Raw genomic sequence first — 57671 nt, forward strand, 5'->3', positions numbered from 1 at the left:
CTCCACCCTTGCAGCTTGCTAATCGGCTTCGCCAACTTGCCAATAAGGGACTTGCACCCTCTGGATAATCTGAGTATATTTCTAGAGAAATATGACTCGCGCCATGCTGGGCGCACACAAGAGCTAAAAAGAACCAAGGCTCATTTTAGCCAAGACGTTAGGCTAAATATTAATTTATGAAAAAGGCTTTACTGTTTTCATGCTTCGCAATTTTCTTGTTCGGCTGTAGCGAGAGCGAAGAAATTTCTACAAAGGAAAAAATAGAATCATTAAGCGTGGAAGATAAAAGCCTTGAAGATACTAAGCAGATGATTTATAAAGTGGCTGTACTGAATGAATCAACTGTACAAGACTTTGTAGTAGTCAGAGTATTCAATAAAAGTACTGGTGAAACAAAAGAAGTCTGCACAAAAGGTAACTTCCTAAGTGGTGCTATCCATCAGGAATATGGCCTTGACTATTCAGAAGAAGGTGAAGCAAGGGTGAAAGAAATTCTACTGAACTCAAAGAATAGAACTTTTGAGTTGTCGGATGAAAATGCTTTGAACAACATTGGTTTTAACGATTATACCAATGAAGAACTGAAAACGCTGGAGAGTAGAGTGGAAGCTGGAAATTATACTTATAGAAATGACAAGGAAATGACCATGCTCGCCCACATTCTCTTCAACAAGGGTATCAAAAGCAGCGAAAGCAGTTGTTGGGGTGGTGAGTTGGAATTTGAGAAAGAATAAAATAGCCTAACCATATGCAGCCTTTATGCTTCGGCTGACGCCTTGCCCATCGGCTGCACCAGCACGTTAGCAGTGATAGAGTAACGATATAAGAAAATGTCAAAAAGAAGAGTAACCCTTGTTATACTTGTGTTAGGAGCATTTATTCTTCTTTCTTATTTGTTCTTATCAATGGGTAAGGGTGCAGAAAGTACAAGTAACAATAAGAAGTATGGCAAGTCTTTTAACTTGGATAGAGCTTCTATAGGTATTCCTGTTATTGAAGAGAATTGGACTGTTCATGAATCTGATTCAAATTATGTCTTTTGGAGTAATTTAGAGAGGATGGTTACTACTACTGAACCCATACATCTCCATAAAACAAGTAAGTTTTTCAATGGTAAGTTGGTTTATGAAAAAGATGCTTTTCATTTTGAAACGAAGGGTGCTACAGCTTATAGGTTATTAGTAGAAGCCTACTTAGATAGTAACTATCAAATTGACAGTTTGGCTTTTGATTTAGTTACCTACCATAAAGGTCAATACCCACCTACTGTAAGCGATTACATAAGTTGGAAACAAGCAGATAGCTTATTAAACCAGTGGGGGTTTCAAAATTTATATCAACATTAAAGTAACTGCTGAAAAGAAAAGAACTATTCCCGTTACCTAGGTATTATACATCACCCTTTCTCTGCTGCGGGCTTTGTATGTACAAGACCATTTGTAACTTCAAATACTTAACTTTCACTAAAATATTAAGCTCTATTCTACCTCCCTGCTCCACCACCCAAAACCATGAAAATCCAAAACCTCTCCAATACCCCACTCGAAGAGATAGTTACCTGTCTGCTAAAATCCTTTGAAGGTTACTTCGTGAAAATGCCGGATGATGTAGACTTCTGGAGGTCGCGTTTAAAAGCGGCTCGGGTAGATTTTGGCTTATCGTTCGGTGTGTTCGACAAGGAAGAACTGGTCGCCTTTATCTTAAATGGCATCGACACAGACCTGCAGCAAAAGACTGCTTTTAATACGGGTACCGGTGTCTTGCCTGCCTACAGGGGGCAGGGGCTGGTGGATAAAATGTATGACCACGCTTTTCCGGTACTGAAGCAGCACGGGGTAAGCAAATGCAAGCTGGAGGTGATCACAAAAAACGACAGGGCGATAAAAGTATACGAACGGATCGGCTTTGAGAAAAAGAGACGGATCAAATGCTTCTCAGGTGACCTTATGGCCGCTACAAACACAGATATTACACTTACTGAAACCGACCTGAACGACATCCGGAACCTTTGCGACGGAACAGTGTATTCCTGGGAAAACAGTTTTGCCGCAGTAACACTAGCCCGGGAAAACTACAAAGTATACAAAGTTAAGCGCCATCAAGCCGACAGTCATGCCATAGGTTATGTCATACTTAATCCTGCCACGGGGTATATAGCACAACTGGGCGCCACAGCCGGCAACTGGGACATGGTGTTTGAAGGTATAAAGCAGGTATGCACCTGGGTAAAGATCAACAATATTGATGAAAACAGAACCTACCTGCTACACCACCTTGCCAAAGAAGGCCTGCAAAACACAATAGACCAATATGAAATGGAACTCCCTATTTAGGCTACTCCTGCCCTATCTCTTTCAGGGGTTCCATCAGAAAATCATTTAAAGGCTTTACAGCTTTAAATGCATCCAGTACTACATCCCTAAAATTGCTGCCCAGCACCGTTTTATCATCCAGCGGCATTACGGCGTTCCAGCTTTTGTAGCGTAGGTACTCGATGGCCGGGTTCTCTTTGTCGTAGCCTTTTGGGGTGGTCTTTAGTTGTTCGCCGCTTATACTTCCGAAACGCTTTTTAAACTCCTTAGCCTCCACTATACTTTTAAACTCGTCCAGGTTATAGTCGATTTCCTGGCGCACGGCTTTCAGGTAATCGGATGGCGGCATCCAGAGTCCTCCGGCTACAAACGAATTGTTGTTGGCTGCCAGATGCAGGTAGTAACCCGGGTAAATGGACTTTCTGCCACCCTCGGCAATATAGGCCCCGAAATGGTCTTTGTAAGGCCGCTTGTCGTTAGAGAACCGTACATCGCGATAGATACGAAACAGCAGGTCCTTGCCTTTCTGATCAAGGGCAACCGGCTCAAAAGCGGCCATTTCTTCCAGCAGTTCGTCCAGGAAAGCTGTATAGTTTTTACGCGCCGCCTCGTAGCGCTTTTTGTTCTCGTTAAACCACTCGCGGTTATTGTTCTGGCTCAGGTCGGCTAAGAATTCCAGTGTACTTTTCTCTATCGTGACAGACATGTTTTTCTGATTGTTTTGAAATGAAATAACGTGCTAAAAAGTATAACGGTTATACTTTCGAACGCTCCCAGCAGGTGTAACGGCTAAGTGATTTTAACTTACTACTGTAGGTAAACGCAGTTATTCTGCGGCGCCTGTTCCAACCACCCCCAACCCCTCAGAGCTACGCTCGTTAGTTTCAAACTCGCGTTCTCACTAATCTAAGGCGGGGAATTCTTTCATTACTCTGGTAAAAGTATAACCCCTGTTGTTTCTGCTTAATCTCCCTTCCACCAAGATCTTTCCAAGATGACAAAAGGAGAAGAAGCAGTAAGGGCTAAACTCCCTCTCCTGTTTTTAGGAGAGGGCTGGGGTGAGGTAAAATTCCCCGCCTTAGACAAGGAGGGGTTAGGGGTGGTTGGACCCGGTATTTCAAAAGCGAGTCAGGAGACTCGCACGCACTATGCGGCACCAGTTGGATACTGGCGCCAGAAAGTATAAAACTTCCTCTCCTGTTTTTAGGAGAGGGTTGGGGTGAGGTAATATAGCAGATGGTTGGAACCGGTGCTGCTTTAAAGCGAGTCAGGAGACTCGCACGCACCCTTTGGCACCAGTTGGATACTGGCGCCAGACAGATGCGAACAGAAAGAAAGTATGATACTCGCAAAGCCCTCTCCTATTTCGTAGAAGAGGGCTTTGCGAGTATACTTTACTATAAGATTACTTCTGCTTTTCCGGTGAGCCGGCGGCCATCAAAATGTTCTGCACATTCTCATGCTTCGTGTAGTCGATGGCGGCTTTTCCGGTACTATCCTTTAATTTGGCATCAGCGCCGGCCTGCAGCAGTGTAAGTATGATCTCGAAGTTGGCGTTCATCTCGCATGCCAGCATTAAAGGCGTTTTAGATTCCTTGTTCTGAACATTCGGGTCTGCGCCGCCCTGCAACAGCTTTTCCAATTCCATGATACCGATATGCTGCCCAATGGTCGCCTTTAACGCCTCGGCTAGCACAGTATTCCCATCATTATCCTTGATGTTTGGATCGGCACCTTTGCGTAAAAGCAGGTTCAACAGGTCGGCCTGCTCCTGCTCATACAACTCAGATCGTATCCTGGAGCTACTTACAGTATAATGCAGGGCCGTTTTCCCCAGCTTATCCTGCGCGTTGATATCCGCTCCTTTTTCCAGCAGCATTTTGGCCAGTTTAAGGCGTACATCCGGCTCATAGATCACGCCATAATCTTCCTGCAACATCGGGATGTATAGTGCATGCATCAGGGCCGTGCGGTTGTACAGGTTCGCCTCAAAATCATCTGCCACCGCCTGTGTGTTGGCATTTCCGCCTGCTGCCAAAGCACGTTTCATCATTTCAGGGTCGCGGGTAACAGAGGCAATCACCACTTTCTGGTCTGGTGTCTGGTTTATGTAAAGCAACTGCTCGTAAGCGTTCACACTGCCTTTTGCAACTGCCTTACGGTACAGCCTGCGCGCTTCCTCAATGTTCACTTCTCCCACAGTGCCTTCTTCATGCAGCAAAGCAAGTGTGTAGTAAGCTTCACGCTCGCCGGCTGCCACGCCTTTCTTCAGCCAATCAACAGCTTTATCGTTATCCTTTTTCACACCCTCACCGTTCAGGTACAAGTTTGCCAGCGAAGTATAGGATACCACATCATTGGCATTGGCAGCACGGTTCAGGTAGTTAAAAGCCAGTCCGTAATCCTGCAATTCGCCAAAGCCAGTATAGTACATGCTACCCAGAATTCGGTTGGCAAAAGCATCGCCTTCAACAGCCTTCTCCCGGATTACTATAGCAGCGGTGCGCATGTGCTGCATAAAGCGCTGTTTGTCCTCAAGGGTTCTGAGCACCGTTTGCTCGGCCAGTCCCAGATGACCCAGCAGACTGCCTTCGTCAATGGCTCGCTGGTAATAAAAGACAGCTGAATCACGGTTAACAGAAAAATACTTCTCTGCATTCCTGATCTGCTTCACAGTATCGATCTGTACAGAATCATACTTTAACTCACGGTATTGGTGCATTCGGCCCAAAAAGTATAAGGCATCTGCATCGCCCTCATTTATCGCCTTCTTAAACTTATCGTAAGCTTCCTGATAGCGGAGCGTGGTATAATAGGCCATTGCCGAGTCCATGGCTGTGGTGCGCCATACTTTCTTTACCACAAGCGCCGGGGCAGCCGGTTTAGTGCTTGCAATGCTTGTTCCGCCCTGCTTTTGGGCCGTGTTAGCTACTGTATTGGTAGTCGGTTTGGCTGCGGCAGTTTTAGAATTGCCTGCCGTTGCACTCACTGGCTTCTTAGCCGTAGTAGTGGCAGCAGCCGGATTCTTGGTCTGAGTGCTTTTTTGGGGCGCTTTGCTCTGCGCCATAGTCATGCTGCCAGTAAGTATAAACACTACCGCTAAAAACAATCTCATAGTTTTCTGGCCTGACTTTTTGTGGATGATGTGTCTCAAATCTGATTATTTGGTTACCTCATATCAACTGCAAAACTACAGTTATCTGGTATTTATTTCAAAAATAGGGCACAATGCAACTAAATTGTACTGTAAAGGCCCCTAAGTTAAACGCTTTAGATCAACTTCCTGTTCATCTTATAGCCGCTTTCTGCTCTCACATACAGCATGTGCCATGCCAAAAGTTCAGAGGCGGTTCAGAAAAAGGATTACTATTTGTAACTTGCATAGATTTTAAGAAGCACGCGGAAGAGAAGTAATGGATTATATAAGCTTATTGAATGAGTCGCAGCGCGCGGCAGTATTGCACACCGAAGGACCAGCCATGATTATTGCCGGTGCCGGCTCCGGAAAGACACGAGTTTTAACGTACCGGATCGCGCACCTGATCAGCATTGGTGTGGACCCGTTTAACATACTTGCCCTTACCTTTACCAACAAGGCAGCAAAGGAAATGCGCCATCGTATCGAAAAGGTGATCGGCAACGAGGCTAAGAATATCTGGATGGGCACGTTCCATTCGGTTTTCTCGCGTATACTTCGCGCCGAGGCCGAGAAAATTGGCTACCCTAAAAGCTTTACCATTTACGACACCGACGACTCCAAGACGCTTATCCGCAACATCGTGAAGGAAATGAACCTGGACGATAAGTTGTACAAGCCAAACGTGGTTTTGGGCCGTATCTCCGCTGCCAAAAACAAGCTGGTTTCGGTTAAGCAATACCTCAACGATCCGGTTATACAGGCCGACGATGAGGCTGCCATGCGTCCTAAGATCGGTAAGATCTATGAGCAGTATCAAAGCCGTTGCTTCAGGGCCGGTGCCATGGACTTCGACGACCTGCTGTTCCAGACCAACGTGCTTTTCCGCGACCATCCTGATGCACTGAATAAGTACCAGAACATCTTTAAGTATGTGATGGTGGATGAGTATCAGGATACGAATTACTCACAGTACCTGATCACCAGAAAACTGGCTGCCCAGAACCGTAATATTGTGGTGGTAGGTGACGATGCGCAGTCTATTTACGCTTTCCGTGGTGCCGATATCCAAAACATCCTGAACTTTGAGCGCGATTACCCGGAACTGCAGGTGTTTAAACTGGAGCAGAACTACCGCTCTACCAAAAACATCGTAAACGCAGCCAACTCGGTTATAAAAAACAATTCGGCTCAGCTGAAGAAGGACGTTTATACTGATAATGAGCAAGGTCCGCTGATCGAGGTGATAAAGGCGAACTCTGATAATGAGGAAGGCAAGCTGGTGGCTACTACCATTTTCGAGGAGAAGATGAACAACCACCTCTCCTACGACGACTTTGCCATACTTTACCGTACCAACGCGCAGTCCAGGGCTATGGAAGAAGCCCTGCGCCGCATGAACATCAAGTATAAAATTGTGGGTGGCCTGTCGTTCTATCAGCGTAAGGAGATAAAGGACCTGATCGCCTACCTGCGTTTGACGGTGAACCCGAACGATGAGCAGGCTTTACGCCGTGTGATAAACTACCCGAAGCGTGGCATTGGTGAGACAACCGAGCAGAAGATATTTGTAACTGCCAACGAGATAAACCACAGCGTTTGGGAGGTAATTCAGAATGCCAGCCAGATTCTAGGTAACCGTGTGGGCACGGCCATCGAGAACTTCTCGATCATGATCAAAGACTTTGCCCGCATTGCCCAAAACGTTGATGCCTTTGAGGTTGCCAAGCACGTAGCCAAGCACTCCGGCATTGTAGACGACCTGTACCAGGATAAAACCGTGGAAGGCCTGGCCCGTTACGAAAACATTCAGGAACTCCTGAACGGTATAAAAGAGTATGTGGACGATCCGGAGAAAGAAGACAAAAGCCTGGATGCTTTCCTGCAGGACATCGCCCTGATAACCGATGCCGACACAAAAGCTGACCTTGACGGTGAGTTTGTTACCCTGATGACCATACACTCTGCCAAAGGCCTGGAGTTTAAGAATGTGTTTATCGTGGGTATGGAGGAAAACCTCTTCCCGAGCCAGATGATGCTGAACTCACGTGCCGATCTGGAAGAGGAACGCCGCTTGTTTTATGTGGCCATTACCAGAGCGGAGAAAAAACTATACTTAACTTACGCTACCAGCCGCTACCAGTGGGGCAACCTGCGGGCCTGCGAAAAAAGCCGCTTCCTGGACGAGATCGATCCGAAGTACCTTAACTTTAAGTATGGCGATGCCGGCACCTCAAGCGGAGGTAACATTTTCGACAGGGTGTTAGAGCGCAAGAGCAGCATCAGCAGCCTGATAGCTCCTCCACAAAGAAAGCAGGCAGCCAGTACCTATACCGCACCCGCCGACTTTAAGCCAAGCGATACTTCTAAACTGGCAGCCGGCATGAAGGTAGAACACCCGAAATTTGGGTTTGGCGTGGTAACCAAAATGGACACCCAGGGCAATAGCGTAAAAGCGATCATCAACTTTGATGAAGTTGGCGAGAAAACCTTGCTGCTAAGCTTTGCCAAGTTGCGAATTCATGAATGAGCGAGTCAGCGAATGGATGAGTGAGTGAATAACAATTTAACTATTTAACCATTCAACAATAAAATATTCACTAATTCACACAATCACTCATTCAAAATTGAAAAGTCTTCGTAATTCTTAATTTTTAATTCGTAATTCGTAATTCTTAATTCATAATTAATAGATGGAAGCGAGTACCACCTTTAAACAAGAACTTTTGCTGCGCGAATATGGCCGTAACGTGCAGGACCTGGTAAACTACATCTCTAAGGTAGAAGACCGGGCCGAACGCACGCGCCTTTCGCAGTTGCTTATAAACCTGATGGCAAAGCTGAACCCACAGCTGCGCGACACCCAGGACTACCAGCAGAAGCTCTGGAATCACCTGTATGTAATGTCTGGCTCTACGCTGGATGTGGATGCTCCTTACCCGCTTAGTGCCATGGAGTACCTCAACGATAAGCCACAGCCTATGGACTATGCCACAGAGACACCGGCTTTCAAGCATTACGGTACCAACGTGGAGCTGCTGATAAACAAGGCCACTGAGCTGGAAGATGAGAAAGAGCGTGAGGCTGCTATCATCTCCATTGGCAAGCTGATGAAGACGCTATACAAGTCGTATAACAAAGACAGCATTACCGATGATGTTATCCTGAACGATATCCGTCAGCTTTCTAACGGCAAATTGAACATGGACCTGCGCTACATCGAGAGCAACAACCTGTTCGAGTCGAATGTAGGCGGCGGCGGTAAACAGCAGGACAGCCAGCAGCGCAGCCAGCAACAAGGCCGGGGCGACAATCGTGGCAGAAAAAATCAGAGATCTTCTTCTAATCAAAGAAACAAATAGTATAAATGGCTTCATTCGAAGTAAAAGGCGGTACCAAGCTTAAAGGCGACATCTACCCACAAGGTGCCAAAAACGAGGCACTACAAATTCTCTGCGCAGTATTGCTGACCGCAGAGCCTGTTGTTATTTCCAATGTTCCGGACATCCGCGACGTAAACAAACTGATCGAGCTGCTGGCCGGCCTCGGCGTAAAAGTTACCCGCAATGCCCCGGACACCTATACTTTCCAGGCCGATGACATTAACCTGGACTACCTGGACACAGAGGCTTTCGTAGAGCAGGGCCGTGCCATCCGTGGTTCGGTAATGATCGTAGGCCCGATGCTGGCTCGTTTTGGCAAAGCAAAAATGCCAAAACCAGGTGGAGACAAGATTGGCCGCCGCAGGCTGGACACACACTTTATTGGTTTTGAGAAACTGGGTGCCAAGTTTGAGTATAGCTCTGAAGAAAGCTTCTACGGGGTGCACGCAGATCGCCTGAAAGGTGCTTACATGCTACTAGACGAGGCCTCCGTAACTGGTACAGCTAACATACTGATGGCTGCCGTACTGGCCGAGGGTACCACTACTATCTACAATGCCGCCTGCGAGCCTTATGTGCAGCAGCTTTGCCGTATGCTAAACCGCATGGGTGCTAAGATCAGTGGCGTTGGCTCTAACCTGTTGGTAATTGAGGGAGTTGAGAAATTGGGCGGAACAGAGCACCGCATGCTGCCAGACATGATCGAGATCGGCTCTTTTATTGGCCTTGCTGCCATGACGGGTTCTGAGATCACGATCAAAGACTGCCAAATTGCAGAACTAGGTTTGATACCTGATACCTTCCGCAGCCTGGGCATCAAAATGGAATTCCGTGGCGACGATATCTTTATTCCGGCACAGGACCACTACGAGGTAGAAACATACATTGACGGAAGTATACTTAACATTGCCGACCATACCTGGCCAGGCCTTACCCCTGACCTACTGAGCGTGGCACTTGTAGTTTCTACGCAGGCTAAGGGTACAGTGCTGGTACACCAGAAGATGTTCGAGAGCCGCCTGTTCTTCGTGGATAAGCTGATAGACATGGGTGCCCAGATCATACTTTGCGATCCGCACCGAGCAACTGTTATCGGTTTAGATAACCAGATGCCATTACGCGGTATCCGCATGTCCTCCCCTGACATTCGTGCCGGTGTGGCCCTGCTTATCGCAGCCATCTCAGCCGAAGGCACCAGCATCATCGACAACATCGAGCAGATTGACCGCGGCTACCAAAACATCGACGGCCGCCTGAACGCCATCGGCGCGCAGATCAGAAGAATCTAAAGTATAAATTTATACTTCGAAGATATGAAAGAGCACCTGCTGAGGGTGCTCTTTTTGTTTTAGGTATGATTTAAAAGTATATATTTAGAGGTATATTGTATTTGTGTGGTTTAGTACTCCATACATAGTGCAGATTGTAGGAGTAGGTACCCCTGCTAGCAAGTAGTTGGCTGGTATTTTTAACAATAGAATTTGAAAAAAGACCTCAAAAAATATTTACAAGATTTAATGGGACTTGAGTTGACAAGGACAACACGAACTGCGAATATGCAATGTTTTCAATTTGGTAAGTTACAACCTGTTGGAAAGGGCTTCATTGGGGAGTTTGGACTGCATATTCAATGTCCGTGGAGACTGACAAACAAAAAGGAAATCATTGTAGGTAGTGAAGACCTCTTCGAACAACCTACTGAGAATGCCGATTATGATCCAGATTTCGAATGGGATAAACCAATGGGCAACTTAAGAGATATTAAACTTCAGAAGCTATTAGATACACAACAGTTCAAAGTAAATGCAGTAGCAACTGATTATTACGGTGGACTTGAGATAAAATTTAATGAAGGCCTTTGTCTCACACTCTTTCCCACACTCTCAGGCAAAGATGAATTCTCGGAGTATTGGCGGCTATTAAACAATAAGCTTGAATCAGGTAGCCATCTGGTGGTTGGTCCTTTGGGGGCTGAAGAAATAAAAGAAGAATAACATCAGCCAACAAAGTTCAGCCTTTATGCTCGGCTACGCCTCGCCCATCGCCTGCACCAACACGTTCCACTCAACCAAAAAATATTAAATTTGTACCATGTCTGAAGAAATGAAACAATGCCCCAAGTGTAACTCACCTTACGGATATGCGATGGGTGAAGCACTTTACGCCTGCCCTGAGTGCGGTAATGAGTGGAACCCGAATGAGGCTGAAGAAGAAACAGGATTGAAAGTAGTGGACGCCAACGGAAACGTACTTCAGGATGGCGACGCTGTTGTTGTAATCAAAGACCTACCCGTGAAAGGTGCTCCCAAACCAGTAAAGGCTGGCACAAAAGTAAAAAACATCCGCTTAACAGACGGAGACCATAACATCGACTGTAAAATTGATGGCTTTGGCTCCATGGCGCTCAAGTCTGAGTTTGTGAGAAAGGTTTAAAAACCCGCTAAAGTATAGGTTTAAAAACATCAGCACTTTGTGCATGTCAAATCAATAAATTAAAGTATGAAGGCAACACCTGAACATGATGAAAGAATCGCAAAAATGACTTTTGCATCTGTGTACCCGCATTACGTTTCGAAAGTTGAAAAGAAAGGCAGAACAAAAGAAGAGTTACATCAGGTAATCGAGTGGCTTACGGGCTTTGATGAGTCTGAATTACAGAGCCTGATAGCAGAAAAAGCAACCTTCGCGCAGTTCTTTGAGAAGGCATCCATACATACAAACGCACACCTGATTAAGGGAGTAATTTGCGGTTATCGCATAGAAGAGATCACAACCCCATTAACACAGCAAGTAAGGTATCTGGATAAGTTAGTTGATGAACTAGCCAAAGGCCGGAAGATGGAGAAAATCCTGCGAACTGCATAATCCCACCTGATACCATGCGAAAAGTAGAAGCAACCGTTTGCATCCATACCACCCCGGAGAAAGCCATCTCTGCTTTTACCAATCCTATAATGTTACAAGAGTGGTGGGGCGTGGAGCGGACACTAATAGAGTTAAAAACTGGTGGTGTTTATACTTTAGCGTGGCAAATTTCGGATAAAGGCTTCGGGTTTGTTTCGTCGGGAAGCATCAAAGAACACCAACCCGACAAATTATTTGCTGTAGAGAACATGGTGTACATGAACCCGGAAAAGCCATTCCTGGGGCCAATGTCGTTTACAGTTACAGCGAAACCCAAAGGTGATACCACAGAAGTATACATTTGCCAGGAAGGCTACCAAACCGGCGAAGTATGGGACTGGTACTATCAGGCTGTTAAAGATGCCTGGCCGGCTGCGCTGCTAACCCTTAAAGCCTATCTTGAAAAGGAATTTGCCCTGGCAGGTTCTTAAGCTATTCCGGAAAACTGTTTATACTTTTGCTGTTGAAGTATAAACTCCGTACTACCTCTTTATGAACTATACTCCACCCGAACTACGGACCGTCGATGTGATACGGTATGTAACGCCCTTGCGTGAAGGCGGTTCGCTACCTGCCATTGTAGAGGCTGATGATGAGTTTCTATATGTACTTAAATTCAGAGGCGCAGGTCAGGGCGTAAAGGCTTTGATCGCAGAACTTATCTCAGGAGAAATTGCGCGGCTGCTTGGCTTCAGAGTGCCCGAAATTGTGTTCGTAAACCTGGACGAAGCCTTTGGCCGCACTGAGCCAGACGAAGAGATCCAAGACCTGCTACGAGCCAGCGAAGGATTAAATCTGGCCCTACATTACCTTTCAGGGGCAATTACTTTTGATGCCTTAGTAAATGACGTGGATGCAAAGCTAGCCTCGCAGATAGTATGGCTCGATGGACTGATCATGAACGTGGACCGCACCTGCCGCAACACCAATATGCTGATGTGGAAGAAAGAACTCTGGCTGATAGATCATGGGGCATCTTTATACTTCCACCACAACTGGAGCACCTGGCAGGAACAGGCCAAACGTCCATTTGCACAGATAAAAGACCATGTGCTGCTGCCTAAGGCAGCTGAGTTGGAAGCCGTAAACCAAGAATTCTCTGCTATACTTACTCCAGAGCGGATTCAGGCCATTGTATCTCTGATTCCGGACTTGTGGCTTACTGGTGTTGAGTCGCCGTTTGCAAGCGCAGAAGAACACCGGCAGGCCTACGCTACATTTTTAACAGACAGAGTGGCAATGTCAGATATTTTTGTGAAAGGAGCGCAGGATGCAAGATAAGCACTTGTTTGAGTATGCTGTAATCCGGGTAGTGCCGCGTGTGGAGCGTGAGGAGTTTATTAACGTAGGCGTTATACTTTACTGCCGTGGTCTGGGCTTTTTACATACGATTTATCAGCTGAACGAAGAACGTCTGAATGCTTTTTGTAAGGAGTTGGATATGGATGAACTAAAGGAAAGGCTGCAGGCATTTGAGCGTATCTGCAAAGGCCGCTCCGAAGGCGGACCTATCGGCCAGCTTTCCATTGCTGAGCGTTTCCGATGGCTGACTGCTGCGCGCAGTACGGTTGTTCAAACCTCGGCGGTGCATCCGGGCTTGTGCACCAATGCTGAGGAGATGCTACAGCACCTGCACAATCAGTTGGTACTATAGTTACCTCACCCCAGCCCTCTCCTAATAACAGGAGAGGGAGTTTTATACATTCTGGCGCCAGTATCCAACTGGTGCCGCATAGTGTGTGCGAGTCTCCAGACTCGCTTTTGCAGTACCGGGTCCAACCACCCCTAACCCCTCCTTGTCTAAGGCGGGGGGGGCTGGCGTTACTTTAGCAAAGTACAAGCTTTGTAGCTGTTGCTTAATCTCCCTTCCACCAAGATCTTTCCAAGATGACAAAGAGAAACAGCTGCTACTGTGATGACAGCAGAAGTAATAGGTAAAAATTCCCCGCCTTAGACAAGGAGGGGTTAGGGGTGGTTGGATCACGGTTCTAAAGGCAATCCTATTCATCCTAAAATCAAGTAAATCCTGATTCTGACAATACTGCTTCAACTATATCTCCTCCTTAAACCAAAAACCATTTGAGCCAAAGTATAGAAAAGACTAACTTGCATCAAATATAAAGTTATGAACAAAATAGACTGGAAAACCGCTAAGGAATACGAGGATATAACCTATAAAAAGGCAAACGGCGTTGCCCGTATCGCTTTTAACCGACCAAATGTGCGCAACGCCTTCAGGCCAAAAACAGTGTTCGAACTATTCGACGCTTTCCTGGATGCCCGTGAAGACCACTCTATTGGTGTTGTGTTGTTTTCTGCTGAAGGCCCATCAACCAAAGACGGGGTTTACTCTTTCTGCAGTGGCGGCGACCAGAATGCACGTGGCCACCAGGGCTATGTAGATGAGTCTGGCACCCCACGTTTGAACATACTGGAAGTACAGCGCCTCATCCGTTTCATGCCAAAGGTGGTGATCGCCGTTGTTCCGGGTTGGGCAGTTGGTGGCGGACACAGCCTCCATGTAGTATGCGACCTTACGCTGGCCAGCAAAGAGCACGCGATCTTCAAGCAAACCGATGCCGACGTGACAAGTTTTGACGGTGGTTATGGCTCAGCGTACCTAGCTAAAATGGTAGGCCAGAAACGTGCCCGCGAGATCTTCTTCCTGGGCAGAAATTATTCAGCACAAGAGGCTTACGACATGGGTATGGTAAACGCTGTTATCCCTCACGACGAACTGGAAGACACTGCTTACCAGTGGGCACAGGAGATATTGGCCAAATCGCCGACCTCTATCAAGATGCTTAAGTTTGCTTTTAACCTAACCGACGATGGCATGGTAGGCCAGCAAGTTTTTGCCGGAGAGGCTACACGTCTTGCCTACATGACTGAAGAAGCGAAAGAAGGTAGAAACGCATTCCTGGAGAAGCGTAAACCAGATTTCAGCAACATTCCGTGGATCTCGTAGAGGAAGTATAAAATATAAAAGAAGGCCTGCTGCAGCGATGTGGCAGGCTTTTTTGTTATGATTGGTTGTCTGAAAGAGCCGGTTAAACTGCCCCTAATCCGAAGCGAGATTGGCGGATTGTAGACTTATTAAGCAGCAGACGATTGACACACCCCTGCCCCTCTCAAGAGGGGAATAATATACTACCCCCTCCTTTTGTCGAGGGCCCCTACCCCCAAAACAGGAGGAGGGTTTTAGCAATACCGGGTCAAACCACCCCTTTATCCCCTCATGGGGGTGACGGGGCACCTTTAGAGTCCAAGGCGGGGAGTTTTTCTGCCAATGCTTGACTGAATTATAAGTTTCATTGCCTGTGCCAATCCTCGGACAGGTCGCGACCTGTCCCTACAAATTATAATTTATACTTGCTTACCAATCGCATCAGCCGCTTACCAAGAAGTGTCATTCCCAGCCTTTGCGTTGAGCGCCTTAGCGGGTTCCGGTGACGAACGGAGTGAGGCAGCCCGAGGCACGAGGGCAGGAAGACGTTGCAGCGCGATGCGAAAAGGCGAGGCCTCCCGGCCTTGAGGGCACCAAAGCCAGAGGAGAAAAAATAGGCAAGCAAGACTGAGGATTACCCTTAGCTCGATAGAAAGGCGGATTAAATGTTACATACTAAACAACAGTTGCCATAAAAGCCGAACTCACCAGCTTAGTCAATCTAACTAACTTTAAAAGAGGAAATTTTGATGAAGAAACTACTCTTCTCCTTCACTCCTACGCGAGCCTCGATACAACTCATACTTCAGCAAGCGGCAATCAATCGGGCCATTGTAAAGCGGAATACGGCGGGAGGCACGTAAACCTATACTTTTGGCTGCATCTAGGTTACCGGTAAACACGAAGGCATCATAGCCCTGGTAATTCTGCTTTAGGGTGTCCCCGATGTTCTTGTAAAGTAAATTAATATCATCCGATTGGATACGCTCGTTGTATGGCGGGTTCATGACAAGCACTCCCTGCTCAGCAGGTGCAGTTGTCTGGAAGAAATCAGCTTCTTCAATTCTGATCACATCCTGTAAACCTGCATTTGCAATATTAGTACGGGCAGCCTCAATATAGTCTGGGTCGATATCGTAACCAATGATCTCGGCCTGAGGTGTTTTCTTTTCTTTGGCCTCTGCGGTGTTCCATACCATCTCAAACAGCTGCTCGTTATAGTCTTTCCATTTCTCAAAACCGAAGGGGTCGCGACGGAACAGACCTGGAGCAATGTTCTGTGCCATCAAAGCAGCCTCTATCAAAAAGGTACCCGAGCCGCACATAGGGTCAATAAAGGTTGATTTCTTGTCCCAGCCCGAAAGCGCAATGATACCAGCAGCCAATACCTCGTTTAGCGGGGCAACGTTGGTTTGCAAACGGTACCCACGACGGTGCAGCGAGTCTCCGGAAGAATCCAGGGACAGCGTAACCATGTTCTCATGCATGTGCAGGTTAATGCGCAGGTCAGGGCGAATACGGTCTACAGATGGGCGTTCGCCGGTTTTCTTACGGAACTGGTCTACGATGGCATCTTTGGTAAGCTGGGCTACAAAAAGTGAGTGCTCAAAGGTAGAGTGGCTCACCACTGCATCAATGGCAAAGGTTTGGTCCAGATCAAGATACTCAGACCAGTTGGTTTTTTGCACCTGCTCGTACAGGTCTTTTTCGTTGCGGGCCTTAAAGTTACGGATAGGCTTAAGTATACGTATGGCGGTGCGGCACCACAGGTTGGCCTCGTAAAGCTGGCGCAGGTTGCCGGAGCAGGTTACAGCACGGTTGCCCACCTTAACAAATTCCATGTCGAGATCACGGAGTTCTTCTGCCAAAACCTCCTCTAAACCCGCCAGGGTGGTTGCAATTATGTTAAAATTCTCGTTCTGTTTCTGTTTTGCCATACTTTATACTTCTATCAGACTGCAAATTTAGTTTAAAATTAATTGAGGATGGTTGGATGGTTTAATTGTTAATTATTGATTGCTGATTGTTAAATGGTTGAACTATTAACTTGTCTCAATCACGACTTTACTGATCTAACTCAAGTCGCGATAAATGATAAACAAGCAGGTGTAAACACACCCCTTCGCCCCTCTCAAGAGGGGAATTTCATGCACGCGCAAAATTCCCCTCCTCTGGACTAGCCAAAACGAGAGTTTTGAGCTAGCGAGCGCAGCTCTTTAGGGGTGGGTTAATCGCAACTTGAGTTAATCTAATCGAAGCATCCCTAGCTCATAGTTTAAGCTTTATTAGCCAATTAACAATTTAACCATACAACCATTTAGCAATTTAACCTTCCAACAATTTACAATAAAACCATTCACTCATCCACTCATCCACTCATCCACTCACTCGCTCATTCAAAACTGCAAACCGGTATCTCCTGCAGCGGTTCATACTTTCTGGTTTCGAAATCTACTTGCCAGCAGTAGTGCTGCATGCCGTTGGTGATAACCACATACTTTGCCTGCAGCGTTTGGTTGTATACCGAAACCTGCTTTACAACATCCTGCGTAATGGGCACGTATGCGGCTTTGCACTCAACTAGCAGGTGTGGTTTTCCCTCTTGGTTATACACGCACAGGTCGGTGCGCTTTTGCAGGGTGTTGTAACTGGTTCCGCGCTCAATGCTTATCAAGCTTTTGGGGTAGCCCAGTGTGCCGATTAAATAATGCACAAAATGCTGCCTTACCCACTCCTCGGGGGTTAACACCACGTTTTTTCGACGCAGTGCATCAAAAATCAGGTAATTAACGCCAGATTTCGTAATTTTGTGATCAAATGGGGGCAAGTTAAGTGCTTCCATGCCGCAAGTTAGCCATTTTCTTACGCTCCGCCCCAGTAGCTATCCTACCAAGGCGGATTTTTTATATCATTTTTAGTTACTTTGAAAGTATGAAGACCAAAGAAGAAATAGTAAACGACTGGTTGCCACGGTACACCGGCGTGCCATTGGATGAGTTTGGTGAGTATATCCTGCTTACTAACTTTATTAACTATGTGAGAATGTTCGCCGACCGTTTCGGTGTGGAGATACGCGGCCTTGACAAGCCCATGCAAACAGCAACAGCCAACAACATTACCATCATCAACTTTGGTATGGGTAGTGCCATGGCCGCTACGGTAATGGACTTGCTTTCTGCCATCAAGCCAAAGGCTGCCTTGTTTTTGGGCAAGTGCGGAGGCCTGAAAAAGAAAACGCAGATCGGTGATCTTATACTTCCGATCGCGGCTATCCGCGGCGAGGGTACCTCTGATGACTACCTTCCACCGGAAATTCCTGCCCTGCCATCTTTCCGTTTGCAGCGTGCGGTTTCGTCTATGATCAAGAAGCACGAAATGGACTACTGGACCGGCACTGTTTATACTACCAACCGCCGCGTTTGGGAGCACGACGAAGACTTTAAAGAGTACCTGCGCAACATCCGTGCAATGGGCATCGACATGGAAACGGCCACTATATTTACAGTAGGCTTCATTAACGAGATACCTCATGGTGCGCTACTGCTTGTGTCTGACAACCCGATGATACCGGAAGGCGTGAAGACATCTGAAAGCGACAAGCTGGTAACTACAAACTTTGTTGAGAAGCACCTGAGCATCGGCATCGACTCGCTACAAGAACTTATCGACTCCGGCGAGTCTGTGAAGCACATGCGTTTCGAATAAACAGCATCAAACCCTATGACCAAAACCTTACGCACTATCGCTGCTGCAATCTTGCTTGGCGGCACACTGTTAAGCGGTTGTACCAGTAGCCAAACCGGTTCCGAAACTGCAGACCTGATCGTGTACAACGGCACGGTTTATACTGTGAACGAAAAATCTGAGGTAGCCGAGGCCTTTGCCGTGAAAGACGGTAAGATCATAGCCGTTGGCACTTCAGAAGAGATCCACAATAAGTATAAAGCCACCGAAGAGCTTGACGCACAGGGCAAGGCTGTTTATCCTGGCCTTATCGATGCGCACGCGCACTTTTACCGCTATGGCCTGGGCTTGCAGTCTGCCGATCTGGTAGGCACGGAATCGTTTAAGGAGGTGGTGCAGAAGGTAACAGAGCAGCGCCAGCAGTACCCTAACACCGCCTGGATAACTGGCCGTGGCTGGGACCAGAACGATTGGGCTGTAAAGGAGTTCCCGACAAAGGATACGCTGGACCAGCTGTTCCCGGATGTGCCGGTTATACTTACCCGTGTGGACGGTCATGCCGCCTTGGTAAACCAGAAAGCCTTGGACCTGGCTGGCATCACTACCAAAACCAAAATGGTGGGTGGCCTGGTTGAAGTGGAGAACGGCAAAATGACCGGTATCCTGATCGACAATGCCATTGACCTGGTATCGGCTAAGATACCGGAGCCATCTGATGCCGAGAAGCGTGAGGCCATGAAAAGTGCTGAGGCCAATACCCTTGCTGTTGGCCTTACCACGATAGTAGATGCTGGTTTGGATAAGTCTACAGTGGACCTGATGGACGACATGCACAAAAAAGGTGAGCTGCAAACCCGCCTTTACGCCATGCTAAACCCTACACAGGAGAACAAGGATCATTACTTTAAAAACGGCCCTTACAAAACCGACAGGCTGAATGTACGCTCGTTTAAAGTATACTCAGATGGCGCTTTGGGCTCGAGGGGTGCAAACCTGCTAAAGCCTTACACTGACAAGCACAATCACTATGGTTTTCTATTGGCAACTGCACAGGAGTTCCGCGAGATTGCCAAGCAGTTGAACCAGTACGGTTTCCAGATGAACACGCATGCCATCGGTGATTCTGCCAACCGTTTGCTACTGGATATTTACGGTGAGGTACTAGGCGGCAAGAACGACAAGCGCTGGAGAATTGAACATGCCCAGGTTATCAACCCATCCGATATGGCTAAGTTCGGAAAGTATAGCATCATACCATCGGTGCAGCCAACGCATGCCACTTCGGATATGTACTGGGCTGGCGACAGGCTGGGCAAAGAACGTATCAAGCATGCGTATCCTTTCAAGGAGTTGCTGCAGCAAAACGGCTACATTCCACTTGGCTCCGACTTCCCGGTAGAGGATATTAATCCGTTTTATACTTTCCATGCGGCAGTGGCCCGTCAGGATGCCAAGAACTGGCCAGCCAAAGGCTTCCAGATGGAAAATGCACTAACCCGTGAAGAGGCACTCAGAGGCATGACGATATGGGCAGCCAAATCCAACTTCGAGGAGAACGAAAAAGGAAGTATAGAACCAGGCAAGTTCGCCGACTTTATACTTGTAGACCGTGACCTGATGAAGGTAAAACCAGAGGAAATGCGCGGCACACAAGTGCTTTATACTTACCTGAATGGCAAACAGGTATATAAAAAGTAGAAAGGTAAAAAGTTAGAGAAGAAATACTCTCAAGAAAAAAGCCCGCTGGAGATTATACTTCAGCGGGCTTTTTTGTTTAAGTAATCAGCATAAGTTGTCATCCTCCTACCCACATCAAAGGCAGGGTCGTTTCATTCTATTTTTTCTGCCGCAAGTTTTCAACTTGTGGTTTGAAATGATGTTGAGTTTTCAACTCAACTGGGCCGGAGGCCCAGCTATAGCCAATCACGAGTCGCAGATCCCGAACTTGATTCGGGGCGAGGACGCTCGCGCCATGACTTTGTTTTTTGAAGAATGAAACGGCCTTGTCTTCAAAGGGGGCCTTTTTCTGCTGATGATTAACACACCCCCACCCCTCTCAAGAGGGGAATCACAAACGAATGTCCCCCTTTGAAGGCAGGGTAATGATACCGTACCTGAGAATATCAAATACCGATAATTACATTCCCTAACAACGAATAACCAACAACCAATAACGAAAAACTACACTCTAGCAGGCTCCTGCATCTCCCCTTGCGGTTGCATCGACCTTTTGCTTTTCATCATCAACAGGAAGATCAACCCAAGGCCAAAGAACACGATAAGGGCAAGTATGCTGTTGCGCATAGATCCGGTTATCTGGGCAATGGCACCGTAGGCAAGCGTTCCTAATACTATAGACACCTTCTCCGTTACGTCATAGAAGCTAAAGTACGAGGCATGGTCCTGGGTAGTGGCAGGTATAAGCTTTGAGTATGTAGAACGCGAAAGCGACTGGATACCTCCCATTACAGAGCCTACCACGCCGGCCAGCACATAAAAATCAAACTCACCCCGGATAAAGTATGCCGCTATGCAAATGCCTATCCAGATGATAACCGCGATGATCAATGCCCTGATATTGCCCAGCTTACCCGAAAGCAAGGCAAAGCCATAAGCCCCACCAATTGCCACTAACTGTATAATAAGTATAGTGGTGATCAAGGCATTGCTTGGTAGGTTAAGTACCTCAATACCGAAAATGGTAGCCACGTACATCACTGTCTGTACCCCCATGTTAAAGAAAAAGTATGCCAGCAGGTAACGTTTCAGCATGGGCAGTCCCTTTACCTGGTTCAGTACCTTCTGCAATTCTTTAAAGCCGTTCAAGATCCAGCTACCCTGTGGGCGGCGTTGATAAACATTGCCAGGCAAGTGGTAAAAAGTATACTGCGCAAATCCAAACCACCAGATACCGGTTGTCAGGAAGGCAATGCGAGGCGGCAAGGCGGTGTTATCTTCTGCTATGCCGAACAAAGTTGGCTGCAGGATCATGGCCAGGTTGAAGATCAGCAACAGTACACTGCCAATGTAGCCCATCGAGAAGCCCTTGGCGCTGAGCTTGTCGTATTGGTCTTCGGTGGCTATCTCGGGTAAGTATGAATTGTAGAAAACGATGCTTCCGCTAAAACCGATAGAGGCCAGCACAAAAAGTATAACCGAGACGGTAAAGGTTTCGCGGGTGAAAAAGTATAAACCTGCGCAGGAAAGTGAGCCCAGGTAACAAAACAATTGCATAAACAGCTTTTTGCGGCCACTGTAATCGGCAATGGCTGTTAACAGCGGGCTCATGGCTGCAATGATCAGGAAAGCCCCCGACACCGCATAAGAAAAGAGTACAGAACTCTCCAGGTTGAAGCCGAAGAAGTTTACCACAGAACCACCATCAGCATTCTTAGCAACGGCACTGTAGTAAATTGGGAAGATAGTAGAGGTGATAACAAGCGAGTAAACGCTGTTGGCCCAATCATAAAAGCACCAGGCGCGGGTAACGGTGGGGTTGTTCTTTTCCATAGATGGAAAATAGCAAAAATTTCAATACAACCGTTACAATTGGGCTATACAAAGTTACCTGGCTAAGCGCAGCAGTGCGCGTTCCTGAACAACCTCCCACAAATGCTCATATGGTATGATCTCTACCTCAGCTATCGGATCTCGGGTTAATGGCATATTTTGCAGCTTTTTCAAGGTATTTGCCCCCTTTTTCTTTAGGTTCCTGGCATCCTCTTTCATGCTTAGAGCAAGCAGTTTTAAAAACAGTCTTGCCCTCACAGCAGCATGTCCCTTCAGGTATTTTAATGCATACTTATCAAAACGCACTATATACAGTTCCAATTCCTCATCACTCAGGTCAGGAAGGCACTCCAGGTACTCCACTATCATCAGTGGCAGGTTATATCCCTCCTTGTCTTTAGAAATGATAGTTAACTCTGATTTTTCAACAATGCTTTCATTCATTACATCAAAAGATAGCTCTGGAGCGATAACTTTTAAAAATCTCAAAACCAGAACCCACCTTTCTTTTACACCAGGAATGTGAAAACTAAGAATATTATTGGCAATTGCGTTTTCACTTAGTTTTAATGCTAATCCAAAATCCCGCTTGTGCAGAGCTAGCAACAAATAGTTCTCTAAAAAGTTAAACCAATTTATAGTACCCTCTTTAAAATAGCTTAAATAAGATTTTGCAAAAAACAAACCTTCGTCTATTTTCCGCAATCTAAGACAAGCGTATACTTTAATGTACTTTGTAAAATGCTGATTAAACCAAAATGGGTTAAGCTTTTCTTTCTCCAATAGGTCTTCTGCCTCTTGTATATTTTCCAGTATCTTTTCATAATCACCAATAACTTCTTGATAACCAATATTTACAAGATAATAATTATTGTAAATCCTGGATGATCCGGTCTGCTCCCAAAGCTCTCTCAACTGAATCAATGAGTTAAGATATTCAGCACCCTGCTTTCGCATGTTGCCAATATTAAAACTTAATTCAAATTTTAGCTGATTAAATAAAAATAACGCTTCTCGCTCTTTAGTACATAAAAAATGAAACCGTTGCATAAGTTTGAGATTTCTCTCAAACTGCTTTCTATCTTGAGAGATTAGGTCTTTATGTTGCTTAACCTCATATGCTTTCAATAACACGTCATTTAATTCCGCTTTCTGAGCCGTTAATAGAACTTGGTCTGCAAGCTTTTCCGCTAATAGATGCTCGTCAAATGCTAAAAGTTTATTTGCTTGCAGCAAAACCGCTTCACATTCTACAAATAGCTTTCTACTAGATCTGATGTAACGCTCAGAAAGCTCCGCAAAAAGAAGATTATTAAGAAGCTTTTTTCGCATCCGGGATTTAAGCATCCGATAACTTGCCAATTTCTGGCTAGTACCGTAAAGACTGATGCATGCTTCTTCATCCGTATCAACAGCATTTGCCTTGACAAGATGATATAACTTACCTTCCAGACTTTCACTGTCAGTAGGATCAATTATTGGAAGAGATTTTGTAATTCCTGTTTCAATAAGCTTAATAAGCTTTTTCAGTTCCTCCATTTAACAATGAATATCAAACACTTAATGAGTGTACTGTTTTTGAGTTACATCTAAAATTAAATCCCACAAATGTTCATATGGAACAATTTCAATCTCGGCATATGCGTCTCCCGGAGTTGGTGTATCTATTAACTTCTCGTAGTATTTTTTACCCTTCTTCCTTATATTATCTGTGTCAAAGTCTTCAGTAACTGTTAGAATGAGAATCTTAAGAAACAGCTTACTTCTTAAGCTAAAGGAATCCTTTAAATGTGTATGTATATATTTTTTCAAGCTTTCGATACGGTAAAGTAACGCTTCTGTATCTTTTCGCTGTAAGAAATAAAAGAATTGCAATATCAGAATTGCCACATTGAAGCCCTGCTTGTCTTTACTATATTCAGGTAAAGAAATTAAATATGGATTATTGGATCTCTTTGTATAAAGATTACCATCGATTATAGACAAATATGCTTGGTACAGAAACCATCTCTCCTTAGCAGTCGCAGAAACTTTATTAAAAGAACTATTTGAAACTACTTTATCGATGAGATTGCTTGCCAAGCTATACTTTTGCGAATGAAGTGCTAAAAGGAAATAATTTTCTAAATAGTTAAACCAGTTATGGGTTTCGCTAAAGTCGTTTAAAAACTTTTCAGCATAAAATAACCCTTCTTCATACTTTGCCGCTTTTAAATGCGCATATACAAGAACGTGCTTATTGAAACCTGCATCAAATCTATTCGCACAAACTTCTCCTCTTTCAAGCAATTTTTCAGATAAGATGGTCAGCTCAACGATCTTTGAAAAATCTCCTATTAATTCATAATAAGCAATATGAGTTTTGTAGTATGCATTAAAAGAATCAAATGTTCGACAATTCTTCCACAGTATTTCAAGCCTTTTGATATCAATCGCAAATTGAGGAAGATATTCCCTTCTTGACTTAATTGATCTATTTATTTTGATCTTAATTTCCTGAAACAAATTAACAGCTTCACGCTCGTATGCTTTTTTACGTAGTAATGCTTCAAGCTTCTTCTTATTTTTATTAAAGCTCTTAAAAGAACCTGATTCCGAATTACAAAACAAGATAATTTCTAAGGAAGCTATCTTAAAATTTGTAAAATCATACTCATTGGCTAAACTAATTGTTTTCTTCGCATTTAACTCAGCTAGTTTATAATTAATCTGTTTAAGGAAAAGATTAGCATGGTGTAACAGCAAGAAACATTCTTGCTCAGCCTGCACATAAGGTTTTGTTTTCAGTTTCTGATAATTGATTAAAAACAAACTGTTATAAAATTTCTTTTTTAACCGATGCTTTAGCATCTTGTACCTTACATCATTAGGATTTGATCCGTAGAGATCCAAAGCTGCCTCTTCGTCAGTTTCATAATTTCCATGAATCAGCTTCTCAGTGAACAAACCCTCCTTACCTTTTATATCATGGTCAGGTAAAGAGCTGGCAACACTGTTGCAAAATGTTACCATTTTAGAAAGTGAAATTAATTCATCCATGTCTGAGAGGCAATAGAGCTATGTATAATGATATAGTGCAGTAAAACCTATAAAAATTCAGTGTTACTTTTAACATGCTTTCTTCATTCTTAAAAAGAACAAAGTATTATAATTTTACATGTTAGACCAAACACCTAACATGTTACCTTTTAAAGATTTGTTTCACAATTTACAACTATAATTATCACTTTATATCGCGAAACAGGCCACCAATATAATAAAATACACACATTTCACTATATAAAACAAGTTACTTTTTTCGTAAAACATTCATTTATATTTTGAATAGCTGTCTTCATATTTGCAATACCATAACCTAAAAACCTAAAAATTATGTTGTCTACCATCATTGCAATAATCATCACAATCGCGACTGGCACAAACCCAGCTCAGCCAACAACTCAGAACCCAACAACACCAACTTCTGAGACAAAAGAAAAGCCTAAAACATCTGATCCTACCATGTCTACTTTCGGTGGTAGCACTACTTGGATTGAAGGATAGTTTACCTTTAAACCAAATTTTCTATATATTGCCTCAGTTAAATAGCCATTAAGGATTTAATATTTAAATGAGGAAAGTTAGTTTACTTCTGCCATGTCTTTTTTTACTTTTCTTCAGCTTTTGCAGCCAACAGCAACAAGAGCTGAATGAGGTAAAAGTTAGATTAGCCAAAGAGCCTGAAACGCTCAGTCCTGTTAACTTTTCAGATGCTGAAGCACTGCAGATCATAAATCTGCTGTACCAAAGCTTATTGTCTGTTGATCTGGAAGAAGATAAACTAAAACCAGCGTTAGCGGCAAGGATGCCCGAAATGATCCGCGAGGACTCGCTAACGCTGTTCAATTATGAAATTAAAAAAGATGCCACCTGGGCTGACGGCACCCCCGTAACAGCAGATGACATTGCCTTTACGCTAAAGGTGTTAAAAGCGCCTTTGGTAAATAATGAAAAGGTCAAGCCGCAGGTCGAGTTTATAAAAGACATCAGGCTTGATAAAACAAACTCCAAAAGATTTACCTTCATCTGCTCAGGATACGCTCCTGAAATGGAGCTCCTGACAGGTGATTTCTTTATACTTCCGTCGCACATACTGGACCCCCGGGGTTTGCTTAAGGCTATACAAGTGGCGGATTTGAACGAAGGCCTTTCCGAGCTGGAAAACAATGAGAACCTAAAGGAGTTTGCCCTTAATTTTAATGCTATTGATTTTAAGGCTGACCAGCAGCACCTGCAGGGTAGCGGTGGCTACCTGCTGCAAAGCTATGTACCTAACCAGCAAATAGTGCTGAAGCGCAAAGCAGACTGGTGGGGGAACGAAAATGAAAACGACCATCTTACGGCCAGCCCGGATCTTATCAGCTATTACATTATCCCAGACAACACCACGGCCCTACTGGCACTCAAGAACCAGCAGCTCGATGTGCTGGAGCAGATACCTGCCGCAGAGTTCGATCAGCTAAAGTCTGACAAGGCCTTTACGGAGCACTACACCCTTTACACCCCCGACTCTTACGAGTTCACCTATGTGGGACTGAACAGCCGCCTGCCTAAGTTTTCTGATAAACGTACCCGTCAGGCTATTGCACAATTGCTTGATGTGCCAAACATGATAAAGGTGTCGCAGCAATCTTATGCCACACCAACGGCAAGCATTGTTCCGCCTACTATAAAACAATACTACAACGCCAGCCTGAAACCCAGAAGCAACAACCTGGCAAAGGCGGAAAGCCTTCTGAAAGCCGCCGGATGGAACCGGGAGCAGGACGGCTGGTACCAGAACATTAACGGAAAGCGCACCAAGCTTACCATTGATGTTGTTTACCGTGCCGGCAACACCAATTTTGAGAACGCAGCACTTGTTTTCCAGCAGACCGCGGCAAAAGCCGGTATACCTGTAACACTGGAGGCCATGGAAGCCAGCCTGCTCAGCCAAAAATCAAAAGCGCACGAGTTCGACATGTTTTTCCGCTCTTTATCCGGCAACCCGTTTGTCTTTAATTTTAAGGCACTGTTCCATACTTCGTTTGCTGAGCTTGGTGGCATAAACTACACAGGTTTCGGTAACAGCGAAAGCGATGCGCTTCTGGATGCCATCAATGCTGCGGAGGCGCCGGCAGAGAAAGCACGCCTGTTAAAAGAGCTTCAGGCGATGTTACACGATGAGGCGACATTTATACCGTTGTACTACCAGAAAGACAGAATTGCCGTGCACAAGCGCTTTGATAACACTAAAATATCCGGCCTGGCCCCTGGCTACGATGTAAGCGCCTTTACCCTAAAAAACTAACAGCACCCGATGCTGCAATACATTCTCAAGCGTTTCCTGCTGGCCTTGCCTGCGCTTTGGCTATTGGTTACGCTTGTTTTTTTGCTTAGCAGGCTTCTGACCGGCACCCCTGGCGAGGCACAGATACTGCAGGAAAGTGGTGGATTCTATAGCAAAGGCAGCGCGGCAGGGCGTCAGCAGGCTTACAGGAGTTACCTGGAGCGCACCGGACAAAACCTCCCGCTTTTCTATTTTTCAATAAAGCCGCTGCCAGAACCCGACAGCCTGCACCTGGTCTACCCCAGCCATCATAGCGTGCTGCTGCAAAAGCTTTACTGGCAGTATGGCAACCCGAAGGCCGTAAACCGCTACTTCCAAAGTATAAAACGCCTTGAGCAAAGCTTGTCTGCGCAACAGAAGGAAACCACAAAGCCATACTTTGAGCAGCTATATACCGAAACAGCACCCAATGCTATTAGCCAGCTGGTAAATAAAACGGTTGCCACCCTGCCCGAAGCCGAATTAAATCAAGAGGCTACATTGCTTAAAACAGCCGTGAGAAATTTGCATGAGCAGCAAAACTCTTACGCCTACTTACTTCCCTCCCTCCGTTGGCATGGCACCCAGAACCAGTACCATGCATGGTTTACAGGTATACTTCAGGGCAAGCTCGGAAACTCGCTGCGGGATGGCAGGCCGGTGAACAGTATGCTGTATGAGGCCGTGGCCAATACCTGGTGGCTGGTACTGGCAAGTATAGTGCTGGCTTTTGCTGTTTCCCTCGAACTCGGAATGCTACTGGTGATGCCGCGAAGCAAAAACCTAAGAAGGCTGCTGCTGCCATTCCTTTTTGTGATCGACAGCATCCCGCTGTTTCTGTTGGCTTTGCTCCTGCTCGTACTCTTTGCCAGCCCCTCTTTTCTGCAGATTTTTCCTGTGTTTGGTTTGGGCTACCATACTTTGCCCAATGCCACGTGGCTGCAACAGGCAAGTATACTTGCTCAGTACCTGACCCTGCCCGCTCTTTGCCTTACCTTGAGCAGCATACCATACTTAACTAACCTGATCTACCGGTCCTTTTCAGAGGAAAGCAGGAAAGATTACGCCCGCACGGCCAAAGCAAAAGGGTTTTCGGAGAGTCAGGTTATCCGGCGACAACTTTTGCGCAACACGCTGCTGCCTACCATTACCGTGCTTTCTGATATCCTGCCTGCCTTGGTGGCCGGCACCATAGTAGTGGAAACTATTTTTGCGATTCCGGGGATGGGCCGCCTGCTGGTTAGTGCTGTACTGGCCAGAGATTATCCCGTTATTGTTGCCATTGTGTTGCTGATCGCCGTTTTCAGGATTATTCTATACCTGCTGGCAGACGCTTGCTATAGTATAGCCGATCCACGAATTAAGCACGCCACAGCATGAGAACGCTTAGCCAAGATCTGAAACAACTATGGCGCGCAAAGGCTACCTTTAAAGTAGCGGCGTGTTACCTGCTGCTGTTTGTGTTGCTGGTAGTGCTGCTGCCTGTACTTCCTGTTAGCTATTCACCCAACGAACTGGACCTTGCTTACACATTTGCGTCGCCGCTTACAAAAGGCACCTCGGGGTGGCACTGGCTGGGCACCGATGGGCTGGGCCGTGATGTATGGTCTAATATTTTGCATGGCGCACGCTCTGCCCTGTTTGTCAGTTTGCCGGTAATGCTGTTTGCAACTGCGCTTGGCCTTGCCATTGGCATAAGCGGAGGCTACTTCGGGGACAAAGGCTTAAAAGTTAGCCGGGCCTCTTTCATGGTCTCTTTTGTAGCGTTGATGGCTATCTTATACTATGGTGTTTACCTGCCTCTAAACCTGCTTAAGCTGGGCCTGCCTTTTGGCTGGCAGGTTTTAGCCCTACTGTTTATCTTGTTGCTAGCCTTATACCTGTTTATATTACCCTTGCTTAAAAGGTGGCGCTTTGCTGCTGCTAGTTTCAGCTTTCCGCTTGATTACCTGGCACTCCGTTTTACAGAAGCCTTCACAAGCGTGCCGAGGCTTTTGCTTATACTTGCCCTGGCTTCTTTTATGCGTCCATCCGTGTTGTTACTTTCCGGGGTTTTCGTTGCCACTTTCTGGACCTCTTTTGCCAGGCTGGCCAGGGCCGAAACCTTAAAGATAAAACAACTACCATACTTCGAGGCCGCGCAAAGCCTGGGAGTGCCACAGCTTCGGCTACTAACCCGGCATGTACTCCCGGGCATGCTGGGCCCCATTGTGGTTACCTTTACATTTAGTCTTGCAGGCTTAATGGCCTTAGAATCAACCCTATCCTTTCTTGGCATTGGGGTTCCGGGCACATTTGTAAGCTGGGGCAGGATCATTTCCGGCATCCGGTCCAACACCTCTGCCTGGTGGCTTGTCGTGTTTCCGGGGCTTGCGTTGGCCACCACCGTATGGGCGTTACAAACCATCAGCTACCATTTTCTTAATCATTTTGAGGAAAGAAAATAAGCAGTCCGATGTTACCTTTTAAGCTTTTTACTCCCAAAATTGAGCTTGCCTCCCTGAAGTATAAAATGCCATACAAGGCTATATAAGCAATATTGCATGCATTTTGTTATTTACATTCCGGTAAAAGCCGCATAAAACAGCACAATATGCATGTTACCTTTACCCCTTATATTTCCTGTTTCTTGTCCTACCTACCTGTTATTATTGTATCAAATAAGAACCCAAACCCATCGCCACATGAGTTTTACTGTGAACCCTACAAAATATGCGTCAGACAAAAGCTACGGCAATGCCTGCCTTCCGCTGTCTTCTGCAACTGTGAAAATAAGCCTGTCAGATGAAGAAAAATTTGGTTTTTCTACGATTGATGGAGGAGTGATCAATTATAACGCCGGCACAAAAGCCATTGATAACGGAGCCGGTATATTTATCGGCGACTACTTTGTAGGTGTCAGCGAGAGTTATCAGTCTATTAGTAATACCCCATTTGTGCGTTACTAAAGAAACCCGAATACGTTTACCCTTTAATAAAAAGAACTGGTTAGTTAATTTTAATTTGTTGGTTGTTTGTGTTTAGATTAAGCTGAATGCCCTGCGGTCCCCCCCGTAGGGCATTTGCTCTTTCTGGGGTTCTGTCCTGAACAGCCATTCCATTGCATCTCCCCTGTCCCGGAAGGTTTTCATATCGAAAGTATAAAGATGCTCCTGGTTAATGATGCTTATGATATTGCTCAGAATGTATTGTTGAATATCGGTAGGGCAGGCGATCCTAGCAAATTTCTTTATCCCTGTGCTGGCTAGCAACGGCATGTAGAACGACCTTATCCATGCTTCGTCTGTGGCTTTGGCGGCTTTCGATAACCGGTCGTCCATCAAAAAGTATTTTACATCCTTCTCTTTCAGTACCATCGCCACCTCCTGTAAACTTTCCTGCAGTTCCGAGGCTGTTACACAGCCGTGCCACACAACCTCTAACAGACCCAGCGCCTCCAGGTATTTACAAGTATAAAATCGTTTCGCTTCTATCAATTGCATATCATGTTATAACACAACAAGTTATATAATACGCATTTATACGTAGCACCTATCCGTTATTCACACAAAATACAGGTGCATTTACGGAGAAAATCAGCAGTTTTTACCGATATGCTACCCAAACCAAAACTTATAAGGCTGTCGCATTCTCAGTTTCTGCTAAAAATTTAATCCATCTGCCGGCAACACTCGTTTACTAAAAATATTAGCATTAAATATATAAAATCATTTATATTGCAGCTGTCATACTAACAAAATTAGCCAATGATACTAAAAACTGTAATGCGAAACGCCAACGGCACTGTGTTTGGGCAGGCTTTTTTCCCTGAGGTTCAGGATAGTATGGAGTTTGTATTGTTTGAGAGCCACGTTGCCTGCGGCTTTCCTTCGCCTGCCGCAGACTACATCGAGGAAACCATAAACCTGAACCGGCACCTGATCCGCAACCCCTCCTCTACTTATTTTATCAGGGCAAGCGGCGAGTCGATGCGGGAGGCCTTTATCCGGGATACCGACCTGCTGATAGTGGACAAGGCCATAAAGGTGAAGAATGGCTACCCTATTGTGTGCTGGCTTAACGGGGGCTTTACCGTGAAAACCTACCGCCGCGAAAAAGACAAAGTATATTTAGAGCCTGCCAACCCCGATTACCCGAAAGTGGAGCTGACCGAAGGGATGGACTTTACCTTCTGGGGCGTGGTGTCTTACTCTATCCATAACTGTTTGCCGCAACTGCCATGATAGCCCTGGTAGACTGCAATAACTTTTATGCCTCCTGCGAGCGCGTGTTCAACCCCGCCATCCGCAACAAACCCGTGGTAGTGCTCAGCAACAACGATGGCTGCGTGATCGCACGTTCTGCCGAGTCTAAAGCGCTGGGTATAAAAATGGGAGAGCCATACTTTATGATAAAGAAACTGATAAAGCAGCATGGCATTGAGGTGTTCAGCAGTAATTATACTTTGTATGGCGACATGAGTAACCGGGTAATGAAGACCCTGGCGGAGTTTACCCCCAACCTGGAAGTATACAGCATCGACGAATCTTTTCTGGACCTGGGGCACTTCTACGGCAAAAACCTGCAGCAGTATGCCTGGGATATAAAGAACACCGTGCTGAACTGGACCGGCATACCAGTGGGCATTGGCGTGGCCAAAACCAAAACACTGGCCAAGATCGCTAACAGGCTGGCTAAGAAAAGCAGCAAGGCCAACGGTGTGCTGGTGCTACAGGAACAGGAGCATGTAAAGGCGGCATTGCAAAGAACAGAGGTTGGTGATGTATGGGGCATTGGCAGGCAGCACACTAAGTTTCTGAAGAGCCGCAACATTGCCACTGCCTACGACCTGGCCCGGCAACACGATGCCTGGGTAAAAAAGCACATGAGCATTGTTGGCCTCCGGATGGTAAAAGAATTACGCGGGGAGCCTTGCCTGGAACTGGAAGAGGTAAGCCCTCCCAAAAAGAACATCTGCACCTCCCGCAGTTTCGGAAAGCCAGTGCACACACTCGATGAGCTGGAAGAGGCAACGGCCCTGTATGCCTCTAAGTGTGCTTTTAAGCTAAGGCAGCAGGGCAGCTGTACGGGCGCGATCACTGTGTTCATCACCACCAACACCTTCGCCGACACCAAACAGTACTATAACTCCAAAACCGTACAGGTGCCTAGCCCCATTAGCAGCGACTTGCACCTGGTGCACTATGCCACACTAGCACTCCGAAGTATATACGAGGATGGCTTTATCTATAAAAAATGCGGGGTTATCGTATCGGACCTGACGCCGGAGAATGCCATGCAGCTGGGTCTTTTTGATGGTGCCGACACGGGTAAGCACCGCGACCTGATGCATGCCCTCGACAACCTGAACAAAAAGTATGGACAGGCAACCGTTAAATCGGCGGCACAGGGGGAAAGCAAGGCCGGCTGGCTCCTGAAGCGTGAGTTCATATCGCCTTGCTATACTACCAGGTTAAGCGATGTGATCGTGGCAAGGCTGTAGGCTAAAAGGCTAATGGGGTTTGCTAAAATTCCTGCTCCAAAGTATAACCCAAAGTATAGGCCGCTGTAAAACACTGTACAGCCATCATTGTCCACTAAACACAAAGTATAGCTATGAAACAGGCAACACTAGAGGTCACCAGCGCTGCTTTCAGCAACAACTCCCCTATCCCGGTTACTTATACCTGTGACGGCGAGAACACCAATCCGCCACTAAACATACAGGGTATTCCGGAAAGTGCAGCGTACATGGCCATTATTCTGGACGACCCGGATGCACCAAACGGCACCTTTACACACTGGATGCTGTGGGACATACCTGCAACATCCCGGATAGAAGAGAACAGTCAGCCAGGCGGTACAACAGGACAGAACGACTTCGGGAAGCATAACTACATGGGCCCCTGCCCACCCGGCGGCGAAGAGCACCGCTACTTCTTTAAAGTATACGCCCTCGACTCCAGACTGGGCCTGGGCGCGGACACCTCAAAACAAACCCTGGAAGATACACTCCAAAGCAAAGCCATTGCTTACGGGGAGTTGGTGGGCACTTACAAGCGGATTAAAAGTTGAGTAGTATAAAAGCAGTGCCTGCCATGGTGCTTTACTCAAACACCCGGGCAGGCACTGCCAAACTATAGACTCGTGCAGATTTCTGGATTAATGCACCTCTGCCAACTCAGCTTTGCTATACTCTTCGCTCACGCGTTTCTGCATATCTGAAGAAACCGGGGCGTAATCGCCAAAGTGGCTGCGCACAATGGCACGGCCCTGGCTCAGGCTACGCAATGAGGTCTGCAGCTTATCAAGCTCAGCCAGCGGCACACGGGCTTTAATTACCTGGTTATCGCCTTCCATCTCCATGTTCAGGATAATGCCCCGTTTTATCTGCAGCTCCGTCATTACATCCCCCATCAGCTCTGCCGGCACCAACACCTCTACCTCGTACACAGGTTCTAACAACTGTGGCCCGGCCTGCATAAAGGCATCCTTAAACGCCATCATACCGGCAATTTTAAATGAGATGTCGTTGCTGTCTACAGGGTGCATCTTCCCATCGAACACACTTACCCGCACATCGCGCACATAGGAGCCGGTGAGTGGACCCTGCGCCATTTTCTCCATTACGCCTTTCATGATGGAAGGCAGGAAACGGGCATCTATCACGCCACCAACAATGCAGTTGTTAAACACCAGCTTGCCGCCCCATGGCAGGTCTATGGTTTCGGTGTCGCGCACCGGGTGTTCGGTTAATGGCGGCATGCCCTCGTAGTAAGCCTCTACCTTCATCGATACTTCGCCGAACTGCCCTGCACCACCCGACTGCTTTTTGTGCCGATACGTGGCATTGGCAGCGCCTTGGATGGTTTCGCGGTACGGTATCTTAACTTTCTGGAACTCTGCCTGTATTTTATAGATGTTCTCCAGGCGCCACTTGGTTACTGCCAGGTGCAATTCGCCCTGTGTGGAAAGTATAAGCTGCTTCAATTCCTGGTTATACTCTACGCCTACAGTAGGATCTTCCACATGTATCTCATTCAGCACCTCGCTTAGTTTCTCATCGTCCTGTTTGTTGGCTGCAGAAATAGCTACCCGCAGTTTTGGATCCGGGAAGTCGATAGGCCTGATGTTACCAACAGCACCTTTACCGTTTAAAGTATGGTTAGTATAGGTGCTCTTGAGTTTTAAAGTACAGCCAATATCGCCGGCTTTCAGGTTCTCTACTGAATTTCGTTTCTTACCGTCGGCTATGAACAGTTGGCTGATGCGTTCTATCGTCGAGGTTCTTTCGTTCACAAGCTCCATGCCTACTGATACTTCCCCTGACAATACCTTAAAGAACGACAGCCTGCCCAGTCCCGGCTCTACCAGCGTCTTAAAGAAAAACAGCCTGGTTGGTCCGTTCGGGTCGCAGGGTACCTCCTGCCCTTCTTCGGTTTCTTCGGCTGGCATCTCGATGGCAGAAGGCGCCACGTTATCGATAAAGCCCATCATACGGCCCGAGCCCATGTCCTTTTTAGCCGACAGGCAGAATACCGGGAAGACCTCGTGCTTCATCATGCCAATCTTCAGGCCCTGCCGCATTTCGTCCTCATCCAAAGTGCCCTTTTCAAAATACTGCTCCATCAGTCCCTCGTCGTTTTCTGCGGCCTTCTCTACCAGCTCGTTGTGCATGGCATCGGCTCTCTCCTTTTCGCTATCTGGTATCGGCAGTTTCTCTGGCTTGCCACCCTCCTCCGGAAACTTGTACATCACCATTTTCAGCAGATCGATGATGCAGTCGAAACCGGAGCCTGTGTTAAGGGGATACTGCATTACCGTAACCGCTGCGCCAAAGTATGCCTTCGCCTCTTCAATGGTCTGGCTAAAGTTGGCTTTGTCGGAGTCCAGTTGGTTTACGGCAAGTATGGTTGGTTTTTTATACTTATCCACGTAGTTCCAGAGCAGCTCAGTGCCTACCTCCACGCCATTCTGAGCATTTAATAACAGCACCGCCGTATCGCATACCCTGATGGAAGTGATCACCTCGCCTATAAAATCGTCGAGACCCGGCGTGTCGATGATGTTGATCTTATAGTCGCGCCACTCGGTGTGCAACGAAGTGGCGTACACGGAACTCCCCCGTTCATGCTCTACCTCGTGGTAGTCGGATACGGTGTTGTTTTCCTCTACGGTACCGCGCCGGTGCACAATGCCGGCTTCGTACAGCATGGTTTCGGCAAGTGTGGTCTTGCCGCTTTTCGCGGGGCCTATCAGCACCACGTTTTTAATGTGCTTTTCGTCATAGGTTCTCATGTGGGCAGAAATCTGATGGTTAGCTAACTTATAAATTAAAAAACAACAGGAAGGAGCCGGGTAAAAGTATAACTCTAACAGTCAACACATTAAAAAACGACCGGCTAAGTAGTTATGCGAAAAACACATTAAAAAGGTTCTGCAAATACTACTTTAAATACAAATTTATACTTAGGAATTGTTTTGGCCTCCGGCAAAACAATCCGCACACTCTATCAGTATCGTTAGCAATACCTGATACAGGAGGCTTTATGTAACCAAAGTTACTGAACGGCAACCCGTATACCCCCACTTTTGCACCGGACAGAAATTAGGAAGCATGCTGCATGTAGCATATCGGTTTTTGAAGATTTTAAAACCGGAAAAGCCATGGCAGCATGCACAAACACACAAAAAAAACCTATGTATAGTATAAAAACCCTATTGGTGGCTCTGGTAGCACTACTGGTGCAAGGGGTGGCTTACGCTCAGGCAGGGCACAGACAAACAGATGGCCCAAACACAGAGGCAAGTACCGATACCGTTAAGATCAGAAGTATAAAAGAGCTGTTTACCAAAGGCGAGGTAGAAGGCCACATCCGGAACTACTTTATGGCCACCATTAACCACAAAGCGCTTTCAGATAACTATGCCAATGCCATTGGGGCCAGAATCGGTTTCAGGACGGCTCCCCTGCATGGCTTCAGATTTGGGTTTGCGGGGCTATTCACCTACAATGCCTTTTCCTCAGACTTAGCCGAACTGGACCCTATAGCCAAGAGGCTTCCCAGAAATGAACTGGAGCTTTTCGACATACAGAACCCCTCCAACAGGTCGGACCTTGACAGGTTGGATGAACTGTATTTAGAGTACAGATCGGAGAAATTATTTGCCCAGGCAGGCCGTATCAGCTTTACCTCACCACTTATAAACCCACAGGATACCCGCATGAAGCCCTATGCGGCACAAGGCGTGCAGCTACAGATCCCGATTCAGGATCAGCACAACCTGACACTGGCCTGGCTCGATCATTTCTCCCCACGCAGCACCGTGGAGTGGGTAAAAGCGGAAGAGAGTATTGGCATTTACCCAACCGGGGTTAATCCCGATGGCTCGCCTTCCGAGTATGAGCATCATACCAATACAAAAGGCGTGGGTATAGCAGGCCTGAAATCTACGTTCGGGGATAAGCTGCAAACCGAGGTATGGGATTACCTGATCGAGAACGTATCAAACAACCTCTATGGAAAAGCAAACCTCGCCCTTAACGAGAAGGTTAGTGTTGGCTTAGAAGGCTTGTACCAAAACAAGGTGGGGACAGGCGGCAATGAAGAAGAAGATAAAAGATACTTTGCCCAGGAAAACCAATGGCTGATTGGCAGCCAGTTAGTCTACATGCCAGGCTCAGACATAAAGCTTTCGCTTAACTACCTGCACCTAGGCGACGGTGGCCGGTTCCTGTTCCCGAGGGAATGGGGCCGTGAGCAGTTCTTCGTTACGCAACCCCGGGGCCGGTTTGAAGGAAGCGGAAAAGCAGATGTGCTTAACCTGCGTGTACTGAAAAAGTGGTCTGATAACCTAAGCGTGGAAGCAGGCATCACAAAATCATGGTTGCCGTCACTGGAAAACGCTGCGTTCAATAAATATAGGCAGCCCTCCTACCTTGGGTTTGTGCTGGATACGCAGTATACTCCTAAGAAGCCGGTACTGGATGGGTTAGGCTTCCGATTGCTCTACGTGGGCAGAACCTCGCAAAATGTACCTTTACCGGACATGTACTACAGAACCAATTTCCATCAGGTAAACTTTGTGACGCAGATAACATTCTAGGAAAAATTCCGGCAACAGGCCTTGTGTGACCTACGTCACAGACTTGCCTCTAACAATAAACTATCTTTGTAGTATAAAATGCATAACAATTTGAATAATAGAGATAAAGTAGAATAAAAATTTTAAACTATGAAAATTAAACAGTTCGAAGACAAAGGTTTAGCCCATTACTCATACGCCATACTTAGCGAATGCGCCAACGAAGTGGTGCTGATTGACCCGGCCCGTGACCCGCAGCCATACTACGACTATGCCGATGAGCATAACGCTAAAATAGTAGGTGTGATCGAGACGCACCCGCACGCCGACTTTGTGAGCTCGCACCTGGAGATACACCAGAAGAGCGGGGCCACTATTTATACCCACAGCATGGTGGGTGCCGACTACCCGCACCAAGCCTTTGATGAGGTAGCAGAACTGCAGATCGGTAAAATAAAGCTGAAGTCGCTGCATACGCCGGGCCACTCGCCGGACAGCATTAGTGTTGTGCTGGAACATGAGGGCAAAGACAAAGCCGTGTTTACCGGTGATACCCTGTTTATTGGCGATGTAGGCCGGCCTGACCTACGCGAGAGTGCCGGTAATGTAACTGCCAAGCGCGAAGAGCTGGCACGCCAGATGTACCACAGCACCCGCGAAAAACTCATGAAACTGGACGACAGCGTAACGGTTTACCCCGCACACGGCTCTGGTTCGCTTTGCGGCAAAGCCCTTAGCGATGCCAACAGCAGCACCATTGGCATGGAGAAAACCGGCAACTACGCTTTGCAATCTATGAGCGAGGATGAGTTTGTGAAGATACTGACCGCAGACCAGCCATTTATACCCAAGTACTTTGGTTACGATGTAAGCCTGAACAAAAAAGGCGCACCAGACTATAAGCCAAGTATAAGCGGGGTTAAAAAACTGGAGAAGAACTATAAGCCGGCAGATGATGCCGTGATAGTAGATGCCCGCAACGAGAAAGTGTTTAAAAAAGGCCACTACAAAGGAGCCATCAACATACAGAATGGCGGCAAGTTCGAGACATGGCTTGGAAGTATAGTTAGCCCAGACGAGCAGTATTACCTGATTGCGGAAGACGACAAGCAATTGGACGAACTGATTGCCAAAGCAGCCAAGATCGGGTATGAGTTGTTGATCAAAGGCGCGTTTGTGCTAGAGCAGGCAACAGAGGCCCAGATGCCGGAGATCGACCTGGGCGAGTTCCGTGAGTACCCGGACAAGTATACCATCGTGGACATCCGCAACGAGTCGGAGGTAAAGGAAGGAAAGTTCTTCGATAAGGCTATTAATATTCCGTTGCCAGAGCTGCGTGAGCGTGCCGATGAAATTCCTTCTAACAAGCCAGTGGTAGTACACTGTGCCGGTGGCTACCGTTCTGCGGCCGGCAGCAGCATTGTGGAGGCTAAAAAGCCTAACGTAAAAGTGCTCGACCTGAGCGATGCAGTAAATGAGTTCAAGAACGGGCAGAAGTAATAACACCTAAGGTTCGGAAACCAGCACTGGCAACTGATTGCCGTGCTGGTTTCTTCATTAATTCCGTATATTTCAACACACGACACATACTTGGTTATTTTATACTTTAAACTATGGACGTACTGGACAAAGACGCTATCCTGAAGCAGTTTCCGCACCTTGAGCAACCCTTACTCGAAGAACTTCTGAAAAACAGCACTTTACGGGAGCTGGAGGAAGGCGAAGAGATCATGCGGACCGGCCAGTACATCAAATCCACGATACTGCTGCTTAGCGGGCTTTTAAAAGTATACCGCGAAGACGACGAAGGCAATGAGTTTCTGATGTATTACCTGGAGCCGGGTAATGCCTGCGCCCTTTCTATGATGTGCACGGCCCGCACCGAAAAGAGCCAGATCATGGCCAAGGCTGTAACTAAAGCCGAAGTGCTGTTGGTGCCTTCTCACCTAACCGAGTTGTGGCTGGGTAAGTATAAAAGCTGGCACAACTTTGTGATAGCCTCTTACCGCCAACGCTTCGAAGAACTGCTGCAAACCCTCGACAGCATCGCCTTTAAAGGGCTTGATGAGCGGCTGCTTTTTTACCTGAAACGGCATGTAAAAGTAAGCGGAAACGAGGTGCGGCTTTCGCACCAGCAAATAGCCGAAGAACTCAACAGCTCACGTGAAGTTATCTCACGGTTACTCAAAAAACTGGAGCAGACCGGTGCCCTTACCCTACACCGTAATTACATTGAAGTACACGACCTGGACCTGGTTTAATTATACTTTTAAGAGGCGCTTGAAAATGCGTCTCTTTCCTTTTTACCCTATACCATAAGTATAAACCTAAAATCTGATCACATTTTTACCCTACGCTTTGCTTGCGTCTACAGTGACTATAGTCACTGTAGACGCAAGCTATACACTGTACCTTTGTAGTAGAAATTAACAAAAAACATAAAACAATGGAAATACTCGGATACATAGCAGCCATGCTTATCGGCCTTTCACTGGGTTTGATAGGTGGCGGTGGTTCTATACTTACAGTACCGGTGCTGGTATACCTTATCGGTTTAAACCCTGTGATATCAACGGCTTACTCACTATTTATTGTAGGCCTTACCAGTTTGGTAGGCAGCTATAAGTTCTACAAAAAAGGCCTGGTCAGCTTAAAGACAGCAGTCGTATTTGGTATCCCGTCCATTATTGCGGTTTACATCACGCGCCGTTACATCGTGCCGGCCATTCCGGATAACATTTTTATGGTAGGTGATTTCCTGGTAACCAAAGGTGTATTACTGATGCTGTTGTTTGCCGGCCTGATGGTGTTCGCTTCTATCTCTATGATCAAGAAGAAGAAAACGCCAACCGAACCCGCTGAACCTGTGGATGAGAACATTGACACAGAGCTTGACGTGGAGCACACAGACCCTGCTGAGAAACACCCTAAACCAAAGTTTAACTATGGTGGCATCTTGGCCGAAGGTCTGATTGTAGGTACGCTTACTGGTCTGGTAGGTGCCGGAGGTGGCTTCCTGATCATCCCTGCGCTGGTGCTGTTCAGTAAGCTGGACATGAAAATGGCCGTGGGCACATCCCTGCTCATCATCGCTGCCAAGTCGCTGTTCGGTTTCATTGGTGATATCTACAACTACGAGATCAACTGGATGTTCCTGGGCATATTCTCAACCATTTCTATTGCAGGTATCTTCATTGGCTCGTTCCTGTCAACCAAGATACATGCGGATAAACTGAAGACCGCTTTTGGCTGGTTCGTGCTTGTGATGGGTGTTTATATCATCGGTAAAGAATTATTTTTCGCCTAAGTCTCATGGGTGATAATAGTCACAGACTTTGGCCCTGGTTATTCAGAAATTTGTAGTGTGATCCTGCAGAGGGATCAAGTTAAAAGAGGTTTAAAATTAAGATCAGCTACCATGAAAGTAGAACAGATTTACACAGGTTGCCTTGCACAAGGCGCCTATTATATCGAAAGCAACGGCGAGGCCGCCATCATTGACCCGCTTCGTGAGGTGAAGCCATACATTGAGAAAGCCCGGAAAGACGGCGCCAAAATAAAATATGTGCTGGAGACGCACTTCCACGCAGACTTCGTTTCTGGCCACGTGGATCTGGCAAAGGCTACCGGTGCAACCATCGTGTTTGGCCCGAATGCAAACCCTCAGTTTGAGGCATACATTGCAAAAGACGGCGAAGAACTGACCATAGGAAATGTAACCATCAAAGTGCTGCACACGCCGGGCCATACCATGGAGTCTACCACGTATCTGCTACTGGACGAGAACGGTAAAGAGCATAGTATTTTCTCTGGAGATACACTCTTCATCGGAGACGTGGGCCGTCCGGATCTGGCCGTAAAATCAGACCTGACCGAGGAGCAGTTGGCAGCGCACTTATATGACTCGTTGCGCAACAAGATCATGACGCTGCCGGATGATGTGACCGTTTACCCGGCACACGGAGCCGGCTCGGCTTGTGGCAAGAACATGAGCAAGGAAACATCAGACACGCTTGGCAACCAGAAAAAAAACAACTACGCCCTGCGTGCCGACATGAGCAAAGAAGAGTTTGTGAAAGAGGTTACTGAAGGCTTAATGCCTCCTCCGGGTTACTTCCCGCTGAACGTGAAGATGAACAAGGAAGGCTACGCTAACATAGACGATGTAATGAACCAGGGCTTGCAAGCCTTAACACCTGCGGCTTTTGAGGCAGCTGCAAACGAAACTGGTGCCCTTGTGCTGGATACGCGTAAGCCAGAGGAGTTTGCCAAAGGCTTTGTTCCTAACTCCATCAACATCGGTATCGACGGAAACTTTGCTCCTTGGGTAGGTGCCCTTATCCCGGATATCAAGCAGACGATCCTATTCGTGGCCGACGAAGGCCGTGAAGAAGAAGTGGTTACAAGACTTGCCCGTGTGGGCTACGACCATGCCATTGGCTACCTGAAAGGCGGTTTCAAGAGCTGGAAGGCCGCAGGCAAAGAAGTGGATACCATTACTTCTATCTCTGCCGATGACTTTGCAAAAAGGTTTGAACAGAATAACACCATCAAAGTGGTGGATGTGCGTAAGCCGGGCGAGTTCCAGGCAGAGCACGTAGAAACTGCCCAGCTGGCTCCTCTGGACTACCTGAACGAGCATCTTGCCGAATTGCCAAAGTCTGAGGACATGTACCTGCACTGTGCCGGAGGTTACCGCTCCATGATCGCAGCATCTATACTTAAGGCAAGAGGCTTTGATAATGTAGTGAACGTGGAGGGTGGCTTTAAGGCAATCGCAGAAACAAACGTGCCTAAAACAGCCTTTGTGTGCCCAAGCACGCTTAAATAATTACTGCAACAATGTAATTCATCCCCCTCACCCCCTTCAAAGGGGGACTCTACACAGGTGTAAAATTAGAAATTGTTTCTAATCAAGATGCCTGGAAAGTCCCCCTTTGAAGGGGGTAGGGGGATGAACTCTTAAAGTAGAAATGTCGCAAGTTTAGCGTTAGCGCAACTTGTGACTTGCCATGATGCCAGTTTGTAACTGGCGGAAGTATAGTTCCGGAAAAAGCCAGTTATAAACTGGCACTATACTCAACCACCTTTACCGCTTCGCTCAAACTGGCGGTATGAACAAAGGATGAATTCTTTAACAAGATACTATAGCAGCAACAACTACAAAAAATTAGAACAATTTGCCTAACGTGACCAAAGTCACTGAACAGGGGTATAGACGGTAGTATCTTTGTATAGTAAATTGAAGAAAAGGATAACACAAGAAATATAAAGCCATGTTTAATATATTCAATTCAGGATCAAAAAAGTATGAAGACTTGGATGGTAAAACCTTCAGGTCGAAGTATGAGGGCTCACAAAACGCTGAACTGCTGGATGTAAGAACCGCAGGCGAGTTTGGTTCGGGCACTATACCAGGGTCAAAGAACCTGGATATTCTTTCAGGTCAGTTTCAGGCAGAAATGGACAATCTCGACAAAGACAAGGAGTACTTCGTGTTTTGCCGAAGCGGAAACAGAAGTGGCTCTGCCTGCCAGATGCTTTCAGACAAAGGAATAAAGTGCTATAACCTGGCCGGAGGCGTGGGTGCCTGGCCTGCTTAACAGCAAAGTATAAATCAACAATCAAATAATAGTATTACCCAGAATATAAAATATGATCGAGTACATTAGTCAACCCTGGCCGTGGTATACTTCAGGAGCAATTATCGCCCTGATCATGGTGTTGCTGCTTTATTTTGGAAAATCGTTTGGGTTTTCGTCTAACCTGCGCATTGTGTGCGCTGCCTGTGGTGCAGGTAAATACTCAGAGTTCTTTAACTTTAACTGGAGGGCACAAACCTGGAACCTGTTGTTTCTGGCAGGCGCTATCCTGGGAGGATTCATTTCTTCCGAGTTTCTTACAAACGGAGATGCCGTACAGATCTCTCAGGCTACTATCCAGGATCTAAGCGCCCTGGGTATATCGGCACCGGATGACTTACAGCCAGATGAGATCTTTAGCTTAGAGGCGCTGTTTAGCCTGAAAGGCTTCCTGATCATGCTGGTAGGTGGATTCATGATCGGCTTTGGGTCGCGTTACGCAGGTGGCTGTACTTCGGGCCATGCCATCAGCGGCCTGTCTAACCTGCAGTTGCCGTCCCTTCTCGCAGTGATCGGCTTCTTTATCGGAGGACTTCTGATGACACATCTGCTGTTGCCACTGATTTTTTAACAGGAGACATTAGCTTATTGAATTATGGGCATTTCAAATTTTGAGACAACATAATTCATAATTTCTAATTCATAATTCGAGAAAAAGTGAAAGGATTAAAATTTATACTTGCCGGCATTTTGTTCGGTATCGTCATGAGTAAGTCGGAGGCTATTTCGTGGTACCGCATACAGGAGATGTTCAGGTTCCAGGCCTTCCACATGTATGGCATCATCGGTACAGCCGTTGTATTGGGCGTAATAGCGGTATACCTTATCAAGAAATTCAACATCAAGGATTACCAGGGCAACCCGATCACCTTCACACCGAAAGAAATGTCGGTGCCACGCTACCTGATCGGGGGTACGATATTCGGGTTAGGTTGGGCGCTTACAGGTGCCTGCCCAGGGCCAATGTTTGTAAATCTGGGGTATGGATATTGGGCCATACTGGTAGCCATAGGCGGTGCAATCTTCGGTACGTTTATGTATGGCCTATTGAAAGACAGGCTGCCTCACTAAGAAAATAAAACCTAACTTAGAGCCGATGGTCCCTTAAAAGCCATCGGCTTAGTTTTTAAAGCGCTTATTCACCGAAAGATGTCGAACCACACAGAAACCCAGCTAGGCTTAAGAGAGAACGCAAAACAGTTTTGGTTACTGGTAGTCATTAATGCCTTTGTGGGGGCCATGGTGGGCTTAGAGCGTTCTGTAGTGCCCGAGTTTGCCGAATCAGTTTTTAATATCAGCGGACACACTGCCTTGCTGTCCTTTATCGTGGCATTTGGCTTGGCCAAGTCGTTTGCCAACCTGATGATGGGTACACTTTCCACTAAGTATACCCGCAGACAGCTTTTAATTCTGGGTTGGTTCTTTGCGCTACCTGTGCCGTGGTTGTTGCTATATGCTAATAGCTGGTGGCTGGTGGTAGTGGCCAACCTGCTGCTGGGTCTAAACCAGGGCCTGGCATGGTCCGCCACTGTCGTCATGAAAATAGATCTGGTAGGCGAAAAAAACCGTGGCCTGGCCATGGGCATCAACGAGTTTGCGGGTTATTTAGCCGTTGGTCTGATGTCGTTTGCGGCCGGTTACATTGCATCCACTACGGGGGTTGTTACCTATGCCTTCGCGCCCGGTATTGCTTTTTCTGTTATAGGTTTGCTGCTCAGTATCTTCCTTATCAGGGATACCCATGCACATGCCAGGGCAGAGGCTGCCAAAACAACCATTCCGCTGTTACAAAACACCTGGCACGAAACCACCTGGCGCCACAATAACTTAGGCTCTGTAACCATCAATGGCTTTGTGAATAACCTGAACGACGGCATTTTATGGGGTTTGCTGCCCGTGTTGCTAATGTCTAAGGGTTACTCGCTGGCCGAGACAGGTTTTCTGGCAGGTGTGTACCCGGTGGTTTGGGGCTTGGGGCAATTGGTAACAGGCAAGCTAGGAGATGTGCTTTGCAAAAAGCAGTTGCTTACCATAGGTATGCTGGCACAAGGTTTGGCTATAGGGCTTTTGTTTTTTGCAGATTCTTACCTGTTGCTTTTGATCTCACTTATAGTGTTGGGAGCTGGCACGGCACTGGTATACCCTAATTTTTTGTCTGTAGTGGCAGAGAACACGCATCCTACGCAAAGACCACAGAGCCTGGGTATCTTCAGGTTCTGGCGTGATTTTGGGTATGTGGCCGGGGCCCTGGCCGCCGGTATCTTCAGCGACCTGTTCGGACTTCCGGTGGTGCTGATAGGCACGGCCTTGCTTACCATTTCAGCCGGCATCATGACCGAGATACGCATGTGCTGTACAAAAAAGACCTTGTGGCATAGCCCGGAGTGTGTGGGTTAGCCCTGTAAGTATAAATTGGCTATCTTTAGCTAAGAAACAATAATGGCGTAATAGCTGTTCAGTAAGGCAGCGCACTACAAACACAGACTAATAAATGAGTAAATACCTGTTCTTCTTACTAAGTATAACGTTTATACTTTTCGCGTTGCCGAAGAACAGGATTGCTGTGTCTGGACTTAGCCAGGTTGCAAAAATTGAGGCAGGCAGCTCTTGCAGCAAGCAGAAGTTTGCCTTAAAAAGAACTTGTAAAAAGAAGTGTTTGAAACACCAAACGCACTCGGAGCAGTCCGGTAAAGAGTCTTTCCAAACAAATTGCAATTTGCAGGTTTTGGGTGTGTTAGCAGGCCAGTCGGCTCAAAGTATACTTTGCCCTGCCATAGACATAACAAGCCCGATCGGGTATCTTCCTAAAAGATACTCCCCTCCTACACTGGAGTTAGAGCCATCCCCTCCCCGGTTTTCTTAAACCTATCTATTTGTACAGCTATTTAGCAGGCACCGGTAAAGTATAACTGTACCCTGTACATAGCCAATAGCTGTGCTATATAACTATTTGCGTGATATGTATTGGGTTTTGTAAAGCTCAACTGTGGTTGATATTCATGAAGTATTGTGCTCTTCTGGATTTGCAATCCGGCTCAAATACGCAGTTGCAAAAGCAGATTTAAAATCCTGATAGCAAAGTGGTTTCAGGTTGCAAATCCGAAGCAGCGACTAGACAAATTCTTAAGAATGTGTCAATTGCTGACCAGCAAAATCCAAACTATCCCGCAAAATGAACTTAAGCAGGCTTATAACTGCGCCTGTGATTTTAGGATTTAAGAAAACTGAAGAAATAATGGAATTCACATCATTGCAGAAAAAATCGTTTTTGGCGCTGCGCATCATGAGCAGCCTGATATTTATAATGGCAGGTTTTAACCACCTGTTTAAAACAGCCGGCGCCGCTGCCCGCCTGGAAAGTGCCGAAATGGGAGGCTTAGCCACCTGGATTGCCCCAGCCGAGACCTTAATTATCTTATCGGGGATAGGCTTACTGGTTGGCGGGTTTATGCTGTTACTTGGTTATAAAACCAGGATAGCGGCAGTATTTCTGATAAGTATACTTATACCCATAACGCTCACAATACAAATTGGCAACCCTGAGGGTGCCGGACCACTTTTCAAGAATATTGCTATACTTGGTGCACTTTCTTTTTTTGCGGCTAATGGGGCCGTTTACTATGGCCTGGATCAGAAGCTGAGGAAGAACTTCGCTGCTCCTTTAAAAGCACGCAATGCTATGGCAGTAACTACTTTCGGGCTAATGTTTTTGCTTGGTGCTTGCACCACAACCAACTCTGTAGCACAAACTACTACTCAGAAAAGTCCTGCTGCGGCAAAGCAGAAGTATGCTGTTCTCATCAGTCAGCCAGACCACCTGAAAGCTGCCGTAAACACAGCCGAAACCATTACAAAAGCGAGCAAATACAACAGCGAGGCTTTTGAAATCGTGGCCTGTGGTAAGTCGGTGCAGGCCTTTGTGAAAGGTAGCGATATGAGCCAGGTGTTTGAGGCTGGAAAAAAAGCTGGCGTAACCTACCGCGTTTGTGGTATGTCGCTTAAAAAGTTCGATATTGACCCTAAGTCTCTGATGGACGGTGTGGAGGTAGTGCCCAATGGGCTTACTCACATGTTCGACCTGAAGCTGCAGGGTTTTACTACAGTTGAACTTTAATTCATAGATTAATTTAACATTAATAGAAATCAGATGAATAAGAAGAAATTTTCGATCAAAGATATACCCGGTTGGGCAGTAATGCTGGCCGTTTTCGGAGTTTTATACTTAACTGGCCTCCACACAGAAGCCATTGGCCAGGTGCAGCGCCTGCTGTTGGCTACAGGTGTAAAAAATGCGGATATTCCGGAAACGACTCCGGAAACTAATACTGTAAACACAGAAGTAGTTGGTGCCGGCACAATGGTTGGTGCAGGCTTTAAAATGAGGACCTTAGATGGTAAGACAGTAAGCTTTGAAAGCCTGAAAGGCAAAGTGATATTCATGAACATTTGGGCTACCTGGTGCCCGCCTTGCGTGGCTGAAATGCCAAACATCCAGAAATTGTATGATAAAGTAGGTTCTGAAAAGATCGCTTTTGTGATGCTGTCTGTGGATGAGGCCGGTGTTGAAAAAGTGAAGAAATTCATTAACAAAAAAGGCTATACTTTCCCGGTATACATGCCTGCCAACTCGTTCCCGCAGGAGTTTTACAGCAATGCGATCCCTACCACCTTCATCATATCACCGGAAGGTAAAATAGTGGCCAAGCAGGAAGGCATGGCTGACTACAACACGAAGGAGGTTATCAATTTCTTACAGGAACTCTCTAAACAGTAAGTAATACTTAAGCCCAGCCTGTTAATTTAGGGCTGGGCTTAAACTAACACTAATCCAAAAACTTTAATCCTTATGAAACTAAGATTCCTGTTAATTGCATTTCTGGCTATGTACGTAACTGAGGTCGCTTTTGCACAGAACACGAAAGCTGTTAAAAGCAAAACGGAAAAAGTAACCCAACACCGCATTGTTTACGATATCGTCTCAGCGGACTCGGCGCAGCAGGGCAAAATAATGAAGCACCTGGAAAAAATGTTGAACCACTGGCCCGATGCGAAAATAGAGATGGTGGTGCACGGCAAAGGTCTGGACATGCTGGTGCAGGATAGGTCTGTAGTAACTGAGGATTTAAAGGCTTTGCAAGCGAAAGGCGTGGTTTTTGCAGCCTGCGAGAATGCCATGCGTGGCCATAACATCCGCAAAGAGCAACTGTTACCAGGAGTCATCACCGTACCGATGGGTATTGTGGAGATCATTGAAAAACAAGAAGCAGGATGGAGCTACATTAAGCTTTAAAGATCATACTAACTGAATTTATGAATGGGAAAATACTGGGATACATTTCTTAGGTCTTTTTCTGACTACGGCAATTACCTTTGGCATGAGGTTCTGAATCCCGGCTGGGGCAATTACTTTTACTGGCTGATCGGGCTTTCCTTGTTCTTTTGGCTTCTGGAGATAGTGGCGCCCTGGAGAACAGATCAGGCAAAGATCAGAAAGGACTTCTGGCTGGATGGCTTTTACATGTTCTTCAACTTTTTCCTGTTCTCGCTGGTGGGGTTCAATGCCATCTCAAATGTTGGTGTAGAGGCCTTCAATGATTTTCTGGGGTTGTTTGGCGTGGAGAACCTGGTAGCTTTTGAGGTGCAGTCGTGGCCGGGCTGGGCACAGTTGCTCACGCTATTTGTGGTTCGTGACTTTATACAGTGGAACGTACACCGCCTGCTGCACCGCTCAGAGTTTTTGTGGCAGTTCCATAAGGTGCACCACTCGGTCAGGCAAATGGGCTTTGCGGCTCACCTGCGCTTCCATTGGGGTGAAACCGTGGTTTACCGTACCCTGGAGTATATCCCGCTGGCCATGATCGGCTTTGGAATTCAGGACTTCTTTTTGGTGCACATTTTTGCTACGGCAGTGGGCCATTTCAACCACTCCAACCTCAAAGTAAATTTGGGCCCGTTGCGCTATCTATTTAATAACCCGCAGATGCACATCTGGCATCACGCCAAGGAGATGCCTCGTCGGTTTGGGGCAAACTTTGGCATTACCCTAAGCCTCTGGGATTTCCTGTTTGGCACTGCCTACCAACCAAAAGATGGCCGCGACATTGAGCTTGGTTTCGACGAGGTGGAGCATTACCCGGACTCGTTTCTGGAGCAGCAGTTAATACCCTTCCGGGAAACTATGGAGGTTAAAAACAAGCCGAAATCTGTTCCTACTCAAGAGAAGGAAATAGCATAAACAAAAAGAGAAGCCTGGAGATGGCTTCTCTTCTTTTTTAGACTCAAAGCTAACTTGCAATTTATTTCACCCTATCCAAAGCTGTTGGCAAGGCCATTCAAATCATCAAAACTGATAGTTCATCACAAAGGTCACATGCGACATGTTTACCTTATTCTCAATGAAGCGGGCATCTCCAAACGTCTCGCCTCTGGCACCTTTGTACACGTATAGCGTTTGCAGCACAAGCCCCTCCAGGTGCCCTTTAAAAGTATAATTAGCCAACAGGTTAAGCTGGCTGTAGGATGGCATGGCATACTTGTTTTGGCGTGCATTTCTTACGCTTGGCGTATCAATAAGTCCGTAGCCTACACTTCCTTTCCACTGCGGGTGTGGCTTAAGCTCTGTCTTCAGCACAATTCCCCTGCTGTCTGCTCCGCCCTCGAAGCGCTCTCTGGGCAGGAAAGTATAAAACGGCTCTATCCCCCACTCTCTCGGAAACAAGAACCTGTCTTTGTCGGCTATTCGGGTATAGTTCAGGCTGGTTTCTACTTTTTTGGTTTTAAAGCCCAGCCTGCCGCTGTAAAACCAGGTTTCAGCATCTTTGGGCATATAGGCTTTTAAGGTATCTGCGTTTCCGCCATCGCCTGTTGCCCCCAGGTAGCCAGCCTGAAAACCCAGAAGCACGCTGTGGCTTTTGTCCTGGTTAACAGGCATCGAAACATTTGTTTGGGAAAAGGCAAGGTTAAAGAGGTTGTCTACGTAATAATGCCACAGGGCCGACTGCAGATTTTTGGTTGGCTTGTAGGTGGCGTTGGCAAGTATAATTCCTTTGCTTTCGATGTTCCCGACGTACTGTGAAGGCTTGCCGTACATATTTCGTGCAGCAGGGATAGAGGCTATACTTTCCTCTACACTAAACCAGTCTGCGGTTGAGCGTGGCCCCATACCCCAAAGAAAACCTCCTTTAAAACTGAGCTTTTTACTCTGGTCTTGCTCAAACCAAAGGCCGTTAACCAAAGTTGGGCGCATACGGCCATCCTGTGGGTTAATAAATGGGGTAATAATCTTCTGTCTACCAAGCGTTGCTACCCATGTCTCAGAAGTATAGCGCAGGTATAACGTTTCCATACGCCCCAGGTCATACTTGTCGTCAGGGTCCAGCAAGTCGAAGTTTCCTATCTCGTAACGACTTTTAAAACCTGTTTCAGGGTCTGTACCTAAGTTACTTGAGAAAGCATTAAAGATAAAGAAGCCACTTGCAGCCACATTAAAACCTTTAAACTTAGGAGACTCATAGCCCAGGCCTGCCCCAAGTGCCAATGAGTGGTAATCTGGCAGGTCTCCGGTGTTATCGGTGTACATAAACATGTTACGCACTTGCCCACTAAACTTGCCTTTCTTTAAAAACTGATTCAGGGTTTGCTTTTGAGGAGCAGCAGCCTTTTGCTTGGCTGCCTCATTTAAAGGCTGTACCGGCTGGCTTTTTTGCAGGGTATCCTGGGTAGGGTTTGCGATGGTGGTATCGGTAACACCAACTCCTAAGTTTACCTGTGCATTACCAAACGCATACCCATTAATAGTATACAAGAGAAGTAAGGAGCTTATAGCTTTTGCACACGGGCCACATACAGCTTTTTTAAGCGTTTTAAGCATAAGAGGTTTGTAAAAATTTACATAAGCGCCACACATTTAGCCTCAAAAGTTTAAGTTAATTCATCTCGAAACCCTTAATGCCGTGCTCCTTTTTGGGGCAAGCGTATGGCGGAGTATAAGTTTCAAAAATTCAGCTAGTGCAAATGTGACAAAAGTCACTGTTGGAGATTTATACTTTTAGTAAATCATCAATACCAAGATATACATAAGCAAGATCCAACTGGCAGTCAGTGGGAGTCAACATAAACTATAGCCCTAGTGTGATATAAGTCACTCAGTGCTTGAAGCGCTTATCATAACTTGTACTGATTATGTTACAGCAATAAACAAACTATTAGTAGATGGAAAAGAAAAGAGACCATGAGTTCGGAGGCATCCTTGTAAAGATTTCCAGAATTGTCAGTCTGATCACTTTTATGGTTGTTCTCCTATTGGGCCTGGTTATCCTCCTGCTCGTAAACCCAAGGGCAGTTAAGCTGCCGGCCCTTACCAAGGCAACCACCACATCCGAGGCAGCAGGAGCAGTGGCAAATGCAACGGACTCTGAACCGGCTGCAGAGGATATGTGGCAGGCCCCAGACCTGAGTACCTTGCCCAACACACCCGAAGGTGACCAGATAAAGTATGGCCGTGAGTTAATTGCGCATACCGCTCAGTACCTTGGCCCAAAAGGAAGCGTGCTGCAGATCTCTAACGGGATGAATTGCCAGAACTGCCACCTCGATGCCGGTACAAAACCCTTTGGAAATAATTATTCACGTGTAGCCTCTACCTACCCTAAGTTCAGGGCCAGGTCTGGTACCGAAGAGGATGTGGTAAAGCGCGTAAACGACTGTTTTGAGCGCAGCCTCAACGGGCAGCCTCTTAAAGCCGACTCAAAAGAGATGCAAGCCATAGTTTCCTACATTAAGTGGGTAGGTAAGGATGTACAGAAAAGTGAAACACCCAAAGGGGCAGGCTTGATAGACATTGAGCTTCTGGACCGGGCAGCAAGTCCGGAAAAGGGCAAGCTTGTATACGTGCAAAAGTGCCAGGTATGCCATGGTGCGGATGGAGAAGGCCAGTTGATCGCCGATGGAAAGGAGTACCAGTACCCACCGCTTTGGGGCAAGCATAGCTACAACAACGGGGCAGGACTTTACCGCTTGTCTAACTTTGCCAAATACGTAAAAGCCAATATGCCCCTTGGAGCTACGTATTACCGTCCGCAATTAACAGACGAGGAGTCCTGGGATCTGGCAGCATTTGTAAACTCTATGCCGCGGCCTGTTAAAACCTCAGGAAACGTAAAAGGCAAAGACTGGCCCGATATCTCTAAAAAGCCATTCGATCATCCGTTTGGTCCATATGCCGATTCATTTTCAGAGGAAAGGCATAAGTATGGACCCTATCAGGAAATAATAGCGGCACAAAAGCAAAAATGATGAAAGCCCTAAAAGTATAACAGCGGCAATACCCACCGATCCCCTTGTGTGACAAATGTAACATGAGGGGATTGTTTTTTAAAGTGCTTGTATTGTGTGCATAAAGTAAAATCAGGAGCTCGTTACGCCTTTATCTGACGTAAGAATTGAACTCTTCTATTATCAGCCAAAACGCTTTCTCATCGGCCTGTTGCAGTTGTTATGTTTTGGCAAGCGGTAACAAACTATAGGTATAGTGCAACAATCAAGTACCAGGTATGCATCATGTCAGTTATGGGTTTATTGAATAGGTTTATGCCTGTCATATAACTATGGCTTTTAGGGTTCGTAAAGAATTAATGTACCAAACTATATAAAAGCTATGAAGATAATTTTCACATCTACCATACTAGTTGCCGCCGGATTGCTGGTTGGTTGTAACGAAGTAAAAGAAGATAAAATAGACAGCGCTGCCGAGCTTGCTGAGCTCGCCTCTGAGGATACCGCAGTCATGTATAGCGAGGATTACCTGGCCGGAGGTGTGCTGGAAGCAGATGAGGAGGAATTTAGAGAGGTCAACTTTAACGCGCCTATGGTGGAAGAACCAGCTCTAAAGGCTCAACGCATTGAAGTGCGCGGCACAGATGATTATCGCATTTATACACTCGGCGAAGACATCATGTTTGACCTGGACAAAGCCAAAATACGGCCAAGCGGCGAGCAAAAGTTAAAAGAGGTTGTTAACCTTATCAAAAAACAAAACGAGGAAGGAATGATCAGGGTTTACGGGTTCACAGACTCACTTGCCAGCGAGTCTTATAACAAACAACTTGCCCTGGAGCGTGCTCGCTCTGTAGAAGACTGGTTGCGCAAAAACAGCGGGATAGACACTTCTCGCATAAAGGTAGTGCCAGTAGGCGAACACCTGTTTGAGGCTACGAACAAGACAGCCAAAGGCAGACAGCAAAACCGCCGTGTAGAGATTGTGTTTGTTGAGAAATAATATTTTACACTCAAGTGTAAAATAAAAGAGGCCTTAGCGATTTGCTAAGGCCTCTTTTATTTTACCAGCAGAGAGTGAGGGATTCGAACCCTCGATACCCTTTTGGGGTATACACACTTTCCAGGCGTGCTCCTTCGACCACTCGGACAACTCTCTGTTTGTATTGCAAATATAGGCGAATATGCTGCACATCTGCAAATGCACTGCAGTTTATACTTTATTTTAACTACAAAGTTATCTCACCGCGCAGGTTCTCACAGAGTTGCATTTTTGTTTCTTCATAGCTCAGGTTCTGGCCCAGCACAAACATCAGCTTGGTAATGGCAGCCTCTGTGGTAATATCTGCCCCGCCTATCACACCCATTGTCAGCAGGTGTGTGCTGGTTTCGTATTGGCCCTGAATCACGCGGCCTTCATCGCATTGCGACACATTAAGTATGTGAACACCTTTATCCAAAGCTCTTTGCACCAACTCCAGAAACCATGGGGCAGAAGGTGCGTTTCCGGAGCCAAAGGTTTCCAGCACTACTCCTTTAAGCCCTTCCGCCAGCAAAACAGCCTCTACTGTATGCGGGGTTATACCCGGGAATAGCTTGAGTATGGCAACTTTATCGCTGAGCTGTTTATGGACCCGAAGCCCCCGCGCAGGGTGCGGAAGTATGTTTTCGGAACTATACTCTATGTCGATACCGGTTTCGGCCAGGGGTGGATAATTATCCGATTTAAAGGCATCGAAGTGGCTGCTCTCTACCTTTTTGGCGCGATTGCCCCGCAAAAGCAAGTCCCTGAAGTAAATGCAGACCTCCGGCACCAGGCTTTTGCCATGCTGTTTTGTACCTGCTATCTGCAGCGCTGTGATCAGGTTCTCGCGGGCATCGGTCCGGATGCGGCCGATCGGAACCTGGGCACCTGTAAAGATCACCGTCTTCTGCAGATTCTCTAGTAGATAGCTTAGAGCCGAGGCACTATAGGCCATGGTATCGGTGCCGTGCAACACTACAAAACCGTCATACTTTTCGTAGTTCTCCTCAATCAACCGCGCCAGCATCAACCAGTCTTCTATGGTAACGTTGGAGGAGTCGATGGCAGGTTCGATGCTCATAACGGTGAGCATATAATTAAACTGGCTCAGTTCCGGCACGTGGTCCAGGATCTGGGAGAAGTTGAAGGGCACCAGGTGATGCTCCGTTTTATCATACACCATCCCAACAGTACCGCCTGTATAGATGATCAGGATGGAGGCCTCCGGATGCGAAGGGGTGGCCGTATCAATGTGTACCTGTACAACCTCCATACTTATAGCTTAAACAGGTTAAGGGCGTTAGCAGTGGATTTCTCGGCAACTTCCTCTACGTCTTTGTTCATGAGTTCGGCTACTCGCTTTGCCACCAGCGGCAGGTAAACAGGTTCGTTGCGCTTACCACGATGCGGCACTGGCGCCAGGTATGGGCAGTCAGTTTCCAGTACCAGGTTTTCCAGCGCTACATGCGGCAACACCTTATCAAGGCCGCCGTTTTTGAAAGTAGCCACGCCGCCGATACCCATCAAGAATCCTAGCTCCGTTACTTTCTTTGCCTCTTCCTCAGTGCCAGAGAAGCAATGGAAAATACCTTTTAGGGTACCGTCCTGGGCAGCAGAAATGATCTCGTATGTTTCGTTAAAGGAGTCGCGGGTGTGCAGCACGATGGGCAGTTTATACTTTTTGGCCAGCTCAACCTGCACTTTTAGCGCCTCCTGCTGCTGTGGCAGAAAAGTTTTGTCCCAGTAAAGGTCTATGCCGCACTCACCTATCGCAGCAAATTCCCGCTTGCTCAGCCAGTCTTCTACTAAGTATAGCTCACGTTCAAAGTTCTTATCTACAGAGGTTGGGTGCAGGCCCATCATCGGGATGCATACTTCCGGAAACTGAGACTCTGCCTCCAGCATGGCGTCTATGGATGTATGATCAATGTTGGGCATGTATATTTTTCCAACGCCCTCCTCCCCTGCCCTTCTCACGGCTTCGAAACGGTCGTCGTTAAATTTTTCGGAATAGATATGTGCGTGCGAATCAACTAAATTCATGTAATCTCTATGTTTATCCTTGATCTTAAATCAAGGCGGTACTACAAGTTTTGCACCCGCAAGTTAAGTTTATTTGGGGATTGTTTAATAAAGACTCAAGACGTAGGACGCAAGACACAAGAATTAGGAATTATGAATTAGGAATTGCTCTGGTAGATTAACCATTGCTAAAGAAATGCTCCGTGTATGGCCATACTTCCATGAACCAAAATTTATACTTTTACTGATGTCGAAGTTAAAAGTGTTATAGCCAACAAGACGCAAAATATTGCGTCTCTACATTTCCTAATAACGAATAACCACTAACCAATAACTAAACCTACTGCGTTGTAGCCAACAAGACGCAAAATATTGCGTCTCTACATTCCGAATAACGAATAACCAATAAACGACAATAGCGTCTCTACATTTTCTAATAACGAATAACGAACAACCAATAACGACAATAGCGTTTCTACATTTTCCAATAACGAATAACTAACAACCAATAACGAAACCTACTGCTTTAGTACTTCCGACCTTTCCAGACTGTCTTAACCGGAAGGTAGTAGAAGACCAGTAACAGAATAGAGGTGACAACCAGGTAAATCTCAAACAGGAAGTATAGCCACCAGGGGGCAGCGCGGTTCAGTCGGCGCAGGCAAACGTGCAGGTATAGGCTTTGCAGGCTGAGCTTGGCTGCAAAGATACTGGCCACAATACCAGCTGAAGTATAAAACCCGAAGGGCAGCAACACGGGGTAATAGGCCGAATGCAACACCAGGATAATGACCATGTATACAGGCAGGTGCATGGAGCCCTTCATCCAGCGTTTGCGTTGGTGCATAAACTGGTTAAAGCCTTCGGCAGGCGTAGAAAGGGCCAGTACTTTATGGTTGTAAACGTTTCGGAAACCCCAGCCTTTTGCCAGTATCTTGTTAAAAATGGCAATGTCCTCGGTGATTGAGAAAGGCACGTTTTCAAAGCCCCCCGCATCTTCATACGCCTTGCGGCGCAGCAGCATGTTGTTACCCATGGTAGTTACCGGCAGGTTCAGGTCCGATACCACCTGCATCAGGCCCAGCGCATAGAGCCAGTCTAGGGCCTGAAGCCTGGCAAACAAAGTATGATTTTGGGTGGTAGTAATGCCCGTAACCACACCCACATCGTTCTGCATGGCTGCCAGCATGGCTTTAACCCAGGTAGGCGGCACGGCAATATCAGCATCGGTGTAGAAAAAGTAATCGTTTGTTGCCAACCCAGACAGCTGCGCCAGCACGTTCTGCTTGCCTTTCAGCTGCGCTATTGTGCCGGTTATAGCAATGCACCTGTAATTGGGTTTGTCTTCGATAAATGCCTCTATTACCTCTTGTGTGCGGTCCGTGCTGCCGTCGTTACCGATCAGCACTTCTATTTTCTCTTTGGGGTAATCCAGGTCTTCGATGGCTGTAAGACAGCGGGTAATGGTATGTTCCTCGTTTCGGGCGGCTATAAGTATGCTGATGCGGGGCTGTTGGTCGGGGTTAGTCGGGTACTGCTTGCGGTTTATCAACAGCAATACCAGCAGCACCATGAAAAGGGTGAAGAAAAGTATAAAATAGACGACAGATACGATCATAGGGGCTTGAAGGTGTAGCCCAAGCCGCTAAAATGCTCCAGGTAGCGGGGCAGCGTATACATCATGTTTCGCTTCGCCTTCAGGCTGTCGTGAAATACGATGATGCTGCCGTTTTGGGTACTTTCAACAGATTTGCGCAGGCATTTCTCCGGCGACAGGCTATTGTCATAATCGTTGGTGAGCACATCCCACATCACGATCTCATACTTGTCCTGCAGCTGCCTGGCTTGCTTTTGTGTAATGCGGCCATAGGGTGGCCTGTACAGCAGTTTCTCACTATCGGAAGTATACCTATCCAGTTCCTGTTGGCAAAGCGCCACATTGGCTACATATGGCTTCAGATCAACACGCCAGCCGTTCAGGTGGTTAAAAGTATGGTTGGCGAGTAAATGACCTTCGGTTTGAATACGTGCAGCGATCTCGGGGTGCTTACGCACATTATCGCCAACGCAAAAGAAAGTGGCCTTAGCCTTATACTTCGCCAACTGGTCCAGTACCCAGGGGGTTGCCTCCGGTATGGGGCCGTCGTCGAAGGTGAGGTACAGTATTTTCTCCTGCGTAGCCTCCCGTTGCCAGGTATACGCTGGCCACAGCTTTTTAAGTATAGCAGGAGTTTTGTAGAGGCGGATCAAGGTTTAATTTGAAAATTTGAAAATGAGAAGATTTGGAAATTTGATAATTAAAATACTGCTTTTGGATTTAAGACATTTATCATTTCTTATTCTTCTGAATCATCTTCAAATTTACACATCTCCAAATTTTCAAATCTGAAAAACCTATTTAAACCTGCAAGACAACAAGGTG

54 protein-coding genes and 1 tRNA gene (1 of these 55 running past the window's edge) are annotated in these 57671 nt (G+C 46.6%); 39 read left to right on the plus strand and 16 right to left on the minus strand.

Going from position 1 to position 57671, the window contains the following annotated elements:
- The first annotated feature begins 176 nt into the window (after positions 1 to 176).
- From AC4BAP_RS13075 to AC4BAP_RS13085, 3 genes are all read left to right on the plus strand, one after another.
- A complete protein-coding gene (locus AC4BAP_RS13075; RefSeq protein WP_490583111.1) occupies positions 177 to 734 on the plus strand; it encodes a hypothetical protein in 558 nt (185 codons plus the stop codon).
- A 96-nt stretch (positions 735 to 830) separates the two neighbouring features.
- A complete protein-coding gene (locus AC4BAP_RS13080; protein ID WP_490583112.1) occupies positions 831 to 1346 on the plus strand; it encodes a hypothetical protein in 516 nt (171 codons plus the stop codon).
- Positions 1347 to 1511: 165 nt separating this feature from the next.
- Positions 1512 to 2333 carry a GNAT family N-acetyltransferase gene (locus tag AC4BAP_RS13085; RefSeq protein WP_490583113.1) on the plus strand — a complete coding sequence of 274 codons (822 nt, stop codon included), beginning with the start codon at positions 1512 to 1514 and terminating at the stop codon, positions 2331 to 2333.
- Between the two features lies 1 nt (position 2334).
- Here AC4BAP_RS13085 and AC4BAP_RS13090 read toward each other — a convergent pair whose 3' ends face one another.
- A complete protein-coding gene (locus AC4BAP_RS13090; RefSeq protein ID WP_490583114.1) occupies positions 2335 to 3018 on the minus strand; it encodes a DUF2461 domain-containing protein in 684 nt (227 codons plus the stop codon).
- A gap of 699 nt (positions 3019 to 3717) precedes the next feature.
- Positions 3718 to 5427, minus strand: a complete 1710-nt coding sequence (locus tag AC4BAP_RS13095; RefSeq protein WP_490583115.1) for an ankyrin repeat domain-containing protein — start codon at positions 5425 to 5427, stop codon at positions 3718 to 3720.
- Between the two features lie 298 nt (positions 5428 to 5725).
- Between AC4BAP_RS13095 and AC4BAP_RS13100 the strand changes: the two genes are divergently transcribed.
- The 10 genes from AC4BAP_RS13100 (at position 5726) to AC4BAP_RS13145 (ending at position 14703) form a co-directional block, all read left to right on the plus strand.
- Positions 5726 to 7978, plus strand: a complete 2253-nt coding sequence (locus tag AC4BAP_RS13100) for an ATP-dependent helicase (RefSeq protein WP_490583116.1) — start codon at positions 5726 to 5728, stop codon at positions 7976 to 7978.
- Positions 7979 to 8141: 163 nt separating this feature from the next.
- Positions 8142 to 8810, plus strand: a complete 669-nt coding sequence (locus AC4BAP_RS13105) for a DUF4290 domain-containing protein (protein ID WP_490583117.1) — start codon at positions 8142 to 8144, stop codon at positions 8808 to 8810.
- A 5-nt stretch (positions 8811 to 8815) separates the two neighbouring features.
- Positions 8816 to 10120 (plus strand): UDP-N-acetylglucosamine 1-carboxyvinyltransferase, encoded by a 1305-nt coding sequence (murA, locus tag AC4BAP_RS13110; RefSeq protein ID WP_490583118.1) that lies wholly within the window; start codon positions 8816 to 8818, stop codon positions 10118 to 10120.
- Between the two features lie 192 nt (positions 10121 to 10312).
- On the plus strand, positions 10313 to 10825 hold the full coding sequence (locus AC4BAP_RS13115; RefSeq protein WP_490583119.1) for a hypothetical protein: 513 nt from the start codon (positions 10313 to 10315) through the stop codon (positions 10823 to 10825).
- 97 nt (positions 10826 to 10922) lie between these two features.
- Entirely contained in the window at positions 10923 to 11264 is a 342-nt protein-coding gene (locus AC4BAP_RS13120) for a zinc ribbon domain-containing protein YjdM (protein WP_490583120.1), read from the plus strand.
- A gap of 66 nt (positions 11265 to 11330) precedes the next feature.
- Positions 11331 to 11696 (plus strand): DUF2200 domain-containing protein, encoded by a 366-nt coding sequence (locus tag AC4BAP_RS13125; RefSeq protein ID WP_490583121.1) that lies wholly within the window; start codon positions 11331 to 11333, stop codon positions 11694 to 11696.
- Between the two features lie 14 nt (positions 11697 to 11710).
- On the plus strand, positions 11711 to 12166 hold the full coding sequence (locus tag AC4BAP_RS13130; RefSeq protein ID WP_490583122.1) for an SRPBCC family protein: 456 nt from the start codon (positions 11711 to 11713) through the stop codon (positions 12164 to 12166).
- A 61-nt stretch (positions 12167 to 12227) separates the two neighbouring features.
- The gene (locus tag AC4BAP_RS13135) at positions 12228 to 13016 is read left to right on the plus strand and encodes a HipA family kinase (protein WP_490583123.1); all 789 of its coding nucleotides are present in this window, start codon (positions 12228 to 12230) and stop codon (positions 13014 to 13016) included.
- Entirely contained in the window at positions 13006 to 13389 is a 384-nt protein-coding gene (locus tag AC4BAP_RS13140; protein WP_490583124.1) for a DUF3037 domain-containing protein, read from the plus strand. Before AC4BAP_RS13135 ends, AC4BAP_RS13140 begins: the two co-directional genes overlap by 11 nt.
- A 471-nt stretch (positions 13390 to 13860) precedes the next feature.
- The gene (locus AC4BAP_RS13145) at positions 13861 to 14703 is read left to right on the plus strand and encodes a 1,4-dihydroxy-2-naphthoyl-CoA synthase (RefSeq protein WP_490583125.1); all 843 of its coding nucleotides are present in this window, start codon (positions 13861 to 13863) and stop codon (positions 14701 to 14703) included.
- A 737-nt stretch (positions 14704 to 15440) separates the two neighbouring features.
- On the opposite strand, the gene AC4BAP_RS13150 is transcribed toward AC4BAP_RS13145, so the two are convergent.
- The gene (locus AC4BAP_RS13150; protein ID WP_490583126.1) at positions 15441 to 16619 is read right to left on the minus strand and encodes a THUMP domain-containing class I SAM-dependent RNA methyltransferase; all 1179 of its coding nucleotides are present in this window, start codon (positions 16617 to 16619) and stop codon (positions 15441 to 15443) included.
- Between the two features lie 455 nt (positions 16620 to 17074).
- Entirely contained in the window at positions 17075 to 17524 is a 450-nt protein-coding gene (locus AC4BAP_RS13155) for a type I restriction enzyme HsdR N-terminal domain-containing protein (protein WP_490583127.1), read from the minus strand.
- Between the two features lie 89 nt (positions 17525 to 17613).
- Here AC4BAP_RS13155 and AC4BAP_RS13160 point away from each other — a divergent pair, with 89 nt between their 5' ends.
- On the plus strand, positions 17614 to 18387 hold the full coding sequence (locus tag AC4BAP_RS13160; RefSeq protein WP_490583128.1) for an AMP nucleosidase: 774 nt from the start codon (positions 17614 to 17616) through the stop codon (positions 18385 to 18387).
- A gap of 15 nt (positions 18388 to 18402) precedes the next feature.
- A complete protein-coding gene (locus AC4BAP_RS13165; protein ID WP_490583129.1) occupies positions 18403 to 20064 on the plus strand; it encodes an amidohydrolase in 1662 nt (553 codons plus the stop codon).
- Between the two features lie 483 nt (positions 20065 to 20547).
- Here the strand turns inward: AC4BAP_RS13165 and AC4BAP_RS13170 are convergent, their stop codons facing one another.
- The 3 genes from AC4BAP_RS13170 to AC4BAP_RS13180 are packed head-to-tail and all read right to left on the minus strand — an operon-like array spanning position 20548 to position 24915.
- Positions 20548 to 21876 (minus strand): MFS transporter, encoded by a 1329-nt coding sequence (locus tag AC4BAP_RS13170; protein ID WP_490583130.1) that lies wholly within the window; start codon positions 21874 to 21876, stop codon positions 20548 to 20550.
- Between the two features lie 54 nt (positions 21877 to 21930).
- Positions 21931 to 23415 carry a hypothetical protein gene (locus AC4BAP_RS13175; protein ID WP_490583131.1) on the minus strand — a complete coding sequence of 495 codons (1485 nt, stop codon included), beginning with the start codon at positions 23413 to 23415 and terminating at the stop codon, positions 21931 to 21933.
- 21 nt (positions 23416 to 23436) lie between these two features.
- The gene (locus AC4BAP_RS13180) at positions 23437 to 24915 is read right to left on the minus strand and encodes a hypothetical protein (protein WP_490583132.1); all 1479 of its coding nucleotides are present in this window, start codon (positions 24913 to 24915) and stop codon (positions 23437 to 23439) included.
- 333 nt (positions 24916 to 25248) lie between these two features.
- Between AC4BAP_RS13180 and AC4BAP_RS13185 the strand changes: the two genes are divergently transcribed.
- From AC4BAP_RS13185 to AC4BAP_RS13205, 5 genes are all read left to right on the plus strand, one after another.
- Positions 25249 to 25419, plus strand: coding sequence for a hypothetical protein (locus tag AC4BAP_RS13185; protein ID WP_490583133.1), 171 nt, complete (start codon positions 25249 to 25251; stop codon positions 25417 to 25419).
- A 67-nt stretch (positions 25420 to 25486) separates the two neighbouring features.
- Positions 25487 to 27205: an ABC transporter substrate-binding protein gene (locus AC4BAP_RS13190; RefSeq protein WP_490583134.1), complete on the plus strand. Its 1719-nt coding sequence runs from the start codon at positions 25487 to 25489 to the stop codon at positions 27203 to 27205.
- A gap of 9 nt (positions 27206 to 27214) precedes the next feature.
- Complete coding sequence (locus tag AC4BAP_RS13195; protein WP_490583135.1) at positions 27215 to 28603, plus strand: ABC transporter permease; 1389 nt, start codon at positions 27215 to 27217, stop codon at positions 28601 to 28603.
- Entirely contained in the window at positions 28600 to 29670 is a 1071-nt protein-coding gene (locus tag AC4BAP_RS13200) for an ABC transporter permease (RefSeq protein ID WP_490583136.1), read from the plus strand. Before AC4BAP_RS13195 ends, AC4BAP_RS13200 begins: the two co-directional genes overlap by 4 nt.
- 237 nt (positions 29671 to 29907) lie before the next feature.
- Complete coding sequence (locus AC4BAP_RS13205; RefSeq protein WP_490583137.1) at positions 29908 to 30171, plus strand: hypothetical protein; 264 nt, start codon at positions 29908 to 29910, stop codon at positions 30169 to 30171.
- Positions 30172 to 30243: 72 nt separating this feature from the next.
- Here the strand turns inward: AC4BAP_RS13205 and AC4BAP_RS13210 are convergent, their stop codons facing one another.
- Complete coding sequence (locus AC4BAP_RS13210) at positions 30244 to 30705, minus strand: hypothetical protein (RefSeq protein ID WP_490583138.1); 462 nt, start codon at positions 30703 to 30705, stop codon at positions 30244 to 30246.
- Positions 30706 to 30969: 264 nt separating this feature from the next.
- On the opposite strand from AC4BAP_RS13210, the gene AC4BAP_RS13215 reads away from it, so the two are divergent.
- From AC4BAP_RS13215 to AC4BAP_RS13225, 3 genes are all read left to right on the plus strand, one after another.
- Entirely contained in the window at positions 30970 to 31446 is a 477-nt protein-coding gene (locus AC4BAP_RS13215; protein WP_490583139.1) for a LexA family protein, read from the plus strand.
- Positions 31443 to 32705, plus strand: a complete 1263-nt coding sequence (locus tag AC4BAP_RS13220) for a Y-family DNA polymerase (RefSeq protein ID WP_490583140.1) — start codon at positions 31443 to 31445, stop codon at positions 32703 to 32705. Before AC4BAP_RS13215 ends, AC4BAP_RS13220 begins: the two co-directional genes overlap by 4 nt.
- A gap of 113 nt (positions 32706 to 32818) precedes the next feature.
- On the plus strand, positions 32819 to 33277 hold the full coding sequence (locus AC4BAP_RS13225) for a YbhB/YbcL family Raf kinase inhibitor-like protein (protein WP_490583141.1): 459 nt from the start codon (positions 32819 to 32821) through the stop codon (positions 33275 to 33277).
- Positions 33278 to 33364: 87 nt separating this feature from the next.
- Here AC4BAP_RS13225 and fusA2 read toward each other — a convergent pair whose 3' ends face one another.
- The gene (fusA2, locus tag AC4BAP_RS13230; protein ID WP_490583142.1) at positions 33365 to 35500 is read right to left on the minus strand and encodes an elongation factor G2; all 2136 of its coding nucleotides are present in this window, start codon (positions 35498 to 35500) and stop codon (positions 33365 to 33367) included.
- A 402-nt stretch (positions 35501 to 35902) separates the two neighbouring features.
- On the opposite strand from fusA2, the gene AC4BAP_RS13235 reads away from it, so the two are divergent.
- From AC4BAP_RS13235 to AC4BAP_RS13300, 14 genes are all read left to right on the plus strand, one after another.
- Positions 35903 to 37309: a porin gene (locus tag AC4BAP_RS13235; RefSeq protein WP_490583143.1), complete on the plus strand. Its 1407-nt coding sequence runs from the start codon at positions 35903 to 35905 to the stop codon at positions 37307 to 37309.
- A gap of 129 nt (positions 37310 to 37438) precedes the next feature.
- On the plus strand, positions 37439 to 38788 hold the full coding sequence (locus tag AC4BAP_RS13240; RefSeq protein WP_490583144.1) for an MBL fold metallo-hydrolase: 1350 nt from the start codon (positions 37439 to 37441) through the stop codon (positions 38786 to 38788).
- Positions 38789 to 38901: 113 nt separating this feature from the next.
- Positions 38902 to 39549, plus strand: coding sequence for a Crp/Fnr family transcriptional regulator (locus tag AC4BAP_RS13245; RefSeq protein ID WP_490583145.1), 648 nt, complete (start codon positions 38902 to 38904; stop codon positions 39547 to 39549).
- A gap of 185 nt (positions 39550 to 39734) precedes the next feature.
- Positions 39735 to 40595, plus strand: a complete 861-nt coding sequence (locus AC4BAP_RS13250; RefSeq protein ID WP_490583146.1) for a sulfite exporter TauE/SafE family protein — start codon at positions 39735 to 39737, stop codon at positions 40593 to 40595.
- A gap of 111 nt (positions 40596 to 40706) precedes the next feature.
- A complete protein-coding gene (locus tag AC4BAP_RS13255) occupies positions 40707 to 42119 on the plus strand; it encodes an MBL fold metallo-hydrolase (RefSeq protein ID WP_490583147.1) in 1413 nt (470 codons plus the stop codon).
- Positions 42120 to 42564: 445 nt separating this feature from the next.
- Positions 42565 to 42891, plus strand: a complete 327-nt coding sequence (locus tag AC4BAP_RS13260) for a rhodanese-like domain-containing protein (protein ID WP_490583148.1) — start codon at positions 42565 to 42567, stop codon at positions 42889 to 42891.
- A gap of 52 nt (positions 42892 to 42943) precedes the next feature.
- The gene (locus tag AC4BAP_RS13265; protein WP_490583149.1) at positions 42944 to 43501 is read left to right on the plus strand and encodes a YeeE/YedE family protein; all 558 of its coding nucleotides are present in this window, start codon (positions 42944 to 42946) and stop codon (positions 43499 to 43501) included.
- Between the two features lie 86 nt (positions 43502 to 43587).
- The gene (locus AC4BAP_RS13270) at positions 43588 to 44001 is read left to right on the plus strand and encodes a YeeE/YedE family protein (protein ID WP_490583150.1); all 414 of its coding nucleotides are present in this window, start codon (positions 43588 to 43590) and stop codon (positions 43999 to 44001) included.
- Positions 44002 to 44079: 78 nt separating this feature from the next.
- A complete protein-coding gene (locus AC4BAP_RS13275) occupies positions 44080 to 45327 on the plus strand; it encodes an MFS transporter (RefSeq protein ID WP_490583151.1) in 1248 nt (415 codons plus the stop codon).
- 94 nt (positions 45328 to 45421) lie between these two features.
- Positions 45422 to 45793 carry a hypothetical protein gene (locus tag AC4BAP_RS13280; protein ID WP_490583152.1) on the plus strand — a complete coding sequence of 124 codons (372 nt, stop codon included), beginning with the start codon at positions 45422 to 45424 and terminating at the stop codon, positions 45791 to 45793.
- Positions 45794 to 46165: 372 nt separating this feature from the next.
- The gene (locus AC4BAP_RS13285; RefSeq protein ID WP_490583153.1) at positions 46166 to 47044 is read left to right on the plus strand and encodes a DoxX family membrane protein; all 879 of its coding nucleotides are present in this window, start codon (positions 46166 to 46168) and stop codon (positions 47042 to 47044) included.
- 33 nt (positions 47045 to 47077) lie between these two features.
- Positions 47078 to 47704 (plus strand): TlpA disulfide reductase family protein, encoded by a 627-nt coding sequence (locus AC4BAP_RS13290; protein WP_490583154.1) that lies wholly within the window; start codon positions 47078 to 47080, stop codon positions 47702 to 47704.
- A gap of 72 nt (positions 47705 to 47776) precedes the next feature.
- Entirely contained in the window at positions 47777 to 48220 is a 444-nt protein-coding gene (locus AC4BAP_RS13295; protein WP_490583155.1) for a DsrE family protein, read from the plus strand.
- Positions 48221 to 48244: 24 nt separating this feature from the next.
- Positions 48245 to 49165, plus strand: a complete 921-nt coding sequence (locus AC4BAP_RS13300; protein ID WP_490583156.1) for a sterol desaturase family protein — start codon at positions 48245 to 48247, stop codon at positions 49163 to 49165.
- A gap of 105 nt (positions 49166 to 49270) precedes the next feature.
- Here the strand turns inward: AC4BAP_RS13300 and AC4BAP_RS13305 are convergent, their stop codons facing one another.
- Positions 49271 to 50734, minus strand: coding sequence for an OprD family outer membrane porin (locus AC4BAP_RS13305; RefSeq protein WP_490583157.1), 1464 nt, complete (start codon positions 50732 to 50734; stop codon positions 49271 to 49273).
- A gap of 407 nt (positions 50735 to 51141) precedes the next feature.
- On the opposite strand from AC4BAP_RS13305, the gene AC4BAP_RS13310 reads away from it, so the two are divergent.
- Positions 51142 to 52224 (plus strand): c-type cytochrome, encoded by a 1083-nt coding sequence (locus tag AC4BAP_RS13310; RefSeq protein WP_490583158.1) that lies wholly within the window; start codon positions 51142 to 51144, stop codon positions 52222 to 52224.
- 361 nt (positions 52225 to 52585) lie between these two features.
- Positions 52586 to 53206 (plus strand): OmpA family protein, encoded by a 621-nt coding sequence (locus AC4BAP_RS13315; RefSeq protein WP_490583159.1) that lies wholly within the window; start codon positions 52586 to 52588, stop codon positions 53204 to 53206.
- A gap of 68 nt (positions 53207 to 53274) precedes the next feature.
- Here AC4BAP_RS13315 and AC4BAP_RS13320 read toward each other — a convergent pair.
- The 6 genes from AC4BAP_RS13320 to AC4BAP_RS13345 all read right to left on the minus strand — a co-directional run.
- Positions 53275 to 53362 (minus strand) — tRNA-Ser (locus AC4BAP_RS13320).
- Between the two features lie 70 nt (positions 53363 to 53432).
- Positions 53433 to 54500: an asparaginase gene (locus AC4BAP_RS13325; protein ID WP_490583160.1), complete on the minus strand. Its 1068-nt coding sequence runs from the start codon at positions 54498 to 54500 to the stop codon at positions 53433 to 53435.
- 2 nt (positions 54501 to 54502) lie between these two features.
- Positions 54503 to 55270 carry a TatD family hydrolase gene (locus tag AC4BAP_RS13330; protein WP_490583161.1) on the minus strand — a complete coding sequence of 256 codons (768 nt, stop codon included), beginning with the start codon at positions 55268 to 55270 and terminating at the stop codon, positions 54503 to 54505.
- A gap of 505 nt (positions 55271 to 55775) precedes the next feature.
- Positions 55776 to 56867, minus strand: a complete 1092-nt coding sequence (locus AC4BAP_RS13335; RefSeq protein ID WP_490583162.1) for a glycosyltransferase — start codon at positions 56865 to 56867, stop codon at positions 55776 to 55778.
- Positions 56864 to 57499 carry a polysaccharide deacetylase family protein gene (locus AC4BAP_RS13340; RefSeq protein WP_490583163.1) on the minus strand — a complete coding sequence of 212 codons (636 nt, stop codon included), beginning with the start codon at positions 57497 to 57499 and terminating at the stop codon, positions 56864 to 56866. The genes AC4BAP_RS13335 and AC4BAP_RS13340 overlap by 4 nt, the downstream gene beginning before the upstream one ends.
- A gap of 144 nt (positions 57500 to 57643) precedes the next feature.
- Positions 57644 to 57671, minus strand: partial view of a GAF domain-containing SpoIIE family protein phosphatase gene (locus tag AC4BAP_RS13345; RefSeq protein ID WP_490583164.1) — the final stretch only. Its footprint extends 1196 nt past the window's final position; 28 of the gene's 1224 nt are visible here — the last part of the coding sequence; the start codon falls outside the window, past its right edge; the stop codon is at positions 57644 to 57646.

This window comes from Pontibacter sp. GD7 (assembly GCF_058216375.1).

Excerpts from the sequence above, each read along its gene's own strand:
- AC4BAP_RS13075 (WP_490583111.1), top strand. The coding sequence starts at position 177 with ATGAAAAAGGCTTTACTGTTTTCATGCTTCGCAATTTTCTTGTTCGGC.
- AC4BAP_RS13080 (WP_490583112.1), top strand. The coding sequence starts at position 831 with ATGTCAAAAAGAAGAGTAACCCTTGTTATACTTGTGTTAGGAGCATTT.
- AC4BAP_RS13085 (WP_490583113.1), top strand. The coding sequence starts at position 1,512 with ATGAAAATCCAAAACCTCTCCAATACCCCACTCGAAGAGATAGTTACC.
- AC4BAP_RS13090 (WP_490583114.1), bottom strand. The coding sequence starts at position 3,018 with ATGTCTGTCACGATAGAGAAAAGTACACTGGAATTCTTAGCCGACCTG.
- AC4BAP_RS13095 (WP_490583115.1), bottom strand. The coding sequence starts at position 5,427 with ATGAGATTGTTTTTAGCGGTAGTGTTTATACTTACTGGCAGCATGACT.
- AC4BAP_RS13100 (WP_490583116.1), top strand. The coding sequence starts at position 5,726 with ATGGATTATATAAGCTTATTGAATGAGTCGCAGCGCGCGGCAGTATTG.
- AC4BAP_RS13105 (WP_490583117.1), top strand. The coding sequence starts at position 8,142 with ATGGAAGCGAGTACCACCTTTAAACAAGAACTTTTGCTGCGCGAATAT.
- murA (WP_490583118.1), top strand. The coding sequence starts at position 8,816 with ATGGCTTCATTCGAAGTAAAAGGCGGTACCAAGCTTAAAGGCGACATC.
- AC4BAP_RS13120 (WP_490583120.1), top strand. The coding sequence starts at position 10,923 with ATGTCTGAAGAAATGAAACAATGCCCCAAGTGTAACTCACCTTACGGA.
- AC4BAP_RS13125 (WP_490583121.1), top strand. The coding sequence starts at position 11,331 with ATGAAGGCAACACCTGAACATGATGAAAGAATCGCAAAAATGACTTTT.
- AC4BAP_RS13130 (WP_490583122.1), top strand. The coding sequence starts at position 11,711 with ATGCGAAAAGTAGAAGCAACCGTTTGCATCCATACCACCCCGGAGAAA.
- AC4BAP_RS13135 (WP_490583123.1), top strand. The coding sequence starts at position 12,228 with ATGAACTATACTCCACCCGAACTACGGACCGTCGATGTGATACGGTAT.
- AC4BAP_RS13140 (WP_490583124.1), top strand. The coding sequence starts at position 13,006 with ATGCAAGATAAGCACTTGTTTGAGTATGCTGTAATCCGGGTAGTGCCG.
- AC4BAP_RS13145 (WP_490583125.1), top strand. The coding sequence starts at position 13,861 with ATGAACAAAATAGACTGGAAAACCGCTAAGGAATACGAGGATATAACC.
- AC4BAP_RS13150 (WP_490583126.1), bottom strand. The coding sequence starts at position 16,619 with ATGGCAAAACAGAAACAGAACGAGAATTTTAACATAATTGCAACCACC.
- AC4BAP_RS13155 (WP_490583127.1), bottom strand. The coding sequence starts at position 17,524 with ATGGAAGCACTTAACTTGCCCCCATTTGATCACAAAATTACGAAATCT.
- AC4BAP_RS13160 (WP_490583128.1), top strand. The coding sequence starts at position 17,614 with ATGAAGACCAAAGAAGAAATAGTAAACGACTGGTTGCCACGGTACACC.
- AC4BAP_RS13165 (WP_490583129.1), top strand. The coding sequence starts at position 18,403 with ATGACCAAAACCTTACGCACTATCGCTGCTGCAATCTTGCTTGGCGGC.
- AC4BAP_RS13170 (WP_490583130.1), bottom strand. The coding sequence starts at position 21,876 with ATGGAAAAGAACAACCCCACCGTTACCCGCGCCTGGTGCTTTTATGAT.
- AC4BAP_RS13175 (WP_490583131.1), bottom strand. The coding sequence starts at position 23,415 with ATGGAGGAACTGAAAAAGCTTATTAAGCTTATTGAAACAGGAATTACA.
- AC4BAP_RS13180 (WP_490583132.1), bottom strand. The coding sequence starts at position 24,915 with ATGGATGAATTAATTTCACTTTCTAAAATGGTAACATTTTGCAACAGT.
- AC4BAP_RS13185 (WP_490583133.1), top strand. The coding sequence starts at position 25,249 with ATGTTGTCTACCATCATTGCAATAATCATCACAATCGCGACTGGCACA.
- AC4BAP_RS13190 (WP_490583134.1), top strand. The coding sequence starts at position 25,487 with ATGAGGAAAGTTAGTTTACTTCTGCCATGTCTTTTTTTACTTTTCTTC.
- AC4BAP_RS13195 (WP_490583135.1), top strand. The coding sequence starts at position 27,215 with ATGCTGCAATACATTCTCAAGCGTTTCCTGCTGGCCTTGCCTGCGCTT.
- AC4BAP_RS13200 (WP_490583136.1), top strand. The coding sequence starts at position 28,600 with ATGAGAACGCTTAGCCAAGATCTGAAACAACTATGGCGCGCAAAGGCT.
- AC4BAP_RS13205 (WP_490583137.1), top strand. The coding sequence starts at position 29,908 with ATGAGTTTTACTGTGAACCCTACAAAATATGCGTCAGACAAAAGCTAC.
- AC4BAP_RS13210 (WP_490583138.1), bottom strand. The coding sequence starts at position 30,705 with ATGCAATTGATAGAAGCGAAACGATTTTATACTTGTAAATACCTGGAG.
- AC4BAP_RS13215 (WP_490583139.1), top strand. The coding sequence starts at position 30,970 with ATGATACTAAAAACTGTAATGCGAAACGCCAACGGCACTGTGTTTGGG.
- AC4BAP_RS13220 (WP_490583140.1), top strand. The coding sequence starts at position 31,443 with ATGATAGCCCTGGTAGACTGCAATAACTTTTATGCCTCCTGCGAGCGC.
- AC4BAP_RS13225 (WP_490583141.1), top strand. The coding sequence starts at position 32,819 with ATGAAACAGGCAACACTAGAGGTCACCAGCGCTGCTTTCAGCAACAAC.
- fusA2 (WP_490583142.1), bottom strand. The coding sequence starts at position 35,500 with ATGAGAACCTATGACGAAAAGCACATTAAAAACGTGGTGCTGATAGGC.
- AC4BAP_RS13235 (WP_490583143.1), top strand. The coding sequence starts at position 35,903 with ATGTATAGTATAAAAACCCTATTGGTGGCTCTGGTAGCACTACTGGTG.
- AC4BAP_RS13240 (WP_490583144.1), top strand. The coding sequence starts at position 37,439 with ATGAAAATTAAACAGTTCGAAGACAAAGGTTTAGCCCATTACTCATAC.
- AC4BAP_RS13245 (WP_490583145.1), top strand. The coding sequence starts at position 38,902 with ATGGACGTACTGGACAAAGACGCTATCCTGAAGCAGTTTCCGCACCTT.
- AC4BAP_RS13250 (WP_490583146.1), top strand. The coding sequence starts at position 39,735 with ATGGAAATACTCGGATACATAGCAGCCATGCTTATCGGCCTTTCACTG.
- AC4BAP_RS13255 (WP_490583147.1), top strand. The coding sequence starts at position 40,707 with ATGAAAGTAGAACAGATTTACACAGGTTGCCTTGCACAAGGCGCCTAT.
- AC4BAP_RS13260 (WP_490583148.1), top strand. The coding sequence starts at position 42,565 with ATGTTTAATATATTCAATTCAGGATCAAAAAAGTATGAAGACTTGGAT.
- AC4BAP_RS13265 (WP_490583149.1), top strand. The coding sequence starts at position 42,944 with ATGATCGAGTACATTAGTCAACCCTGGCCGTGGTATACTTCAGGAGCA.
- AC4BAP_RS13275 (WP_490583151.1), top strand. The coding sequence starts at position 44,080 with ATGTCGAACCACACAGAAACCCAGCTAGGCTTAAGAGAGAACGCAAAA.
- AC4BAP_RS13280 (WP_490583152.1), top strand. The coding sequence starts at position 45,422 with ATGAGTAAATACCTGTTCTTCTTACTAAGTATAACGTTTATACTTTTC.
- AC4BAP_RS13285 (WP_490583153.1), top strand. The coding sequence starts at position 46,166 with ATGGAATTCACATCATTGCAGAAAAAATCGTTTTTGGCGCTGCGCATC.
- AC4BAP_RS13290 (WP_490583154.1), top strand. The coding sequence starts at position 47,078 with ATGAATAAGAAGAAATTTTCGATCAAAGATATACCCGGTTGGGCAGTA.
- AC4BAP_RS13295 (WP_490583155.1), top strand. The coding sequence starts at position 47,777 with ATGAAACTAAGATTCCTGTTAATTGCATTTCTGGCTATGTACGTAACT.
- AC4BAP_RS13300 (WP_490583156.1), top strand. The coding sequence starts at position 48,245 with ATGGGAAAATACTGGGATACATTTCTTAGGTCTTTTTCTGACTACGGC.
- AC4BAP_RS13310 (WP_490583158.1), top strand. The coding sequence starts at position 51,142 with ATGGAAAAGAAAAGAGACCATGAGTTCGGAGGCATCCTTGTAAAGATT.
- AC4BAP_RS13315 (WP_490583159.1), top strand. The coding sequence starts at position 52,586 with ATGAAGATAATTTTCACATCTACCATACTAGTTGCCGCCGGATTGCTG.
- AC4BAP_RS13325 (WP_490583160.1), bottom strand. The coding sequence starts at position 54,500 with ATGGAGGTTGTACAGGTACACATTGATACGGCCACCCCTTCGCATCCG.
- AC4BAP_RS13330 (WP_490583161.1), bottom strand. The coding sequence starts at position 55,270 with ATGAATTTAGTTGATTCGCACGCACATATCTATTCCGAAAAATTTAAC.
- AC4BAP_RS13335 (WP_490583162.1), bottom strand. The coding sequence starts at position 56,867 with ATGATCGTATCTGTCGTCTATTTTATACTTTTCTTCACCCTTTTCATG.